The organism is Paenibacillus sp. CMM36 (assembly GCF_053570945.1).
On record NZ_JBSEDY010000001.1, the window covers coordinates 518,074 to 575,744 of the forward strand.

54 protein-coding genes and 4 pseudogenes (1 of these 58 running past the window's edge) are annotated in these 57,671 nt (G+C 42.2%); 43 read left to right on the top strand and 15 right to left on the bottom strand.

Annotated features, from left to right (window positions below; translation table 11 throughout):
* On the top strand, window positions 1-181 hold the final stretch of the coding sequence (locus tag ACWA2B_RS02595; RefSeq protein ID WP_013309488.1) for an acyl-CoA thioesterase. It extends 335 nt beyond the left edge of the window; only the last 181 of its 516 coding nucleotides appear in the window; its start codon lies off the left edge, out of view; the stop codon is at window positions 179-181.
* A 109-nt stretch (window positions 182-290) separates the two neighbouring features.
* On the opposite strand, the gene ACWA2B_RS02600 is transcribed toward ACWA2B_RS02595, so the two are convergent.
* Window positions 291-1,757 (bottom strand): RICIN domain-containing protein, encoded by a 1,467-nt coding sequence (locus ACWA2B_RS02600; protein ID WP_029516545.1) that lies wholly within the window; start codon window positions 1,755-1,757, stop codon window positions 291-293.
* Between the two features lie 227 nt (window positions 1,758-1,984).
* On the opposite strand from ACWA2B_RS02600, the gene ACWA2B_RS02605 reads away from it, so the two are divergent.
* Both ACWA2B_RS02605 and ACWA2B_RS02610 read left to right on the top strand, forming a co-directional pair.
* Window positions 1,985-2,683 (top strand): 4'-phosphopantetheinyl transferase family protein, encoded by a 699-nt coding sequence (locus tag ACWA2B_RS02605; RefSeq protein WP_029516546.1) that lies wholly within the window; start codon window positions 1,985-1,987, stop codon window positions 2,681-2,683.
* 45 nt (window positions 2,684-2,728) lie between these two features.
* A complete protein-coding gene (locus tag ACWA2B_RS02610; RefSeq protein ID WP_449291670.1) occupies window positions 2,729-4,318 on the top strand; it encodes an amidohydrolase in 1,590 nt (529 codons plus the stop codon).
* Window positions 4,319-4,387: 69 nt separating this feature from the next.
* On the opposite strand, the gene ACWA2B_RS02615 is transcribed toward ACWA2B_RS02610, so the two are convergent.
* The 3 genes from ACWA2B_RS02615 to ACWA2B_RS02625 form a co-directional block, all read right to left on the bottom strand.
* A complete protein-coding gene (locus tag ACWA2B_RS02615) occupies window positions 4,388-6,013 on the bottom strand; it encodes an S-layer homology domain-containing protein (RefSeq protein WP_342435003.1) in 1,626 nt (541 codons plus the stop codon).
* Window positions 6,014-6,170: 157 nt separating this feature from the next.
* A complete protein-coding gene (locus ACWA2B_RS02620; protein WP_342435004.1) occupies window positions 6,171-7,022 on the bottom strand; it encodes a DegV family protein in 852 nt (283 codons plus the stop codon).
* A gap of 32 nt (window positions 7,023-7,054) precedes the next feature.
* On the bottom strand, window positions 7,055-7,528 hold the full coding sequence (locus ACWA2B_RS02625) for a hypothetical protein (protein ID WP_069012792.1): 474 nt from the start codon (window positions 7,526-7,528) through the stop codon (window positions 7,055-7,057).
* 219 nt (window positions 7,529-7,747) lie between these two features.
* Here ACWA2B_RS02625 and ACWA2B_RS02630 point away from each other — a divergent pair, with 219 nt between their 5' ends.
* A complete protein-coding gene (locus ACWA2B_RS02630; RefSeq protein ID WP_029516551.1) occupies window positions 7,748-8,131 on the top strand; it encodes a DUF423 domain-containing protein in 384 nt (127 codons plus the stop codon).
* A 106-nt stretch (window positions 8,132-8,237) separates the two neighbouring features.
* Here ACWA2B_RS02630 and ACWA2B_RS02635 read toward each other — a convergent pair whose 3' ends face one another.
* Window positions 8,238-8,786, bottom strand: coding sequence for a hypothetical protein (locus ACWA2B_RS02635; protein ID WP_029516552.1), 549 nt, complete (start codon window positions 8,784-8,786; stop codon window positions 8,238-8,240).
* A gap of 450 nt (window positions 8,787-9,236) precedes the next feature.
* A complete protein-coding gene (locus ACWA2B_RS02640; RefSeq protein WP_029516553.1) occupies window positions 9,237-10,007 on the bottom strand; it encodes an ANT(4')-I family aminoglycoside nucleotidyltransferase in 771 nt (256 codons plus the stop codon).
* Window positions 10,008-10,615: 608 nt separating this feature from the next.
* Here ACWA2B_RS02640 and ACWA2B_RS02645 point away from each other — a divergent pair.
* Together ACWA2B_RS02645 and ACWA2B_RS02650 are read left to right on the top strand one after the other, a co-directional pair.
* Window positions 10,616-11,197, top strand: a complete 582-nt coding sequence (locus ACWA2B_RS02645) for an RNA polymerase sigma factor (RefSeq protein WP_238794812.1) — start codon at window positions 10,616-10,618, stop codon at window positions 11,195-11,197.
* Window positions 11,154-12,851 (top strand): DUF4179 domain-containing protein, encoded by a 1,698-nt coding sequence (locus ACWA2B_RS02650; RefSeq protein WP_029516554.1) that lies wholly within the window; start codon window positions 11,154-11,156, stop codon window positions 12,849-12,851. Before ACWA2B_RS02645 ends, ACWA2B_RS02650 begins: the two co-directional genes overlap by 44 nt.
* Before the next feature lie 185 nt (window positions 12,852-13,036).
* Here the strand turns inward: ACWA2B_RS02650 and infC are convergent, their stop codons facing one another.
* Complete coding sequence (infC, locus tag ACWA2B_RS02655) at window positions 13,037-13,549, bottom strand: translation initiation factor IF-3 (RefSeq protein ID WP_342435005.1); 513 nt, start codon at window positions 13,547-13,549, stop codon at window positions 13,037-13,039.
* A gap of 168 nt (window positions 13,550-13,717) precedes the next feature.
* Between infC and ACWA2B_RS02660 the strand changes: the two genes are divergently transcribed.
* The 4 genes and pseudogenes from ACWA2B_RS02660 to ACWA2B_RS02675 all read left to right on the top strand — a co-directional run bounded on the left by ACWA2B_RS02660 (window position 13,718) and on the right by ACWA2B_RS02675 (window position 18,453).
* A complete protein-coding gene (locus ACWA2B_RS02660; protein WP_449291671.1) occupies window positions 13,718-14,713 on the top strand; it encodes an ABC transporter substrate-binding protein in 996 nt (331 codons plus the stop codon).
* Window positions 14,710-16,759: pseudogene (locus ACWA2B_RS02665) on the top strand (iron ABC transporter permease). The gene ACWA2B_RS02660 and the pseudogene ACWA2B_RS02665 overlap by 4 nt, the downstream one beginning before the upstream one ends.
* Window positions 16,760-16,889: 130 nt before the next feature.
* Window positions 16,890-17,201: an ArsR/SmtB family transcription factor gene (locus ACWA2B_RS02670; protein WP_023987858.1), complete on the top strand. Its 312-nt coding sequence runs from the start codon at window positions 16,890-16,892 to the stop codon at window positions 17,199-17,201.
* Between the two features lie 76 nt (window positions 17,202-17,277).
* Complete coding sequence (locus ACWA2B_RS02675; RefSeq protein ID WP_069012785.1) at window positions 17,278-18,453, top strand: MFS transporter; 1,176 nt, start codon at window positions 17,278-17,280, stop codon at window positions 18,451-18,453.
* A 27-nt stretch (window positions 18,454-18,480) separates the two neighbouring features.
* Here the strand turns inward: ACWA2B_RS02675 and ACWA2B_RS02680 are convergent, their stop codons facing one another.
* Window positions 18,481-18,612, bottom strand: coding sequence for a hypothetical protein (locus tag ACWA2B_RS02680; RefSeq protein ID WP_449291672.1), 132 nt, complete (start codon window positions 18,610-18,612; stop codon window positions 18,481-18,483).
* Between the two features lie 74 nt (window positions 18,613-18,686).
* Between ACWA2B_RS02680 and ACWA2B_RS02685 the strand changes: the two genes are divergently transcribed.
* From ACWA2B_RS02685 to ACWA2B_RS02710, 6 genes and pseudogenes are all read left to right on the top strand, one after another.
* Window positions 18,687-19,220 (top strand): hypothetical protein, encoded by a 534-nt coding sequence (locus tag ACWA2B_RS02685; RefSeq protein ID WP_318626801.1) that lies wholly within the window; start codon window positions 18,687-18,689, stop codon window positions 19,218-19,220.
* A gap of 85 nt (window positions 19,221-19,305) precedes the next feature.
* On the top strand, window positions 19,306-19,980 hold the full coding sequence (locus ACWA2B_RS02690; RefSeq protein WP_318626800.1) for a VOC family protein: 675 nt from the start codon (window positions 19,306-19,308) through the stop codon (window positions 19,978-19,980).
* A gap of 100 nt (window positions 19,981-20,080) precedes the next feature.
* Window positions 20,081-20,536 (top strand): GNAT family N-acetyltransferase, encoded by a 456-nt coding sequence (locus tag ACWA2B_RS02695; RefSeq protein ID WP_029516562.1) that lies wholly within the window; start codon window positions 20,081-20,083, stop codon window positions 20,534-20,536.
* A 223-nt stretch (window positions 20,537-20,759) separates the two neighbouring features.
* Window positions 20,760-22,091: a helix-turn-helix domain-containing protein gene (locus ACWA2B_RS02700; protein ID WP_449291673.1), complete on the top strand. Its 1,332-nt coding sequence runs from the start codon at window positions 20,760-20,762 to the stop codon at window positions 22,089-22,091.
* A gap of 427 nt (window positions 22,092-22,518) precedes the next feature.
* Window positions 22,519-23,891 (top strand): annotated as a pseudogene (locus ACWA2B_RS02705) (helix-turn-helix domain-containing protein).
* Window positions 23,892-24,053: 162 nt separating this feature from the next.
* The gene (locus ACWA2B_RS02710) at window positions 24,054-24,458 is read left to right on the top strand and encodes a hypothetical protein (RefSeq protein WP_449291674.1); all 405 of its coding nucleotides are present in this window, start codon (window positions 24,054-24,056) and stop codon (window positions 24,456-24,458) included.
* 140 nt (window positions 24,459-24,598) lie between these two features.
* Here the strand turns inward: ACWA2B_RS02710 and ACWA2B_RS02715 are convergent, their stop codons facing one another.
* The gene (locus ACWA2B_RS02715; protein ID WP_039269860.1) at window positions 24,599-24,838 is read right to left on the bottom strand and encodes a hypothetical protein; all 240 of its coding nucleotides are present in this window, start codon (window positions 24,836-24,838) and stop codon (window positions 24,599-24,601) included.
* 386 nt (window positions 24,839-25,224) lie between these two features.
* On the opposite strand from ACWA2B_RS02715, the gene ACWA2B_RS02720 reads away from it, so the two are divergent.
* The 5 genes and pseudogenes from ACWA2B_RS02720 to ACWA2B_RS02740 form a co-directional block, all read left to right on the top strand.
* Entirely contained in the window at window positions 25,225-26,568 is a 1,344-nt protein-coding gene (locus tag ACWA2B_RS02720) for a WXG100 family type VII secretion target (RefSeq protein WP_029516566.1), read from the top strand.
* On the top strand, window positions 26,568-27,056 hold the full coding sequence (locus ACWA2B_RS02725; protein ID WP_029516567.1) for a hypothetical protein: 489 nt from the start codon (window positions 26,568-26,570) through the stop codon (window positions 27,054-27,056). The genes ACWA2B_RS02720 and ACWA2B_RS02725 overlap by 1 nt, the downstream gene beginning before the upstream one ends.
* Window positions 27,057-27,773: 717 nt before the next feature.
* Window positions 27,774-28,553, top strand: coding sequence for a hypothetical protein (locus tag ACWA2B_RS02730; RefSeq protein WP_230584964.1), 780 nt, complete (start codon window positions 27,774-27,776; stop codon window positions 28,551-28,553).
* Between the two features lie 149 nt (window positions 28,554-28,702).
* A complete protein-coding gene (locus ACWA2B_RS02735) occupies window positions 28,703-28,867 on the top strand; it encodes a hypothetical protein (protein ID WP_155271686.1) in 165 nt (54 codons plus the stop codon).
* A 345-nt stretch (window positions 28,868-29,212) separates the two neighbouring features.
* Window positions 29,213-29,332, top strand: a pseudogene (locus ACWA2B_RS02740) (DUF1805 domain-containing protein); the annotation flags it as partial.
* Window positions 29,333-29,597: 265 nt separating this feature from the next.
* Here ACWA2B_RS02740 and ACWA2B_RS02745 read toward each other — a convergent pair.
* Both ACWA2B_RS02745 and ACWA2B_RS02750 read right to left on the bottom strand, forming a co-directional pair.
* Window positions 29,598-29,837, bottom strand: a complete 240-nt coding sequence (locus ACWA2B_RS02745) for a DUF3139 domain-containing protein (RefSeq protein ID WP_230584966.1) — start codon at window positions 29,835-29,837, stop codon at window positions 29,598-29,600.
* 590 nt (window positions 29,838-30,427) lie between these two features.
* Window positions 30,428-31,672, bottom strand: coding sequence for a hypothetical protein (locus ACWA2B_RS02750; protein WP_449291675.1), 1,245 nt, complete (start codon window positions 31,670-31,672; stop codon window positions 30,428-30,430).
* 217 nt (window positions 31,673-31,889) lie between these two features.
* Between ACWA2B_RS02750 and ACWA2B_RS02755 the strand changes: the two genes are divergently transcribed.
* Window positions 31,890-32,051: a hypothetical protein gene (locus tag ACWA2B_RS02755; protein WP_013370205.1), complete on the top strand. Its 162-nt coding sequence runs from the start codon at window positions 31,890-31,892 to the stop codon at window positions 32,049-32,051.
* A gap of 235 nt (window positions 32,052-32,286) precedes the next feature.
* Here ACWA2B_RS02755 and ACWA2B_RS02760 read toward each other — a convergent pair whose 3' ends face one another.
* Window positions 32,287-34,563 carry a preprotein translocase subunit SecA gene (locus ACWA2B_RS02760; RefSeq protein ID WP_449291676.1) on the bottom strand — a complete coding sequence of 759 codons (2,277 nt, stop codon included), beginning with the start codon at window positions 34,561-34,563 and terminating at the stop codon, window positions 32,287-32,289.
* 436 nt (window positions 34,564-34,999) lie between these two features.
* Here ACWA2B_RS02760 and ACWA2B_RS02765 point away from each other — a divergent pair, with 436 nt between their 5' ends.
* The 14 genes and pseudogenes from ACWA2B_RS02765 to ACWA2B_RS02830 all read left to right on the top strand — a co-directional run bounded on the left by ACWA2B_RS02765 (window position 35,000) and on the right by ACWA2B_RS02830 (window position 46,951).
* Window positions 35,000-35,317 (top strand): DUF3102 domain-containing protein, encoded by a 318-nt coding sequence (locus ACWA2B_RS02765; RefSeq protein WP_230584987.1) that lies wholly within the window; start codon window positions 35,000-35,002, stop codon window positions 35,315-35,317.
* 1,016 nt (window positions 35,318-36,333) lie between these two features.
* Window positions 36,334-37,065 (top strand): YiiX/YebB-like N1pC/P60 family cysteine hydrolase, encoded by a 732-nt coding sequence (locus tag ACWA2B_RS02770; protein ID WP_340931806.1) that lies wholly within the window; start codon window positions 36,334-36,336, stop codon window positions 37,063-37,065.
* A gap of 65 nt (window positions 37,066-37,130) precedes the next feature.
* Window positions 37,131-38,303, top strand: a complete 1,173-nt coding sequence (locus tag ACWA2B_RS02775; protein WP_340931807.1) for a YncE family protein — start codon at window positions 37,131-37,133, stop codon at window positions 38,301-38,303.
* An 18-nt stretch (window positions 38,304-38,321) separates the two neighbouring features.
* On the top strand, window positions 38,322-38,600 hold the full coding sequence (locus ACWA2B_RS02780) for a hypothetical protein (protein WP_029516574.1): 279 nt from the start codon (window positions 38,322-38,324) through the stop codon (window positions 38,598-38,600).
* Between the two features lie 200 nt (window positions 38,601-38,800).
* Window positions 38,801-39,133, top strand: coding sequence for a hypothetical protein (locus ACWA2B_RS02785; RefSeq protein ID WP_342425892.1), 333 nt, complete (start codon window positions 38,801-38,803; stop codon window positions 39,131-39,133).
* A 178-nt stretch (window positions 39,134-39,311) separates the two neighbouring features.
* Window positions 39,312-39,928 (top strand): annotated as a pseudogene (locus tag ACWA2B_RS02790) (recombinase family protein).
* A gap of 539 nt (window positions 39,929-40,467) precedes the next feature.
* Window positions 40,468-41,883, top strand: a complete 1,416-nt coding sequence (locus tag ACWA2B_RS02795) for a tetratricopeptide repeat protein (RefSeq protein WP_165145179.1) — start codon at window positions 40,468-40,470, stop codon at window positions 41,881-41,883.
* 562 nt (window positions 41,884-42,445) lie between these two features.
* Window positions 42,446-43,030, top strand: a complete 585-nt coding sequence (locus ACWA2B_RS02800) for a C39 family peptidase (RefSeq protein ID WP_238437679.1) — start codon at window positions 42,446-42,448, stop codon at window positions 43,028-43,030.
* Window positions 43,031-43,055: 25 nt separating this feature from the next.
* Complete coding sequence (locus ACWA2B_RS02805; RefSeq protein ID WP_230584968.1) at window positions 43,056-43,841, top strand: LPXTG cell wall anchor domain-containing protein; 786 nt, start codon at window positions 43,056-43,058, stop codon at window positions 43,839-43,841.
* A 146-nt stretch (window positions 43,842-43,987) separates the two neighbouring features.
* Window positions 43,988-44,212, top strand: a complete 225-nt coding sequence (locus tag ACWA2B_RS02810) for a hypothetical protein (RefSeq protein WP_196245333.1) — start codon at window positions 43,988-43,990, stop codon at window positions 44,210-44,212.
* Between the two features lie 122 nt (window positions 44,213-44,334).
* Window positions 44,335-45,498 (top strand): WXG100 family type VII secretion target, encoded by a 1,164-nt coding sequence (locus ACWA2B_RS02815; protein WP_165145185.1) that lies wholly within the window; start codon window positions 44,335-44,337, stop codon window positions 45,496-45,498.
* Between the two features lie 13 nt (window positions 45,499-45,511).
* The gene (locus ACWA2B_RS02820) at window positions 45,512-45,763 is read left to right on the top strand and encodes a hypothetical protein (protein ID WP_029516580.1); all 252 of its coding nucleotides are present in this window, start codon (window positions 45,512-45,514) and stop codon (window positions 45,761-45,763) included.
* Between the two features lie 140 nt (window positions 45,764-45,903).
* Window positions 45,904-46,452 (top strand): RNA 2'-phosphotransferase, encoded by a 549-nt coding sequence (locus ACWA2B_RS02825; RefSeq protein ID WP_069012772.1) that lies wholly within the window; start codon window positions 45,904-45,906, stop codon window positions 46,450-46,452.
* Window positions 46,453-46,648: 196 nt separating this feature from the next.
* A complete protein-coding gene (locus ACWA2B_RS02830) occupies window positions 46,649-46,951 on the top strand; it encodes a YunC family protein (protein WP_318626791.1) in 303 nt (100 codons plus the stop codon).
* 148 nt (window positions 46,952-47,099) lie between these two features.
* On the opposite strand, the gene mtnA is transcribed toward ACWA2B_RS02830, so the two are convergent.
* Complete coding sequence (gene mtnA / locus ACWA2B_RS02835) at window positions 47,100-48,209, bottom strand: S-methyl-5-thioribose-1-phosphate isomerase (protein ID WP_165145261.1); 1,110 nt, start codon at window positions 48,207-48,209, stop codon at window positions 47,100-47,102.
* A 5-nt stretch (window positions 48,210-48,214) separates the two neighbouring features.
* Window positions 48,215-49,438: an S-methyl-5-thioribose kinase gene (mtnK, locus tag ACWA2B_RS02840; protein WP_029516584.1), complete on the bottom strand. Its 1,224-nt coding sequence runs from the start codon at window positions 49,436-49,438 to the stop codon at window positions 48,215-48,217.
* A gap of 312 nt (window positions 49,439-49,750) precedes the next feature.
* Here mtnK and ACWA2B_RS02845 point away from each other — a divergent pair, with 312 nt between their 5' ends.
* From ACWA2B_RS02845 to ACWA2B_RS02875, 7 genes are all read left to right on the top strand, one after another.
* Complete coding sequence (locus ACWA2B_RS02845) at window positions 49,751-50,221, top strand: Dps family protein (protein ID WP_013309551.1); 471 nt, start codon at window positions 49,751-49,753, stop codon at window positions 50,219-50,221.
* A 388-nt stretch (window positions 50,222-50,609) separates the two neighbouring features.
* On the top strand, window positions 50,610-51,392 hold the full coding sequence (sufC, locus tag ACWA2B_RS02850) for a Fe-S cluster assembly ATPase SufC (protein WP_029516585.1): 783 nt from the start codon (window positions 50,610-50,612) through the stop codon (window positions 51,390-51,392).
* Between the two features lie 23 nt (window positions 51,393-51,415).
* Window positions 51,416-52,720: a Fe-S cluster assembly protein SufD gene (sufD, locus tag ACWA2B_RS02855; protein ID WP_318626787.1), complete on the top strand. Its 1,305-nt coding sequence runs from the start codon at window positions 51,416-51,418 to the stop codon at window positions 52,718-52,720.
* Window positions 52,717-53,940 carry a cysteine desulfurase gene (locus ACWA2B_RS02860; RefSeq protein WP_165145264.1) on the top strand — a complete coding sequence of 408 codons (1,224 nt, stop codon included), beginning with the start codon at window positions 52,717-52,719 and terminating at the stop codon, window positions 53,938-53,940. Before sufD ends, ACWA2B_RS02860 begins: the two co-directional genes overlap by 4 nt.
* Complete coding sequence (gene sufU / locus ACWA2B_RS02865) at window positions 53,930-54,352, top strand: Fe-S cluster assembly sulfur transfer protein SufU (RefSeq protein ID WP_013309555.1); 423 nt, start codon at window positions 53,930-53,932, stop codon at window positions 54,350-54,352. The genes ACWA2B_RS02860 and sufU overlap by 11 nt, the downstream gene beginning before the upstream one ends.
* Window positions 54,353-54,382: 30 nt before the next feature.
* Window positions 54,383-55,780 carry a Fe-S cluster assembly protein SufB gene (gene sufB, locus ACWA2B_RS02870; protein ID WP_013309556.1) on the top strand — a complete coding sequence of 466 codons (1,398 nt, stop codon included), beginning with the start codon at window positions 54,383-54,385 and terminating at the stop codon, window positions 55,778-55,780.
* Window positions 55,781-56,062: 282 nt separating this feature from the next.
* Complete coding sequence (locus tag ACWA2B_RS02875) at window positions 56,063-56,425, top strand: YmaF family protein (protein WP_029516587.1); 363 nt, start codon at window positions 56,063-56,065, stop codon at window positions 56,423-56,425.
* 293 nt (window positions 56,426-56,718) lie between these two features.
* Here the strand turns inward: ACWA2B_RS02875 and ACWA2B_RS02880 are convergent, their stop codons facing one another.
* Window positions 56,719-57,558, bottom strand: coding sequence for a manganese catalase family protein (locus ACWA2B_RS02880; protein WP_029516588.1), 840 nt, complete (start codon window positions 57,556-57,558; stop codon window positions 56,719-56,721).
* Window positions 57,559-57,671 lie beyond the last annotated feature (113 nt).

Sequence of the window (57,671 nt, forward strand, 5' to 3'; positions counted from 1 at the left end):
CTTTGTGGCATTGGACGAGAACAACCGTAAAGTGACCGTGCCGCAGGTGATTCCAGAAACAGAAGAGCAGTTACAATTGCACCAGACGGCTCCATCACGCGCAGCCATACGGCGTCAGCGGAGGGAAGAAAGCAAGCAGCTGGCTAGTTTTCTGACAACAGATTATCCGTGGGAACTGTAACGTACTAAAGATTATCAATTTCATCGTTTTACGTAAAAAGGAGCCGTTATTTCCGTTAGCAGTCACCATGATCTGCTCGGAATACGGCTCCTTTTGAAAATAACTTGGGCTATTCTACTTTAACTACACGGAAATGCTGATTTGTCCCACCATTATCGCCCCATTGAATGGCTTTGGCTCCATCGGCGGTGGCGCCTTCAGAAATATCGATCAGCTTGCCAGTTGCCCGATTTTTCAGCTTGTAATAACCACCGGTTACGGATACTAATTGCCAGTGCTGACTGGACCAGCCTCCGTCGCTCCACTGCTCAATAACTGTACCATCCGTTGTAGTACCGCTTTCAACACCAATTAGCTTTCCGCTGCTGCGGTTCACAATTTTATAATATCCGCTGCCTGCATCTTTGAGTTGCCATTGTTGGCTTGCTGTTCCCGCATCTGCACGCTGTTCCAGGTCTGCGCCGTCCGTCGTTGCATTGCCAATAATGCTTAGTGGCTTATTGCTCTTGCGATTCACTAGCTGATAATAGGCATCCGGATCAATGGCAATTGGGGTCGTTATCCCCTCGACCACACCACTGGCGGTGTCAATATTAATGCTGTCGAACCAATCCATAGCTAATGAAGTCGCTGTTGGAAAACGCAGTGGCAACCATACATATTGAGAATCCTGCACAGGACCGCTCCACGCACCCGCCCAACGGTCGCCCAAATACAGGTATGAAGTTGTCTGGGCACCTTCAACAGGAATCACGTAAGCCGACTGTGAACCATAAGTCGTACCGTCCCCAAAGTTTATCGTATTACTCCAGGTTCCTTCAATGCTGGATGCGGTAGCATACTTGGCCTGATTGGGATTCCAGCCGGTCGCCCCTGATGTAATCAGGAAGTAGACGTCTCCTTTTTTGAACATCGCTGGAGCTTCACGGTATTGTCCAGGCCAAAGTGTAGTCACCAGCGATTCAACTTGCAGAAAATCCGGTGTCAGACGATAAATGTTCAGATCCGCGTTTACCCGGGTAGCCGAAATAAGGTAAGCTGTACCGTTATCGTTGTATACGGTCATATCGCGCGAATCGTAATCCAGAGGACGGAAGCTACCCTGATATGTGTAATCGCCGTCCACCGTATCGGAGGAGGCGACAGCCACTCGGGCCTCGTTGTAATTAACCCCATTCTCCTTGTGCATCCATAATACGTATTTGCGTGTTTTTTCATTATAAATCACTTTCGGACGTTCAATATTCGAAACATTCAGCTCTACGGCGGAGCTGCTGGTCAGTACGTTTTTACGAAACTCCCAGTTTTTTAAATCAGAGGAACGGTAGGCGGATACCGCCTTGAACGTGCCGTTGGGATTACGATTTTCACCAAACCAATAATAGTAACCGTCTACTTTAATCATACCACCCCCATGGGCATGGACTACGTTTCCATCTGTATCTTTAAACTGAATGCCATTCACGACATTCGCTGAAGCGGCTGAAGCGATCTTAGGTGAAAACATCTGAAAAATGCTCAACGTCAGCAAAATAGAGAGCATAATACACAGCAAGCGGGCAAAATCATATTTCATTGTTTCGTCCTCCTCTGTATGCTTTATTTTAAAGCGCTTTCATTAATGGACTCTATAAAGTAGTTTTAATAGAGCTACTTATCCCAATTGTATCCATATTGAATTGAAAGTGCTAGAGTAGTATATTGACCATGTACACGGCACACGCCATCCATATCTAACAGACTTCCATCGAACGGTGAGTGTTACAAACTGGCTGATATTCATTAGGTATATAGGAGGCGACCATGAAAATATACGCGATTGATACGAGCAAGCCGGAAGCTGAGGAGCATTACGAATTACTGGTACCTCGGGTTTCACTAGAAAAGCAGCACAAGTTAGATCGTTTTTTACATCGGGAAGATGCTTTGAGGGGCTTATATGCCGATGTACTGCTAAGATGGTTGGCCTGTCGGCAATTGAAGGTATCGAATGCCAGTCTTCAATTTACATACAATGCATTCGGTAAGCCTTCCTTAATAAATGCACCTGCATTCCATTTTAATGTTTCTCACTCGGGAAAATGGGTGGTATGCGCTATTGATGATCACCCGCTTGGAATCGACATTGAGCAGCTCCGTCCTATTGATTTTGAGGTAGGTAGGGTGTGCTTTTCGGACACAGAGTATGATGCGTTAATGCGTCAGGATGCAGACAGCCGCTTATCCTATTTTTACGATCTATGGACGCTTAAGGAAAGCTTTGTGAAGGCCGAGGGGCAGGGACTAACCCTACCGTTGAAGTCTTTTTCATTTGAGCTAAAGGCACAACCATTCATAGGCTTCACGACAGAGGGCTTTACCACCGAGTATTATCATTTTAAGCAGTATGAGCTGGATCAGGATTATAAAATGGCTGTCTGTGCAGCTCATGACCAATTTGCCGAGCAGGTGCAGCAGATAGATATAAATACACTACGCTTGGAAGTGGCAACACAGGCGTAATATGAAGTGGGTATGCGTATAGTTGAAAAAAGGAGATGAGTGGCGTTGACATTCGTTTTGTTCAAGCACGGCCGGTTGTATGGGGAGTGGGCTTCCAAAGGAGACTCCATCGTTGTACAGCAGGGTCGGATACAGGCCGTCGGATATGCTCGGGAGCTTGAATTGCAGTTGTCCGGTAAGGAATATGAAACCGTGGATTGGGAAGATGCCTATGTACTGCCAGGCTTAACCGATTCACATATGCATTTATCTATGTATGGTATGAAGTTATCTATGCTCGATTTAACATCAGCTACCTCCAAGGGCGAGATGCTGGCTATGCTACGCAAACGGGTCGCTGTAACACCGCCGGGAGAGTGGATTTTAGGACTTAACTGGAACGAAAATGCTTTTATTCCTGTTGAAATTCCGGATATATCCGAGCTGGATGCCATTACAGATCAGCATCCGGTATATCTCACTCGTACGTGCTTTCATACGTTTTTGGCCAATTCAGAGGCATTTCGACGTGCGGGTATTAACGAGGACACCCCTGACCCGGCTTCGGGAGCCTATGGACGAGACGCAGATGGACGGTTGAACGGATTGGTTTATGAGGAAGCCTCCTTTGCCTTTACTAGCGTGCAGCCAGAACCGGATTATTCGGTTAAGAAGGACACGATTCGGCGGGCTTGCCTGGATGCGCTACGGCTTGGTCTGACTGCTGCGCACACAGAGGATTTACGTTTTTTGGGCAGCGTGGAGACGATGCAGCGAATTTACAGGGAGCTGAGAGAAGAAGGCCTTCCTTTTCGCACACACCAGCTCATCTATCATCCATTTTTGGAAGAAGCGAAAGTGCAAGGGCTGCGTGCAGGTACCGGAAATGAGTGGTTTAAAATCGGTGCGATAAAAATGTTTGCCGATGGCGCTATTGGTGGAAGAACGGCATTATTGTCTGAACCCTATAGTGATGCTCCGCATACCTGCGGAATGGCGATTCAACCGCAGCCGGAGCTGAATCAGATGGTGGCTGCTGTCAGAGCCGCAGGCTATCCCGTGGCTGTGCATGCCATAGGAGATGGGGCGGCGCACATGATTTTGACAGCGATGGAGGCCCATGCGCTCACGGAGGAAAGCGGTTTGCCAGATCGTCTGATCCACGGACAGGTGCTTAGGGGTGATTTGGTCAAGAGAATGGCGAAGCTGCCGCTGATCGCGGACATCCAGCCCCGTTTTGTCGCAAGTGACTTCCCTTGGGTACTGGATCGGGTGGGGAAAGAACGGACTGAATATTTATATGCCTGGAAAAAGCTACTGGAAGCAGGCATTCCATGTGCTGGAGGTAGTGACGCGCCGATTGAGCCGTTAAACCCTTTTCTTGGTATTCATGCGGCAGTGACTCGCGCCAAGCCGGAAGAAATGCATGAGGGCTATCTTCCCGCTGAAAAGCTGGATGTACATGAAGCCATTCGTTTGTTTACCACGGGAAGCGCAGTAGCAGCTGGTGAGGCTGATGAAAGAGGGACGATAGCTGAAGGGAAAGCCGCTGACTTTACAGTCATTGACCGTGATGTATCGGAAAGCCCGCAAGCTTTACTTGATGTTAAGGTACGAATGACAGTTGTAAACGGGAAAGTTGCATATCGGTCATAGGCTGGTGCTAAGTATGTATGCCAAAAGCCTTCAACTTCACTTTTCATGTGAGGTTGAAGGCTTTGTATTTTATAAACCACGCTGTATAAATCGGTCAGCGTTTTTTACACTGGACCACAGATCAGAGCTGGCTCCGCCCGCATACCAGTAGGCGAAGCCAGCAAACCCAGCATCCTGTCCCAAGCGATACTTACGAGTGAAGGATCGTCCTTCCTCGAGCCACAGCTTATGAAGCTGCGTGTCTTTGTAAGACACGGTATACTGCTGAATATCCTCATTCCAGATTGGTTGGGAGACGGAACGGGATATGAGCTGGTTTTGCTGATCTAGTGAAATATCAGAGGAAGCGATTGACTGTCCGCTAGCGTTAAGCGTCCAGTTCCGTGTAAATAATGGCAACGCCAAGATCGCTTTCTCTGGATAGGTGGTTTGTACAAAACGCCGCACGCTTTCACGGAGCCATGGCAGTGAGGACACAGAGCCGGGGATCGAGCTGCCTCCCCAGTGCTCGTCATATCCCATCAAGATCAGATAGTCTGCCGCAGCGCCAAGCTGTTTATAATCAAAGGCGGCAGTCCAGTCCGTTCCGTAATCAGGAGATACACAAATCGCCAGTACCGTATTCTGACTTTTTAACTTAGCTTTTAATTGTTGGACGAACAATGTTAAATGGGCACGATCCTGACCATCTACATTTTCAAAATCAATGATAAGTCCATTCAAACCGTGTACAGATACAGCATTAGCAAGCTGACTTATGGTTGTATTTCGTAGAACCTCACTGGACAAAATTTGGTGCGTCAGTGCCAGGTTGGAACGGTTGCCTACCATCGCCCAGATATTTTTATGATGCTGTTTGGCCCAGGTGAGCAGCGATGAATTGGTATAATCGCTGATAATACCTGTTTCATTCAGAAAAAACCAACGTGGTGACAGGGTGTTGATGTTGGATTGGAGCACCGTATTTTCAAACTGCTGAATGGTTTGATCATATTGCCAGCCAATTCGGATGGAAGAAGCGGTGGAAGCAGTTTGGTTAGCATGTTTTGTTGAATACGTTAGCAGTCGCTCCAGTAAGACCGCTGTTTCTTCACGAGTCAGAGAGGATGCAGGACGAAAATAGTTACTTTCACCTTTCATAAAGCCGTAACGATTTACGGTGATTACCGCATCAAGAGCCCAATCTGCAATTTCGCCAGTATCTGTAAAGGAGGAAGTAGCATCTCCTGATCCGCCCGAAGAGCGGATGAGACGTGCGATCATCAAAGCCGCTTCTTGACGGGTTATAGGACTATTAGGTTGGAATGTGGCAGACGTTCCCCCCTGAACGATATTGAGCTGCGAAGCCGCTTCAATCCATCCATAGTACCACGTCTTTTTGGCAACATCTCGGTAGGAGGGAACGGGTGCTTGTACAGGCTCCAGACCGAGTGTACGGTCCAGTGCGGTAACCCATTCGGCTCTGGTAACAGCCTTTTTAGGAGAGAAGTAACCAGGTCGTGTACCGTTCAAAATTCCTTTAGCGTGCAGGGAAATAATAGACTGATAGGCATAGCTGTGTGCAGTATCTTGGAACGTAGCGCCGGATGCTGCTGCTGGAGCAGCTAAGTATGAAGAGAATGTTGTGAATATTGTGATGGCTGCCGTTGCTGATAGGGTAAGCTTGGCTAACCAACGTGATCGTTTGGAACTCATACCAAATAACCTTCTTTTTTATGATAGATTGTAGATTCATAGTTCGTTACTCGACGAATAATACTATCAAAAAGAGGAAAGTTATTCATTGCTAAATTGCTGGAAAAATACCAAAAAACCCGCTACCTATGCGGCAACGGGTCTGATATTGGATAAACTATGCCTTTTTGGCATACATAATACCGATAGTCTGTGGACCACAATGACTGGAAATAACACAGCCTGCTGTAGTTAGCAGTACCTCATGTGCGTTCGTTTCTTCTTTCAAGCGAGCTTGCAGCATCAGCGCATCTTCCTCGGCCAAAGCGTGCACGACAATAATGATATCGTTATCCATCTGATCTCGTTGATTCAGAGCGTTTTGCAGCATCTGATCCAGTGCTTTTTCACGTTTGCCGCGGACTTTGTAGGCTGGCGTCATTTTTCCGTCAATTACTTTGATCACCGGACGAATTTTGAGAAGACTGCCGATCAGATTTTGCATGCCTGAGCATCTTCCGCCTTTATACAGGTATTCAAGTGTATCAATGACAAATTCCGTATCTATTAGCGGCCTGGTTTTCGTCAACATGTCTACAATCTGCTCTATCGTATTGCCGTTGGTTGCCGCACGAGCAGCTTTCATCACAAGCAGGCCAAAGCCACACGACAAATTCAAGGAATCAAAAACCGTAACGCGGCCTTCCGGAAATTCAGAGGCAGCGAGTAGTGCATTCTGGTACGTTGATGATAGCTCGGAAGACAGACTGATATATATAATGTCGTCCCCTTGTTCTATGTAAGGAGCAAAGGCTTGAATAAAATCCGACGGAGAAGGTGCGGCGGTACGTGGTAAATGTCCCTCGCGACTTACACGTTGAAATAATTGTTCCGGGTGAATGTTCACCCCGTCCTGCAATGCTTCATCACCAAATACCGTATACAAAGGTACAATGCTAATCTCGTACTGTTGCCGCCAGTGAGTAGGAATATCACTGGTACTGTCGGCAAAAATTTTAATTTTGTTCATACATTGAATCCTCTCTGTGTGATGCAGAAAAATTATAAAGATTGCACGGAGGAAGGATAGATATCCGCTGTGCTATTCGGAACGGAAAGACCGATGGCAAGAAGTGCAATAAAGCCTACAATAATAAGTGCATTAATGATTAAGCCTGTAATAGCAAAGGTTTTCTTACGATTTTTTAACGCAATTCCAATGATACCAACGACAAGTCCGCTACAATTCAGCAACAGGCTGCCTAAAAAAATAAAAGGAAGCAATACCGTTCCGGTTTGCTGCAGAGCGATTTCCGGGTTCATCGTCTGGTATTGGCCGAAATGAGCCAGTAGATTAATAACCATAATAGCCAGAATAATATATCCGATCAGACTGACAAGCGACATAATAAAAGAAGCAATTCCGGGACCGGAATGTTTGAGCTTGACCGGAGGCTGGAACACAGGAGATTCTGAAAAAACAGGGTGCTCCTCAGACGCAGCAGGCTTTTGCAAATTAGGATCTTGGTTACTCATTTTTTCCACTCCTTGAACATAGTCCGAACAGGTACTAATTTTCCACAAAATAAACAAAAAAGCAAGCCACCCTACACATTACCCTTCAAAAGACAGGGTCTAATCATCCAATTCTGTATGCGGTCTGTTCACACACGCTGGCTGGTAAACTTCATACGGTTTCGATAAAATAAGAAGAACATTCGGCTAAAAGGATGAGATGAAAAGGAGTACACAAACATGCAACGGAAATGGATATTTACGGGATCTATAATGATGATGTTGGCGGTAGCCATTGGAGCGTTCGGGGCACATATTGTGAAAGCCCGGATCGACGCGGATGCTTTGGCCGTATATGAAACAGGTGTGAAATATCATATGATTCACGCTGTCGGTTTGCTGATCATTGCGTTGGCTGCTGGACAGTGGGGGCCTTCCAACCGTCTAAGATGGGCAGCTCGTCTGTTATTGACGGGTATCATTTTGTTTTCTGGTAGCTTGTATGTGCTAAGTCTGACCGGAATCCGTGTGCTGGGAGCTATCACCCCTCTAGGAGGCGTGTGTTTTATAGCAGGATGGATATTGCTGGCATGGGCTGCCATGGGTCTGAAGAAAGAGGATTAAAGTTCTTTTCGGATAATACAAAAAAAGAGAGTGGACAAGAAAGACATCATGTTTTTCCTGACCGTTCTCTTTTTTCATGCTTCGTTTTTTGGTGAAGTATTTACATTTACGATGTGATTTCATCGATCTCATTCATTTTAAAGGAGTACACTTGCTTCTCATCTACATGATACACACTCAGCAGGCTATTATCATGGTCCAGATTGAGGATGCGGCAAGGAATGCTGCGTTGTCCACCATAGCGGTTTACGATTAACCGTACAAGCGTATTATCATGTATATAGCGTTTGATCCATTCATACGTACTAAGGTCTTGTTGTGTTGCAGGCTTTGGCTGTACGTGGGATTGTTTGATCTCTTGAACGACTGGCGGCTTGTTCGTAATTGCGGCTGATTTCTTTTTAGAAAATTTTTCCGCGAGCGTAGCGGCTGCATCAGATGGGCTATTCACGGCTGACTGTTTTTTTAGGTACAGTGCAGCTTCAATTAAATTGCCAAGTTCGATACCGGATTGAATCCGGCTATCCGCAATGTGTTCGTTTTGGCTCAAGAGATTAAGCAGGAACTGAAGGGCCTCTACATTCGAACGGCCTTTAACTAATACATCTACATTAAATAAATAACTGGTTTCGTCTTGATTTGATTCCTTTTTCATACATCCTCCAGCCCAAGCCATGGGTAATTAGTCTTTTATGGTACCTATCAATATATCATTAAAATGTAATCTATCATAGTGCCTAAGGCCCTGTTGTTGGATATTAACAAAAATAAAATCTATATAAAGCTTTATGTGTAAAATTTTAATGGAGTACACTGGAATTGTACATTTTTTGCATGTGTATACGAATGAGGAAAGTATGTGAGCATCGGATATAGATAAGCAAAGACAGAGTTACATATACAGAGAATAAAGGAGGTAGTGGGTGAAATCAAGTAGTTTAAATTTTAAATATATTACAGTGGAAAAACATAACGGAGAAGTACTATTCATCCAGAAGAAAAGTAAAATTCCCCCTTAACGAAAGGGGGACTGGGCATATAAAAAACATGATATATTAACATGGTATATTATAGTAAGTGAAATTAAAGCGAATTTTATTTTTGATCAAAAGGGGATCCGTTGTGATCGAATAAGGTAGTCATGTTCGACTGCCCAATTCACAAGACCACTCCAGAAATCTTCACAGGCTGAAATGATCTTCGCTGGTTCAGCTAAATCTCCGGACATAACCAACTTAACTACATGATCGAATCCTTCTGGACGACTCGGCAGTTCCAGGGCCTCCGGTAGAACCATTGAACCCGTTGAGAAAAGCTTCTGATTATGCAACCCAACTAACATAGCCCCATATTGAGCAAACTGCATTACCAAGTACGGCAAGTAGGTAAGAGGACCATGTACACGGATATTTCTAAGCTTTCCTATAAACTCGTACATTTCACCTACAAGCACTTCGTTGATGGCATGCCTGAAATCTTCCTTTGTGGGGGATTCGGCAGCTTCCTTTAATATAGAAAAAAAGTCTTCAGGATCATACAGACGAAGTGGGGAAAAGAAGGGGCCATGTGTCAACGGCCATTCGCCCTCAACAGTAGAGGCAATTTTAAGAAGAACGTCTGAACTACAGACGTTCACCTCCGCTTTCCAGGGTCCCGCTGACCATTCATGGCTAAATTCTACGGGGCCGTTTGATTCACTTAGTACACAAAACATTTCAATGTCCGAGAAAGGGCCGTCAGTACCTTTGGCAACAGATCCATAGACCCCTATAGCCAGAATTTTGTCTCTATATACTTCATGTAACCTCGCAGCTATATCGTGGCAAGTCTGAAGTCTCTCACTTCGAGAAATGTTGACAGGTCCATTCATGTTCATTAGTATCCTCCTCTGTTTTATTAGGGTGAGTTGAAACTAAAACATGGATGGAGGAGCTCGGGCTTAACGGGGGACATTTTTTCGATTCATTCGAATTCCTCCCAAGCGATTTTGTTATGGGGATTGTACCCAAACGGGTTTATTTTAGCAAGCATGTTGCCTTTTCTATCTTGCTTACGGCTATGATAGGGCGGTTATAGGGTGAATCCATAGCTGAAAATTGTTGCTGGAGAGCTGTGGAAAATAGCGGCAAGTTTAATGCATATATTTTATGAGTAAAGCGATGATCTGAAGAAGTTATTTTTTAAGGGAACTAGAAAAATTATGGTCAATAATTTTCTTTTCTTTAATCAATCTTCGTAAACCCAATACTTGTGCCCTACGCTATAGCACTTGGATGGGACTAGCCCAGAAAGAAACAGATGAAAACGGGACAGGCTGATCTTCTCATAGCTGAACTAGGCATAGAGGAATGAGTCATATGTTCAGACCTCGAGGGCAACAAAAACTCAAGGTCTTTTTTATATGGATCGAGTGAGAGAAAAAATGCAGATTAGGAGTCTTAGAAGCAAGACAAACAAAAGCCAGACCTAAAAGGAGGGGAACGCGTGGAGCTGACAGACGATCATTCAATTATTGAAGCTGTACTAAAAGGCAATAAACAAGCGTACGCGGGCATTGTCCGGCGCTATCAGAATAAGCTTTACGGATTGTTCCGCAAGATGGGGTCTTCCGAAGCGGATGCTCAGGATCTGACTCAGGAGACACTACTTAAAGCCTATCGTAAACTGGGAGCGCATAACCCGACGCAGAGTTTTGCCGGTTGGATGTATACAATTGCTGTCAATTTGCAGAAGGACCGTGGACGCCGAAAAGATCCAAAGTCTCTGACACAGGAAGATACATATGAACGTGAAACACCTGAATCGAAGTTGCTGCAAAAGGAACTGCGTTTCGAATTGGATTGCTTGTTAGAGACGCTGCCCGAGCATTATCGACTTGTGTTGATTCTGCGCTACACCAACCAACTGAGTCACAAGGAGATCGCTGGTATTACTGGCATGTCGGTTCGGCAGGTTAACAACGCCGTCCACCGTGCTAAAATCAGTCTGCGCAAAACCGTAGAAGCCAAGGAGGGGCAACGTTATGAGAGTCTGGGATCGTACAACAACGAAAAAAGCCAATCTTGAAACAGAGGACGGCAAATCGACGATAGAAGACAGAAACTGGGAAATTTTGTTGTTTCACGAAAGGCTATCTAATGAGTTTACCGACCAGGTGATGCTGGCGCTGGAAGGAATCGAGATCGAACCAGCTGACAGAGCCGACGCGAGCGATCATGATGTATCCAGATACTCTCCGAGCGAGCAACCAGCGGAAACGGAGGCACAGATCTTGACGGGACCGACTGAATACAGGAATCGGCAACAGAACGCAGCCGCGTACGATGACACGTCCATCGTCGCCCAGGTGAAACATTACCGCGCTGCCAGACGCACTTCACAGTTTAAAGTATGGAGTTTGGTGGTCGCCGTCGTTGTATTTGTGGTTAGCACACTGCTGTATACGCAGCCGACTCTTGCAGATATGGTGAGGTCGCTGTTTGCGAAAGACAGCTATGTGGATAATGGCATGAAGAAGGTCCGTGAAGCAGGACTGGTACAGATTTCGGGTGCCAGTGCTAAAGATCAGGGTTACACTCTGAAAGTCAACGAACTTATCGCCGATTCGACTAGAATGATTATCGGAATCGAAGTTTTCGATGTTGAAGGAAATGCTGTAACCGGGGATTTTAGTATTCAAGATGTCGATTTCAGCCTCTTTGATAACCAGAGAGGTGATGTTGGCGCTGTTCCTTTTGAAGTAAGCACAGGGGGCAACGAGAATATTAGTAGGATTGAGTTCGACTTTATGCGGCCGGTACTGACCGACAAGCTGCAGCTTAGTGCACATATCCGTGAATTGAGGCTGTATGCGGACAAACTTAATGTGGAAGCTCCTATTAAAACGGTAAAAGGAGATTGGAGACTGGATGTGGAGGCAGATCTAACCAAAGCCAAAGCGCAAACGTTGCTGACTCCGATTGATAAAACGTATGAGACGCCAAGCGGCTTACGTATTCACATGCAGGGAGCTACCCGGACGCCGAGCGGCGGATCATTGGAATATACTACAGAGTTGACCCCAGAAGCCGCAGACCGAGCGCTGAACGGACAAAGCGGGTTCCACGAGCTTAAGTATCATCTGGAAGATGCACACGGGAAATGGCTTGGGGATAACAGAGACCCTGAATTCGGACGTCGATCTGGATTGGACCGTTGGAGTGGCAAGACGCACTGGTTCTACCAGTTTAATGATTTTGCCTATGATAAGCAGCAAATTCGATTCGTATTGGACGGCTATATAATTCGAGAGAGAAGCGAGGCGTCGGTCGTGCTCGACCCGGCTCAAACTTCAGCTGTGCATCCCGTTAAATTCGAAGACTCGGGTGATGCTTATCTGTTCAAGGGGCTCAAACTTCGTTCCAACAGTTCTAATTCGGGCAAAATGTATGCGACCATTCCGATAGGCGGTATCTTCAGTAGTCCTAACTTCACGCAAGACATTTGGGTTGCCGTTGACGAAAATAATAAGGAGTATTCGATGTTTTTTGGCGGAGGCTACACAACAGATCGTTCAGGTGTAATCGAGCTGCAGGAGGATGCCGGATATTTCGTTGATGGGCTAAATCAAATGCCGAAACAGCTCACGCTAAAACGAAAGGTCGTCAACCATTTGTACAAGGATGCCGATTGGTCGTTTGTCATACCGCAAACGGGAACGAACGGCGTCATCCTGAAATAAGCAAGCGGGTATGTATCGAGGTTGATGGATGAGAAGCGTTTTTGGTATGCTCCCTTGGTGCAAAGTAGCTATGACAAGAAAGAGCCTGAATCATACCCTGTAACCAAGGAATTTATAACAGAGGGCCGAATGGGCCCTCTGTTTCCTACGGTCTAAGTGACTGGTCCAATTTACTGATTCGCCATTCAGCGAGGGTTTAATTTCACTTGTGAGCCCTTGCCGCCCGTCTGGATTCCAGTATCCTTCACTCCGGCTTCCTTCAAATCGATTAGTAGCCGCTCTAGTACCGCTTTGGCGACAGGCGCTTCTTTTGCACCAGACGCTTTAACGACCAGCTGCACCGGTTTGCCGGAACGCAGATGTTTGTCTGCCTGACGCAGCTTCGTGTCGTAATCATGTTCCTCAATATGAGCAGTGAAGCGAAGCTCCTTGATCTTTTCTTTGCCGCTGTTTTTTGCGGCTCGGCCGACATTTTTGCTTGCTACGGCTTCTTTTTGCGCCAGCGCTTTTCCTTTACCCTTCGCGACCAAGCTACAGGGTGGTGGACTGCTCATCAATGAGGTGCAGACCAGGTCCACCCCTTTGGATCGGGCCATAGCCAAGGCTTCTGACTTGGATACAACGCCGAGCTTCTCCCCTGCGAGTCCAGTGAGTACCACTTCGTCAGCTTTAATTTGCTCGTTGGTTAATACCGCCACGTAAATGAAGCCTCCCTTAAACAATGATAAAGCTATCATATACGGAACCTGTTTGCGATTCAATTTTAGATTTATCTGTATTGACAAAAGTCACTAAGCCCTATAATCTTTTACTGATAATGATTATCATTTTCCAATGCAATATACATACAGGGGTGATTGAGAGAAATGAAAAAGATGTTGAATAGCCTATTATTATTTGTAGTTTTTACTATTGTATTGGCGGGCTGCGGTGCGGCTGGGGATAGCTCGAAGACGGAAGGTACTGCAGGGTCTGAGCAGACATCCACAACGGCTGGTCCGGTTACGGTTAAGGATGACCATGGGGAAGTCAAGCTGGACAAGCCAGCGGAACGTGTGGTTGTACTCGAATGGACGTTTACCGAGGACCTCATTGCACTTGGCGTACAGCCTGTCGGTAATGCGGACAATGAAAACTACAAGCTGTGGGTAACACCGGAGGCGAAGCTGGCTGATACCGTAACTGATATCGGCACACGGGGCGAACCGAATCTAGAAGCGATTGCGGCGCTTAAGCCGGATCTTATTATCACTAACGCCGATAACAATGCAGCGATCTATGCACAACTTAAGGGGATTGCACCAACGATAGAATTCGATCCTTACAAGGGGAACGGCTATGATTACGACCGTATGGTCGAGATTTTCAAGCAAGTCGCTGTGGCTACTGGAAAAACGGAACAGGCTGATAAGGTCCTAAGCGAACTTGACCAGCACTACGTAGAGGCAAAGGCTACATTAGAGAAAGCGGGCAAAGCAGACTTTCACTATGCGCTGACACAGGCCTTCACAGCTCAAAATGCTGCCAGTCTGCGAATGTTCAAGGAAAATTCGGTTGTAGTGGGAACGCTCGCGAAAATTGGCATGGTGAACGACTGGAAGTCGGACAAGACCGAGAAATATGGGTTTAGCACCGTTGGCATTGAAGCTCTTCCAGCTGTGCAGGACAGCAATTTTATCTATATTACGCAAAAGACGGACGATGTATTTGGAGCCGCGATGAAGAACAACTCGGTATGGAACGTACTAAACTTTGTCAAAGAAAAACGGACCTACCCACTGGACGGCACAACATGGACGTTCGGCGGCCCAATCTCATCCAAAGTACTGGTTGATCAGGTAGTCGGAGCCCTGACGAAATGACCCGAACAGACACAACGGGTTTATCGAAGACTTGGCGTGTAGGAAGCATCTTTGGGGGCGGATTGATCGTCCTCATCGTGCTTTTTTTTTGTAAGCTTGTGTTATGGAGAGGCTTCGATCCCGCTTCACACGGTAATTGAGGCGTTGACCCAGCGTCAGGATACGCTTGAACATAACATGGTGTGGGATCTCCGGATGCCGCGTACGGTCATCGGAATCCTGGCTGGTGGTGCGCTTGCCATCGCTGGTGCTTTGCTTCAGGCCATCACCAAAAATCCGCTGGCGGCTTCTGATACACTCGGAATTAACGCTGGTGCCTACTTTGTGGTTGTCCTTGGCGCGGTGATGTTTCCCGGACTGCTGCATCAGGCGCCGTTTCTATTTGCCGCTGTCGGCGGCCTGCTGGCAGCGGTACTCGCTTACTTCATGGGCGGGGGACGAGCGGGAAGTCCGATTCGGTTGGCGCTTGCCGGCTTGATTGTATCCATGGTTCTCGGTTCGTTTACCGGAGCTTTGCATATCTTTTATTCATTTGAAACGCAGGGACTGTTTCTCTGGGGTTCTGGCTCGCTTGTGCAAAACGACTGGAGCGGGACGACTTACGCCTGGCCCTGGGTCGTAGGACTCTCGGTCATTGCCTTTCTGCTGTCAAGACAATTTGATGTCCTGGATCTGGATGAGTCCACATCCACGTCACTTGGACAAAAGGTTAGTTTGACCCGGGCGGTGGGTATTGTATTAGCTGTCCTGCTGTCGACCATTACAGTTAGCGTCATTGGACCTATTGGTTTTGTGGGTTTGGTAGCTCCACATTTGGTGCGCTTAAGCGGCCTAAAAATGCATCGCTGGGTGCTGCCTGGTTCCTTTCTGTGGGGAGCATTACTGTTGACAGGCGCTGACGTGCTGGCGAAGATGGTCCACCAATCAAGCATGGATCTGCCGACCGGAGCAATGATGGCCTTGATTGGGGCTCCTTGGCTAATTTGGTTGATTCTGTGGAAGATGAAGCTGCCTTCTGGGATTAATGGACAATCTTCAATGAACATAGGTGTGCGCTCTCGGAAATCACCCTATGGCAGGCTGGTCACGTTGCTTGGGTGCGGTGCCGTGCTGTTGACCGTATTCAGCCTGATGTTTGGAGGGATGCGAATTCCGGTTGGCGATTTGCTATCTGGCCTATTTGGCGGTGAGAACGCAAATTCGGCCCTGCTGCAGTTTAGAATTCCGCGCACGCTGGTGGCAGCCGGGGCTGGTATCGCGCTTGCGGTCAGCGGTGTCTTGATCCAATTAGCCGTTCGTAATCCCTTAGCGGATGCCTCGATCATTGGTGTTTCTTCAGGGGCTGGCTTTGGCGCGCTTGCAGTGATTATCGTTTGGCCTGGGCTGCCTGTTTATATGCTGCCTATCGCGGCGATTGCCGGAGCGACGGTGTCGGCGGCGGTGATCTTCTTTTTATCATGGAACAAGCACCTAAACCCGTCTGTGGTCATCCTACTTGGGATTGCTGTATCAGCGATCGGAGCAGCTGGCATTCAGATACTGATTATCCAAGGTTCGCTTTGGGGCAGCACAGGCTATATTTGGCTGACGGGTAGTACCTACGCTCGAAACTGGGGGCAGGTGGCGACGATTTTGGCTTTTCTGCTCGTGTTGTTGCCAATAGCCTGGTGGCTAGCTCGCCGCTTCGATCTTTTGGTGTTTGACGACAGCAGCGCTATGGGACTGGGACTTCCGGTGCGCCGCACCCGGTTGCTGGCGATGGCAGTGGGGGTGCTGCTGGCGGGCGGAGCGGTAGCCTGTGTAGGTACAGTTGGCTTCATCGGGCTGATTGCTCCGCATATCGTGCGTACGTTGATTGGGCACCATGTACGTCGCTCTATCGTTCTGTCTAGCATCTTGGGAGCGGTAATGCTGGTGCTGGCTGATACGATTGGACGGACAGTGCTTGCGCCGACTGAAATTCCTTCCGGATTACTGATCGCACTGATCGGTGCACCGTATTTCCTGTACTTGATGTATCGCTCCAATAAGAGTAAGTCAGTGTAGTTGAATATGTACTTGAACAGGCTGTTTCCCAACGGATTTCCCGTGGGAAAGCAGCCTTTATTATTTATTTTTCTACGTAATCATTGGACTTTATATTTACAAATCTAATAAAATAGATATAATGTTTTATATGGAACCGTCATTGATTTATAAAGCATTGTCAAACGAAACTCGCCGTCTAATTATGCTGTGGTTAAAAAAACCAGAAGAGTTTTTTGATGAACAGGCTTATCTGAAGCAAGGGCTTAATTTTCAAATTGGTGTATGTGTGGGAGATATTCAGGCTAAAGCGGGACTTGCGCAGTCTGTGATTTCAAGTTATTTATTAACGATGCAAAAATCCGGTTTGTTAGAGTCTGAGCGTATTGGGAAGTGGACGTACTATCGTCGGAATGAAAAAACAATCCGGGAATTTGCCGAGTATGTTCAAAAGGAATTATAAATAGAAAGGAGGTTTTTTTTCACAATACATATCTACAAATCTATATATATAATTAAATTGGAGGCTTATACTTAAAATGAAAAAGGTTAACCCGTTACTTATTATCATTCTGGCTTTAGGCGTATTCGGTATTATTACAACGGAAATGGGGATTATAGGCGTTCTTCCTCAAGTAACTCAAAAATTCAATGTATCAGCTGCCCAGGCGGGTTGGCTCGTTAGTATATTTTCTTTCGTTGTTGCCCTTTCAGGTCCGTTTTTGACCTTACTCGTTTCCAGCATGAATCGTAAAGTCATTCTATTAACCGCTGTATTCAGTTTTGTCATCTCCAATATAGTCTACGCCTATACCACTCATTTTGAGGTCATGCTCATTTTTCGTGTTCTTCCCGCTATTTTTCATCCTGTCTTTTTTTCGGTCGCCCTCGTGACTGCAGCTCATCTGGTCCCTCGTGAAAAGAGTAGTAAAGCCGTCACCAAGGTTTTCGCTGGAATTACGGTAGGATTTGCGTTTGGCGTGCCTTTGACTTCCTATCTTGCTGAAAAGATATCGTTAGAAGCTGCCTTCTTATTTGGAGCTGTCGTAAGCATGATTGCATTTGTGGGAATACTCGTATGGCTTCCTTCCCTGCCAGTTCAGGAAAAGATGTCTTATGGCAAACAGCTTGGTATATTACGTAAACCTCAATTGTGGTTCAACATTGTGACTGTTATTTTTATCTTTGCAGCTATGTTTTCGGTGTATAGCTATTTTGCCGAATATCTTGGAGAAGTAACTCTGATGAACGGGTCATGGATCAGCATGATGTTGATGGTCTTTGGAATCGTCATGATTTTTGGAAATTTTTTATTCGGGGGATTATTACATAAAAATCTGACCAAGACCGTAATTATGTTCCCATTGCTATATATGGTCATTTACGTATTCACCTATGCTCTGGGTGCTTCTTTCCTACCGATGATTGTGGTTGTGCTCATTTGGGGGGCCGTGCATTCTGGGGGGCTTATTATTAGTCAAACATGGTTAACCACGGAAGCGAAAGAAGCTCCAGAGTTTGGTAACAGCCTGTTTGTCTCATTTTCTAATCTAGGTATTACGATAGGGGCTGCTACGGGCGGGTGGTTTATCTCTCACTTGGGAATACACCAGCTCATCTGGAGCGGAATGATGTTCGCATTACTAGCTTTTTCATCCATTATCATAAAAATAAAAATATTCAATTCGAATGCAGCGGAAGCCAACGTGCGTTAAAATATGGAGAGACATTAGAAGAGTACTCTACAAGATGACCATAAAATGATGCATGGGGTGATGTTGATTGCATATCGTATGGACTTCGATCTTAATGACATTCGTAATCGTTAGCGGGATCTTGGCGTTGCTCATCTGGGGAGTGATATCCTTAATCAAGCGCTTTCGCTAAACGCAATGAGGAGTAGACATCTCTATGTGTTGAACTTATATTATCCAATTGGGAGGAATAGATGAATATTCGAATGTACCACGATCTGGAGGCTCAATTGGAAGAAGAGATTTGGGAGCTTGGAGAGGATGCAGCTCATACACTCCCATTAGATAGCAACTTGGCTGTGGAAAAAGCACAGAAGGCTTGGGATCTAATACCCGAGCCTAAGCATAAATGGGGCATCACAGGTGTAACCTTGCATCAATACGTTCAAATTCTCAATTATAACGGGCATACTCAGCGATCAGTAGAGCTTTTAAATGAGGAGATTTTAGATTTGGAAGGTACAGGGTACCGCATTATACATGCTGAACCTTATATTCAGATGGCGGAAACACTTCTTCATCAGAGCAAGCCTGTATTAGCTCATGAATATCTCCAGAAGGCATACTCGATTGGGAGGGCAAGAGCGTTTCGGGACCAGCCCGAGCTTTATCTCGAAATAGCAAAAAGTAAAGCTCTAGATGAACAGGATATACTACTTCAATTTGCGGCGTTAGATGTGAACGCCAAATTTTTAAGCGACTTAAAGGATAATAAACAAACATTGTAATGACCTCATATAGTCTGAGATAAAATGCTGATATGGATTAGACGGACAATGGGTTCCAAAATTATTTGTGGGGAGGACCAATGCATTGAAATTAAAAGAAGTGCTCTTAGCCACCCATAGTTTCGAAGCGATAAAAGCTTTTTACGGCTCTCTCTTGGATTTGCAGGTTGTGGAGGAAAGCTCTTCGCGGCTGTCGTTTCAAGTAGGGGAATCGGTTCTTGCTTTTCAGGAATCCTCCCATATGGAAAATGAGTTTTATCATATTGCGGTTACGATCCCAACGAATAAATTCATAGAAGCAAAACAGTGGGTAATCGACCGTGGAATTTCATTGATTTCAAGACCCCAAGAAGATGAGTTTTTTTTCGAAAACTGGAATGCAACAGCGCTTTACTTCTATGATCCGGATCATAACCTTGTCGAGTTCATCGCTCACCATACACTCGACAATGCAGTCACTGAAGCTTTCGGGCCCAACTCTCTACTTCATATAAGCGAGATCGGTCTTCCTGTCGATGATGTCCCTGAAGTATCTAGGATAATCACCGAAACGTTCCAACTTGATCCATGGGGAGGGGCTGGACAAAAGTTCGCGCCGCTAGGGAATGTAGAAGGATCATTTATAGTCATAGACAAGCAACGGCCTTGGTTTCCTGATGATAGGCTTCCGGCCGTATTTAATACCAGTGTCTTGTTTGAAGGTCCATACTCTGCCCGTCTTTCACTGCATAATGGTTTGTATGAATTGAGGTCAACCTGAGTTAAGGCTTCATCTCATCGCCATCACCCCCGGATTTCTGGAATAAAGCTTACGATAAGGGGGGAAACCCGGGGGCCATAATACATTCAGGAGAGAATATATGAATATTAGACTACTTAATTCAAATGAAAAATATCCAATAGATCTCTTGCTACTAGCTGATCCTTCGCGCCAACTTGTTGAGGAATATTTGAAAAGAGGGCAGTGTTATGTAGCAGAAATTGACAATCATATTGTTGGAGTCTATGTTCTTTTACCTACAAGACCTGAAACAGTTGAGTTAGTGAATATAGCAGTATCAGAAGATATGCATGGTAAAGGAATAGGCAGACTATTAGTGACACATGCCATTGAAACAGCTAGGGCACAAGGTTATAAAACGATGGAAATGGGCACAGGAAACTCTAGCATTGGGCAGTTAGCCCTCTACCAAAAATGCGGGTTTAGAATTGTAGGTGTAGATCTAGATTTCTTTATCAGACATAACTATCTAGAAGAAATTTATGAGAATGGCATACAGTGTAGAGATATGATTCGTATGTCTCAGGATTTATAGAGCTTAATTTTCTTTACAAACCCTTCAAAGGTATCTTAAGTAAGGTTCTGAAAGGTATATGATATTGTGCCAAAAGATGGTACAATGAATTGCGGAAAGGCTATACAATCATTGGATTGCAATAGTCCTTTTTTAATGAGTTGATATCCTACTAAGTTCCTGACAAGGGGTGGTTACTTTGTACAACACAACAACCACGATACTCACAGAGATAACAAAACATATGAAAGATCATGATTTAATCCTAAGTGATTTAGCTAGAGAAGCAGAAATGAATCCGGGCACCATGAGCAGTATTATTAATGGGAACCGCACACTTTCAGTCGATCAGTTAGATCGAATTACAAAAGCAATGGGGCTTCCCGTTGGCTATTACTACGAACGGTATGTGTCTGAGTATTTAACAGAGGCTAATCCGAATTGGCGTCGAATGAGTCCTTTTATACATAATTGTGCGAAATTAAATAAATTGGACTGTATACAAGAAGTTGTTAATTTATTGATGGATAAGTTAGGCTATTCAGAATCTTTATTTGAGCTTGCCGAAGAACTTTTTAGAGAAGGGCTTTACGAAGCGGCAACTATTCTATATGAGAATGTGGCTCTAAGTGAGAAAAAGCAATATTCAGAACGTCTGGCTATGTGTCAGTACCGTTTGTTCCATACAAGGCAAGGAGATAATCAAGAGAAAAACTATGAAGCAGCCGTTCAATTTGAAATATACGTTGATCGACTAGATGAGATAGAACAGTTAGATGCATTAAAAGATCTGGCGAATACATACCGTTCGTTACGAAAATGGGACAAAGTAGAATTATTCGCTAAAGCTTTGGGAGACAAGGCCAAAATTCAATATAACATGGAGCAACAACGGCATCCTTCCAAAAGAGAAAATGCAAAGAAACCAAGCTTTCCTCTGTTTGCTTATTGGGCTTTTTCTCATTTACTTCGTGCAGAAGTTTGTGAGGCCCATAAAGATTATGAGAAGGCACTTCAGCATACGTACACATATGGTGACTTAAGTTGGGTGAAAGAAACTGATGAAACTACTTTGAAGTGGAAAATGAGATATAAAGAATGGTCTAAAGCTAATACTTATGTAAATAAACTTCATGCTGGTGAAATTGCTGTTTTGGCTGATTATGTAACATTTTTTTCTTCAAGGAAAGAAGAGTTGCTTTCCGGATTAGATAACATACTTGAAGCTGCTAATCGATATCATCTAAATGTTGATCATATTCTAAATCAATTTCAAACGGAGATTTTAGCTTTGCTGGATAAACCTGAGTGTGTAGGTACGTACAATCAACAATTAGTTATAGAACGTTATGTTCATTTTGCAAATGAATTAGCGGTTTACTACTTTAACAAAAATAATTTTCCAGATGGATTTACTTTTTTGTTAAATTGTTTGGAAAAATCTACATTAATCAAAAATAAGTCGTATATAATTAAGTGTGTAAAGATGTATGAGTCCTATCAGGAGTGTGCAGCATCTGAGACGAAGATAGCATACAGAAATTTAATTAATGAGGTGGATAATAATGAAACGTGAAGTAATTCTATCTTTTTTAGTTACTAGTTTTATACTAGTAGTAGTAGTTCTCCCTCTTCAGTATCAAGACAAGGGGTCTATTTATGAGCCCACTGGACAACACGGAGGATTGTGAGAATAAAAAGGTCTCCAGTATAGGACACAGTATAACCTAAAAATATACTATTATTAAGTGGTTAGATGGAATGATCCGTCTAGCCTTTTTATTGCGTGTTTTGCTGTATATAAGCAAAATGAGGAAATCCTCTTTTGAGGAATATATGTAAAAAGTGCAAAAATGTAATGTGTGCTGTTGTAAACAACGAAGGGTATATGACTTTGTTCCAAAAGACAATGATGGGATAAAGTAATTTTTACTAACTGTTTCTCATTACATGGTTTAATTATGTATTATATGTCGAGTTTATGTTGAAAGGGTGGTTTATCTATGGAGATCACACCTACGATTAGAGCAGAAGTTCAAACCTATCTGATACGGAAAAGCTTAACCATGACCGAGTTTGGTCACATGATTGATTTGAATGTAGGGACAGTTAGTGGCATTGTGACGGGCAACCGATCAATTTCAGTTCACCAGCTAGATCGCATCACTATGGGAATGAATTTACCACCAGATTATTTTTATGAACGTTATATTGAAGAATGTATTGAGGAAGAACCGCTCAACTGGCGAAGAATCAGCCCTTTTTTGTACCGCTGCGTGGAGTTAGGGCGACTTGATTGCTTGCGAAGAGTTGTAGGTATGTTGCTAGATAATCCTGTTTATCTTCCTTCACTTTTTGAAGTAGCCGAGGATTCTTTTAAAAAAGGTTATACTGAAGCAGCGGCGTTCCTTTATGAAAATGTAGCAGAAGGGGAGAGATATCAGTATTCAGAACGATTAGCGGTTTGCCAGTATCGATTGTTTACGATTCGTATTGGAGACGATCAAGAGAAAGACTATGATGCAGCCATTCAATTTGAGCCTTACGTTGATCGGTTAGATGAGATAGATCAGTTAGAGGCATTAAAAGACTTGGCGAATACATATCGTTCGTTACGAAAATGGGATAAAGTAGAACTATTCGCTAAAGCTATGGGAGACAAGGCAAAAATTCAATACAAACTTGAACAACAGCGGCATCATGTAGATAGAGACAATTCGAAGAAACCCAATTTTCCTTTGTTTGCGTATTGGGCGTTCTCGCATTTACTTCGGGCAGAAGCATGTGAAGGAAGGAAAGACTATGAACAAGCGCTTCAGCACACTTATGCTTATTCCGATTTAAGTTGGGTTAATGCTACAGATGAAACTACTTTGAAATGGAAAAAAAAGTACGAAGACTGGGCAGTAGTAAATACGTACTTAAATAAGCTTCTTTCTGGCGATAAGAGCGTTCTTTCTGATTATGTAGCTTATATTTCTTCAAGAAAAGATGAGATTCTTCCCGCACTTGATATTATGATTGAGGCAGCTAACCGATACCATTTTGATGTAGATAATATATTAAAGCAATTCGAAGAAGAAATCATCTCCTTTCTGGAGCAGAAAAAAGTTGAAGGATTGTATACTCAACGATTCACAACGGAGCGATACACTCATTTCGCAAGGGAATTGGCGATCTATCTTTGCGCAAGGGGAGGTTTTCAGAAGGCTTCGCATTTTTGTTTAGCTGTTTGGAAAAGTCTGCTGAATCTAATAATAGAATACAAGCAATCAGATGTATGAGGTTGTTTACACATTTTAAAGAACATGCATCTGCTCACACGAAGGAAGTCTATGGAAATCTGATTAAAGCGGTTAACGAAGATGAAGAGTAAGCTGATCCCACCATTCCAGTTTTATGTTAGTAGCCAGTGAAGGCACCTCCTATTGAGCATTGAGAGAATGGCTCGAATTACGGACCAACGGGTCACCACGTGGCAGTCTGAGAATAAAATGCTCTCAAGTTCAAAATCACAGCCATTAGAAGGAGTAAGAGGATGAAGATAGATAAAATAAATGATACCTACTATGCTGGATTTGAAGGAGAACCAGAAATAAGATTGATTTATACAAATTCAGATAGAAGCTATGTATTGAAGATATGGAATGGATACTTTGATACATTAATGGATTGTTTGGTTCAACTAGAATCTGCACAAAGTAATATACTAAGTGAATATTATGCTCACGAAGGCTGGTATGAGGAAAGTCCATGGGAAGTGGAAAATATTAGAGAGACCCTACAATTGTTTGGTTCATTTGATATTAAATATTTGACCGAGGAAGAAGCGAAAAGTTTGACTAATATATTACCTGTACTTCCTGATCTTAAGAACGATATAATTATATTGTTACAGAAAGCCGTCAATGGAAACGGCAATGTGTTCATTGAGTATGATTAATATTTTATAAGCTTGCTCCTTTAACAATAAAATGGGAGCAAGCTTTTTTGCATAGTTAGTCAATTAAATAAAGGGTCGATAAAGAAAAGGAGCTATTGCGATGGGTTGGCTTCTTTTGTTTTGGGATTTTTCTGGGAAATCTACTTATTTCCTTTTATACATAAAAAAACGATTGTATACACCACTCCAGCAATGAGGCTTAGTATAAACGAGATTGATAAAGTTCTGAAAATAAAAGTAGAAGTGGGTACTGTATAAAATTCAAACATACCGTTGATTGAAGAACTCATTGTTGTTGGCCCTTTAATAAAGGAATAATAAATTCCTACACAAAAACCGTAAGACAAATACTTAATTAGATTTTTTTCAAATTTACTCATTTACTAGCCTCCAATAATGTTTATGGAAAAGGTGAAATTTGTACTATGAAGCCATTCAAAGTTATATAGGAAAAGCCTTTAAATATAGCGTCCTAGAATTATATAGTAAGGATGTTTATTGATATTATGTCAATTATATTATTATAAATCAAAAAAAGTAATAATGATATAATCAATACTTGATCACTATCATATGGATAGAACAGCTAAAACTGACTTAGGCATCATCTAACAGCGTTATACACTACTTTAGACATAATAAATCTGTTTATTTCAGTTCAAATGTCACATGGATTAAAAGGAAATAACAGGATAGCAGATGGATTTCCCTAAATCACCCCTTCTGATAAGATTATTTCCATCAAAATTAAAGTGGGCGTGGTAGAATGGGGAGAATATTAGTTCCACCTGACAAATTGATGGAAGTGGCTGATCAGTTCTTACACAGAAAGCATGAAATGGAACGTATGCTGAATTTTTTGAGTGGACGAATTGATTTTGTCCAACAAGGCTGGTCTGGGGCTACCCAAGAGAGATTTTTTCAGGAGTTTCAGGTTTCTCGACAATCCATGAGTGTGACGATTGAACGACTATCGACAGTAGCACAAGAACTTATTTTTATTTCAAAAAACTTTGCAAAGGTGGACGGGGAAAAAATCGTACTGGATGTGCCGTGGCTCGGAGCCCCTGTTAAAAAAGCATCCACAGGTGAAGGTTGGTTACATAAAATTTTTGAACAGATTGGACAAGCTGAGATCACTAAGGCTGAGGCTCAAATGGAAGCTAGCAAACTTCAAGGAGAAATCCTTTGGGATACTGCACAGGGAGCAAAAGGAGCTATTCAGGGGAATTTGACAGTGGGGATATGGCCTGATAAAGAACGGAATTATGATCATCCCATGGCAGCTAAAGTAGGAGAAATTCTCGGAAATGTAGCTACAACATTGCAAGGGGCAGGTGAGGTAGTAGCTGGAATAGGTGGAGAAGGATTATCCGTTGCTGTTTCATCTACAGGTGTAGGGAGTATCATTGGGGTACCCGGATTAATTGGATCGGCAGCTTTGGCGGCGCATGGAGCTACAACTGCGGTTAAAAGTGCAAAAGGAGCAGGGGAAAGCTCAGCAGAATTGTGGCAGATGGCGAAAGGAGAAGGTGGAGGCTCATCAAAATCCACTCCTTCTTCGGGAGCTAAGGCAGAAAAGGCACCGCATGTCGTCGAGGGAACCCACAATTACAATAGGGGTAGCATAATTAAGGAAGGAAATAAGACGAAATATACAAACCCTGCTGGCAATGAACTGACATGGGTTGATCAACATCCCAAAAATATTAACCGTGATATTGAAAACTTTATGAATAGCTCAGATGTAGGAAAGGCAACTGAAGCAAAAGTAGCTGGCTTTTTAAAAGAAGAACGTGAAGTCACTGGTTTTGGGCAAAAAATATTAAAGAAAGATGGTCAATTTGCAGGTGATTTAGATGTGGTTACAAAAAATGAATTAATTGAGGTAAAGGCTTCGATCAAAGCAGTTAAAGAAGGACAACTTGAGAAAATGACAATTACTACTGATAAGCTTTATTTTAATCCAGAACAGAAGAAAGTTATACTTTATATTGATAAGCCTTTGGGCAATCTATCTCAAAGTAATATAGAAAAATTAGATAATATCAAGAAGCTAGGAGTAACTGTTGTAAATTCCTTGGAGGAATTAAGAAAGGTGGTTAAGTGATGGGGAGTTCGGCTTTTATTTTAATAGAACGAGAAAAATATACACCTGAGAAATTACTAGGAGATGCAATCGTAGCTGCCTTTCATGCAGATGCTGGATTATATTTTGACAATGATAAAAAATATAAGAACGAACAGTTTTTTTCAACAACTCTAAATATATCTTATAACCCACTAGGTGCTGAAAATAACCAGCAGTTTATATTCTATATTGATGGAATTTATAATTACGAAATTAATTATGAGCATGATGAGGATATTAGTGGATTAGATTCAAGCTTGTCCTTGTATCAAGTAGGATGTATTGAAGATGTTTATGGTGTTGAAGAGCTGATTTTTCGATTTATATATGAATATCTCAAGCTAAATCCTACTGACTATTTTTGGATTCCTGATTACGATTGGGTCTACAGTTGGGAAGATATGCAGAAGTTCAGATCTCTGCCCTATGATCCAAACTGGTGCTATAAAAATCCTAAATCAATATAATTCACAACGATTAATGAATATCTATAAGCTTGCTCCTTTAACAATAAAATGGGAGTAAGCTTTTTTCATAGTAATTTATCTGATAAAGAAGATAATTTGCATGCACCTAAGAATTAAGAGGCGGGTTTAAACAGGAGAGTCTCCAATCAGGCTACTAACTTAGCGATATGGGTAAAGTATACGGAAGGTGCGTGAATGTTATGAAGTATGATACATTCTTAAAATTATGGGAAGAACAAAATAGTCTAATGAGACTATTGTTCTGTGAAAATAAAGTGTTAGACTGAAAAACAAAGCATTAGACCGTGAAAAATAAAGTTGTAGACTGGCAGCCGGCATTAGCCAACGGGCAGGATAACGCAACCATCAGATGGACTTATGGTTCTCATTTGATACAATTTATCCCAGAAGTATCTTCGAGGGTTAATGAAAAGCAGCGGTGATGAACTAATAGGAGACCAACACAAAAAAGTGGTAGTTTATGGATATGCAATAGTCTACTATAGGATCTTATTCTCGGTTCGTCTGAACCGATTGTAACGGAGATTCATGAAGTGCCTGGAGAGATGGAAATAAAAGTGTTGTCTGACAATGGACAGAGCGGGATTGGAAGAGCGGAAGTGAAGTGGCAAAGCCCGTAAGCGTAGGTCACAGCTCATAATACGAACGGAGAACTATAGCTTAACCAAGAAATTACTGGAAAATGCGGAGGGTAATTTGGATCGTAATTCGCTGGAATCGAGCGGAGATTCACTTCGCAGACAACTGGTGGCACTACGCGCCGAATGGAACTTGGTACTAAAAGGAGGGGCAGGACACATGCAAGAAGAACAGGAAATATTCGCGGGCGACGGATATAACAGATCGTACGCAATGGCTACGGGTATGCCGATTTTGAATCTTAGGGGTAGCATACCGCGTGAAAGTAACGGCCAACTACCGTTTCCGTGGGTGACAACGGGCATCAGGATTGATAAAGAACAGATGTTGGAAACCGTTATGAAGCAAAAGACACTCGAGTATTTGTTTAATATGCAATTCAGTAAGGAGGAAATGACCGACCGCAATTTGGTTGTAGGCTGTTATGAATACAGGAATCCGAATGACAAGGAACAAATAATGCTATATGCGCTGGTTTCGTTGAAGGAATTTCTCGCGAGATACGGCGATGAACGGGCATTGGAGATTCTGATGCGAGTTGGCTGCACATACGAGAAGATTATGGAGGAATGTGATGAAGCCATTAAAGAACACTTTGCAGTGTTGCGCCGGTCACTTCATTTAAAGAATTTGAGGGACAAATATGATGTCGTTTACGAGTGGAGTGAAGAGGAAGGGGTAAAGACGTACATAATCAGATACACCAAATCGAGTTATACGAAGATTAAAGCTAAATCATTCGAAGAGTTGACCAAACTCTATGATGAGCAACGGAAGAAGGATGCAAAGAAGACGTTCGCGACTCTGGAGCCGTTAGAAGCATTCATGCAAGCATAAGAAAACCGCCCCTTTACGGGGTGGTTATTCAACATTTCATTGAACGAAGATTCGAGGAATATCCAGCGATAGAGAGGATTCTCGACAGTCGCATCGGAAAGTGCTGACCCGTACGCCAGATATGGTCGAATGGGGACTGATGGAAGACGTTGATCCAGCCGATTATTTCGGCAAAACCAATAGAGGTAGAACGATTTAAGGCGATTGGAAGCCTAGCGATTCAGGGAGAATTTATCGCCTCGGTGTTTCTTACTGACGGTAAGCCGATCGGCAGCACCGAAACGGTTGTAGATATATCGCATGAAATAATTTAGCACCACTTGTTACGCTAACAGAGAACGTTAGTTCAATAAACCAGCGGCAGTCTAGGACTTTATTTTCAGGTCCTTGACTGCCGCTGGTTTTATATTTGGGTCAGTCTAAAACTTATTATTCCAAGTCTGACGATTTAGCAATTCAGAATCAGCTTAGGACCAACAAATCCAGTCTAAATCTTTATTTTCATCGGACAACTATTAGAGAGGAGGGATTTAAGAATCGGAAAATTTTTTATCATGGATTTGATAAGAAGTATTTTCGGTTATTTTCATTGTGGGCTGGGACTTGCAAAAATATTGGAGGCTTATAGCATAAACAAAGAGGAGGTGCATGAAATCACCATGATACACATGGAACCTATTCAAGTGGGTGAGCATACATTTATCGGAGTCGAGGTCAAACTGCCTAAAACAACGCTGTTAACGATCTCTAACTCCCGTGGTTACATCATGTGTGGTGCGTCTAAGATGCGGCTATTTCAGGGGATATAAAATTTTCTTTATTTAAGCCTTAAAGTCAAGCAGGACAAGCTTTCATAGCAGTTTTCAATTTACTGATCTTTACTGATTCATTCTATTGAAATCTTATAAATGACTGAATTTTGTGACCTCTTGGAGGAGGACAAGCATGTGACTGTGCATTGCATTTCCGTTATAATCCTTCAAAGAATAATTATACGCCCCATCATCTACTCCTTTAATGGGGGCTTAGCTACGCTGAATAATTTTATCTTGCTCTTTTAAAATACCTTGCATTGGTTTCGTCCTTAAAAATAACTTGTGTACTAACTAAGGGAGCTTTACCTATTTGAGTTTTAACTGAATAAATTTCAGATGGTTTGTATCCTTGAATTTTTACAAGATAATCGAATACTTTATTTTGAGTATCACTTTTAGCGTAACTACTAAGCATCCAAACGCTTGCGAATATCATTACTATAAAGATTGCTATTCCATATTTTCTCATAACTATCTCCTTTGTTGGAGCAAGCTAAAGTGGCGCTACCAATGACGTAATATTTGCTTCGAACCGTTACTTAAGAAAAGGAGCCGTTGCGATTTGGACAGCTTCTTTTGCTTTGGAGTTATTCAAAGAATCTACTTATTTCCTCTTATACACAAAAAAGTAATTGTATACACTACTCCAGCAAAGAGGCTTAGTAGAAACGAGGTTGATAATGTTCTAAAAATAAAAGTAGAAGTGGGTACCGTATAAAATTCAAACATACCGTTGATCGGAGTACTCGTTGTTGTTGGCCCTTTAATAAAGGAATAGTATATTCCTACAATAAAACCGTAAGACAAATACTTAATTAGATTTTTTTCAAATTTACTCATTTGTGAGCCTCCAATAATGTTTTTGGAAAAGTAGAATTCTTGTACTATGAAGCCATTCAAATTAGTATAGGAAAAGCCTAGTATTAAAAAAAATCTTTGTTAAGCTAACGGGAAACGTTAGTTGAAATCTGTTCATTGAGAGGAATGTTACATGAATGAAAAACAAAGTTTGAAGATTATTGTTACCATTTAGCTGGTATTAGATCTGGAAGAGAAGAATTATGGGTTTTTCTTGGTTTTAGGCAACACTTCGACTGCTATCTCAGCCCATTTGACAGAGCCGTACGGTGAACTACCTCCCACAAATACATCTGGACTTAGAATATTGACCAGATAAGTGCCAGGTTTTTGAATAACGACAGAACCGCTAAAGAATTTATCCTGTTTGAGGGGGATAACGGTCTTTTTTTCAACTTCAACAAAATCACCGTTCTGAAATGCTGCCACTCCAAAAGAAACTTCATTGCTTTCCAGATACGTAGCTGTCACGACTCCAGCAATTGCTATTGGGTCTCCAGCCTGTACACGGAGGTACCCCTGTGTCGGCTTGGTGAAGCGGATGTCATGCTCGTTCTCGGGATGGTTGTATCTAATAGGGACGGAGGACGGGTTTAATACTTTGCGATGCACCATAATCTTAACAGATCCTTTATCATTAGTGGTAATTTTCAACGGATTTGGACCGGGACGAAGCTCAACTGAATATTCAATCCGCCGAAATGTTTGCCCATTTATTATAATCGGCTTTCCAATGCTTTTTTCTTTTCCCTTAAACGTGCTAATGCTACCTCCAATGGAACTTGTCATGCCACCGTGCCCTGTATTTACCATAAGATAAGCATGCCCGAACTCTTTTTGTACTAATGCACTAAAAGTGATTTTTTCCTTATCCGTTGTATACGTTGGATGAAGCGCTTTAACTACTTTGTCGTTCCAGACCCAGTGCATGACTCCATTACTCCATGTATAATTTATTCCCATCTTAGGCAGAAGTGACGCTGGAATATACAATTGATCGTTTTTCATAAACGTTTTAGGGATTGGCTCATCCAGCGCTGTCATGGTTCCGTCTTCGTATCTGAAAATCTTTGCTTGGTTAGGCATCAACCGAAATGAGGAAAAAGGTACCGAGTTCTCAGTGTCAAACTCCGCCCACGTGCTGCCTGTCTTTGCATCCCACTTGGTGGTTGCCAAGTGAGCTGTTTCCAGCCATTTGAACGGGAAATACAAGTGATTATTTTTCTTCAGCAGGGGAGCGGTCTTTATGGAGACGGAATCCAGCGATAAAGAAGATTTGTTTAATTCGGCAGTCAGTTGGTGCGGAACCAGATAGAACACAGCCGCATCCTCTACTACAACGGGAAGATTGGAATTTGAATTCTCCGCATAACTCAGAGGCGCTAGAAGCAGGCCAGAAATAAGAAGGCAGGAAGATACAAGTAGAGAAACAAAAATTCGTCTCATTGAATAAACACCCAGTTTCATTTTTTTATCATATATACCAGAAAAATGAAAAAAAGTTGCGTATATATAGTCTTTTACTCTGACCATTAGCCTTTTTGAATAACTTAGTTCTTTCATTCAACTGCTTTCTTATTTTGTTTTATGACAAGCTTTATGATACTTCGACACGACTTTTACTATAAGATAAAAAAGACTAATTTACTTTGGAGGTGTCTTTTTGGAGTTATTTCTATTTATACTTAACATTTTAGTTATCCTCCTTTCTATTGCTGGCGGAGTGCTTTTAATTGGATTAGTGTACAGAGGATATGTACTGCTAGGTTTACTTATTGCTGAGAAAAAGAGAAGAATAACGGATCAATCTCAAAATCAGGCTTGACTATTAGCCCAACATCCGATGGCGGTTACATTCTATAGAATGGCTGCTTTATAGCGGATACGCTTGTTGCCATTGGCATATAAATCCCTCCTCAAAATGAGTGCAAAAAAGCCGCCATAGCTTTGGCGGCCGTGATTGGTAGGTATGTTTATACCGATTATAAAATTGAGGAATCCAAGCGGACGTCCGAAGTCAACACGGAGTCAATGCTCATCCTCGAAAAAGCTACGCTGCATCAAAACTTTGACAGTTTGAATATAGGCCTCAAAATCTTGCGAATCCCAAAAGCAAATACAGTCATAGCGGTCCATGAGCTGCGCATATTCTGGATGTATTGATCGTTGATTATATAAGTCCGAGTGGAAGTAGGGCTCTTCAGACCGAACTCTTCCCACTCCGCCGGATCATTCGAACCTCCGAGCCTTACAAGCATATTCGCCGACTCGCTATTTACTTTAGCTGGAATTTGTTCGTATGCTTGGGTGATTTGTGCATGAAATTCGTCGATCGGATTGCCGCTGACAAGGCTTTCCAAGTGGATGCCTTCACGAAGGTAAGAAACGTATGCTAGATGGTCGGCCCAGAACTTGTCGATATAAAAAAGCCGTACGCGTTGCTCCAAAGGACTCATCAGCTTCTTGCCTTTTAAAATTGCGAGCCGCTCCTCGTATAGAATTCGTCGCTGTTCCTCTACCATATCCGAATAACGGTTTAGTTCTTGATGGATATCGAAGTTCTGGCCCATAATAACGCGCTGAATATGCGCGATTTTGCTGCGTAGCACCGGGTCTTCGAGAGTCTCATCCTGCCTGTGGGCGCGAATCGCTTTATCGATGCCGAATCGAAGTAACAACTCGTCCTCTAAGCTTACGAAAAATACGGAAGCTCCAGGGTCGCCTTGGCGCCCAGAACGCCCGCGCAGTTGGTCGTCGATCCGCACGCTTTCGTGCACATGCGTACCAATCACGTACAACCCGCCCAGCTTGGCGACAACTTCTGCTTGCGTAGGGTTGCCACCGCCGATCCGAATGTCGACGCCGCGTCCCGCCATATTCGTAGACACCGTCACGGCGCCGATTTCTCCCGCTTTGGCAATGACCTCGGCTTCTTCTACGTCGTTTTTCGCATTCAGGATATGGCAAGGTACGTCGGCAACCGCTAGCGCCTTTGCCAGCATGTCCGACTCCTCCACGCTTGACGTACCAATGAGAATTGGGCGTCCCGTCGCATGTACGGACGAGATTTCTTGTACAAGCGCCTTAAGCTTGGCTTCTTTATGTGTATAAATTCGGTGCGGATGGTCGATCCGTATGTTTGGCCGGTTCGGCGGAATTTGCACGACCTGCAGTGCATAAATCTCTTTGAATTCCATGGCGGAAGCGTACGCGGTAGCCGTCATTCCGCAAATTTTTGGATACAGGCTAATGAAGTGTTGAAGGGTGATCGTCCCGAGAATTTTCCCGCCGACTTTCGAGTGCAGCCCTTCTTTGGCTGCAAGCGCGGCTTGCAGTCCTTCTGGCAAATGCCTATTCTCCGCCACGCGGCCGGTATATTCGTCGATCAGCTCGATTTTCCCGTCCCGGACGATGTAATCGACGTCTTTTTTCAATAACGTTTCCGCATACAACGCGCAATTTAACGACGACAACAAATGACTATTATGGCTTTCGTACAAATTGCCGCACCCCAGCAGCGCCTCCGCTTTCGCAGCGCCCGCCTCATTCAAATAAACGTTCCGCTTGAACTCGTCGAAGTCGTAATACTTATCTTGCTCGAGCTGCCTAGTCACATCTGCGAAACGAATTACGTCGTTGCCGGAAGAATCCGGCTCGCCAGCGATGACTAGCGGCACCCGAGCTTCGTCGAGAAGCAGTGAATCCGCTTCGTCGACGATGACGTAGTGGAAAGGACGATGCACGGTATCGGCTTCGCTTAGTGTGATCGTGTCGCGCAAATAATCGAATCCCGCTTCTTTGGCCGTCACATAGGTTATATCCGCGGCGTACGCTTCTCGTTTCTCGGACAAGCTCATGCCCGCTTGAACCGATTTTACCGTTAACCCGAGGAAACGATAGATCGGACCCATCCACTCCGCATCCCGATTTGCCAAATAATCGTTAAAAGTGAGCACATGAACGCCTTCGCCGGTCAGCGCATTTAGATAAGCAGGCATAACAGCAGAGAGCGTTTTTCCTTCGCCGGTATGTTGCTCGATCACAAATCTCTCGTGCAGAGCGATGGCAGCCATAATCTGAACATCGTAAGGCTGTAATCCGAGCTTTCGCTTCGCTGCCTCGCAGACTAGTGCATAGGCATCGACAAGCAGTTCGTCCAAAGGCGTACCCGATTCTGCTTCCTTTTTCAGCCGGAGAGATTCCGCTTTCAGCCGCTGATCGTCCCATGCTTTCAAATTCCGTTTCCTAATGAGCTCCGCTTTGTCCCGATAGCCTTTCAGCTTATTCTGAGTATCGCGGTCTTTGAATTTTTGCATCAACTTGACGGCTAAATTCATTGGAATTTGATCCCTCCTCGCTAGAAACACGCAATTCTAATAGTGGCTAAAGTATAATCAAACTCTATAACAATAGCAAAGTTTGGAATAAAAAAAATATATGGAAATGTCAAGGGTCAGCTTGATAGTTGGATATTCAACTAAAGCCTATGAAAAAGAAAACTATTTTTATCATTATCGGAGTCGTTTTAGCAATTTTTATCGTCTTTTTCCTTTTTAACTTATGGGCGATTAATAATCTGCATGTTCCTGCTCAATAACTACAATGTGTCCAAAGATATTAAGCCTTCCTTTATTGGGAAGGCTTTTTGTATTATTAAAGTGGAAGCGTGGTTAACATAATGATTACATTTAAAATAGGAGGCTTAATCGCAATTCACGAGAAACAAATAGCTGGACAGTCGCTATTTGAGATTGGGCACGACAATTGAAGCATGTGAAAGAGAATGACTTAGTTCATGGTGAGTGGGAGAAGTGGCTAAAGACAGTCGATTTTACTCCCAGAACAGCACAAAGAATGATTAAAGCATTTGAACAATTCGGAAATGCGACGACGTCGTCGCTTTTGGCAAACAGTAAAATATTTGAAATGCTATCTTTGCCTGAATCTGTAGACCGCTTAGAGTTTATTGATCAGGAACACACCATCCCCTCAACTGGTGAACAGAAAACAGTGGATGAAATGACTGTGCGTGAGCTGCGGTATGATTCAACGCTGAGACAATTTGTCTTAGGCTTCAGCTATTACATATGAGTTGAGTAAGTATGATAGAGTGTTTGAATCGATTTTCTTATTGATAATATCGGAATGACTATTATAACACTCCCACTCCGCGATTCTTGTTACGATTTACGATACGTGTTTGCTGTGTTTAAAAATGTAGATAAATAAAGGATTTTCTAATTTTTGATTTCGCACAATTTAATTTATAATAACTTAAAATTCACTTGATGCATCAAGCTTTTTTACACATTACTCCTCGATACCTACGATTGAAACCACGATGTAAAGCAATTCTTCACAAATCCCTTTATTTATCTATGTTTTAGCTATTTTTCGATACGGCAACAATTTAAATATATTCTGGCACAATTTTGAACCACAATGACTCAAAAAACCATATGAAATAAGTGTTTTATGCACATAAGATCAATTTTTACGATTGAGCTTCGATACGGGTGTAGTTACAGACTATCTCTACAGTGCCTCCAAAATTGGTGATACCCTCATATGGTTGACACAGCGTCAACTTCCTATCCACTTTACTGAGAACATCAAAATATTACTTTCAAACTATGATTACAAATAGCTTAAAAAATGTTGATCAATTTGACTTTTATTGAATCTATGTATATAATTTGAATATATTGGATAGGAATTTTTATCCAGTAGCTTAGAATATACATTTTTAATCAAAATTAGAGATTATAGCACATGTTTAGATCGCCCAAATCTATATTTACTGGTACATACTTTTTTACATAAATCTCTGTTTAAAAAAATTGATTGTTATTGGACGGTTATCCTGCCGGACATAAACAATATATTCGCAATTGCTACTTCTTACTTAGAAGGTGATTGCGTAAGCTCGTATTTCTATTTGACTTATGGAGCTAACTAACTAAATTTAACATACATCATCCTCCAAAAAATAGACATACGAGACTTTGTTATATGGAGGGACAAAAAATGAAGTATGGATAAACATGTAGACAAACTTTGAACAAGCACTCTCTTATATCAATTAAATCCCATTTGGAGGTATAATCATGAAAAATGTTCTTAGTTTAGCTTTTTCCGCTAGTCTTGCTCTAAGTATCCTTCTTCTTCCCAGTGCAAACATTTTTGCCGCCGATGAAACATCGCCTTCTTTCAGTGTTAATGACAATTCTTATCAGAAAATGAAAGATGCTGGAATGAGTGATAATGATATTGAGTTACTCCGTAAACATAATGAAAATGATCTTCAGATCCTAAAAAGCGGGGAATTGGAAGAGAAGGCATTGAATGACCAAAAAACTAGCCAATCGCTCACTGATAGCTCGGAGAATCCTAGGCTAGCAGCATCAAGTTTAGGAACAGTCGGTGATATTTTGGTTGCCTATAACGCAAGTTCGTGGGGTATTGATTTCGGATATCCAGGACATGCTGCTATTGTTTCCTTACTAAGTGGTAAAACAGTAGAATCGTTCCCAGCTGATGGAGTTCAATATCACACAAATGATTGGAGAGGTCGCTCAAATGTTTATGGAATGAGCGTTAAAGGGGCTTCGGGTTCCCAATATAGGGCAGCTGCACAATATGCAGCTAATCAAATTGGAAAACCCTATAACTGGAATTTTGTTAATCCATGGACAGAAGCTAAATTTTATTGTTCACAATTGGTGTGGAAGGCTTGGAAAACTCAGGGGATTGATGTTGATTATATAACAATTGATCCTATTGTTACCCCAATGGAAATAGCTAAATCCGGTAATACTTCAATTTACTATAGTAACTAACAAACCTAATCACTCACAGGAATATATATTTTTTCCTGTGAGTGATTTCACTAAGGGGGGACATTATGCTCTTTAAAAAAAGAATAAGAATTATTTTTGCAACTTTATTTTTACTTGGATTGGCAGTTTCAACGTTTTGGTTTACTACAACACATCATTCATTGAAAAATATAACAAAATCCGAGACATTTACTGTTGTTTATTCAAATGCAATGGATGACGGTGCAGAAATTGTGAAATACAGTAATAAAGGCGAGATTTTAGACAAAAAAAACTTAGTTAATGCCCAGTCACTTTATTATTTTGCCAAAGTAAAGAATGACTATTATTTAATGTCTGAACGAAAAAATAGACATTACATACTTAATCAAAATGGAATTCTTCAACCATTTTTTGGACCTAATAAATATGGAAAAGATAGGAATATCGGAACTTCATTTTTGAAAGAAAGCGACAATCATCTATTTTTCTCCATGAACGTGGGTATTAATCCGAGTTATTCTCCCACACAGTACACCAATGAATTGGTTTATTTCGATAAAAAAAATTTGAAATATAGAAATATTCTTTTGAATGGATATTTATTATCAACCGTTGAATACAATAATATGGCATACACTTTATATGTGAACAATAATGATAATTCTGTAGGTATTTATGTCATTGATTTAAAAACATCAAAGAAGATCAAACAATTCACTATAGAAAATCGTTTACATGGTTTAAAAGAATACTTTCCGGTAGGCCAAAATGGAGCATCACTACAAATATTTAAAGGCAAGCTTATTGTATTTCTTGATGGCAATACATCTGATACACAATTTCATCCTATAATGCAGATAATTGACCCTAAAAATGGTAAGTTGGAAAATGAAACATCTTTGTCAGATACTTCATTTTTGTTTTATGACAGCCAAATTTACAACGATAAATTATATATTCTCTCTGAAGACTTAAATTATACTATTTTCAATGACCTCAACAAAAAGCCTAAAAAGTTGAGATTAAAACAAAGCAATTCCGTCTCCGAAAAAATACAAAATGAGAAAGGAGTAATATCTGGAGTACAGTATTTTGCAGGATCTGTTTTTGTCCTATATGATTATGTCAAAAATTCTCCTGTTGATAGAATAAGGGAAATAAGAGAATATGACTTATTGACAGGCAAAGAATTACATGTCATTCCTCTAGCATTTAAATCAAACAAGGAAATGATTCGTTTTTTTCTGACTAATTAACTTTAAGGAGTGATTATTATGATTTACTGGTTATTTCCAAAACTTAATCCCCTCTTCCCTACTTTTATATTTTGCCCCATTCTGGCAATCTTGATCGGAGTATGTTTCGCCTATTTCAAAGGAAACATCTACTTAGGATTAATACTAGCCTTGCTACTGCCTCTTATATTTATTGCCACCAATTTAGAAACCATTGCAGTTAATATAGATGCTTGGCTTCTATATGGTTTTATCTACGCAATTATTACGTTTGTGGCTTATAAGATGGCGTTTTCACAGTTAGGAAAATCGAGTTGATTTTTTTACACTATTATCAATAGTCACCACGATCAAATTTTCGCACACTAACTTAGGTATAACAGGCGACGATGCATCTTTTGAGTTCAATCCAGTTTATTTGCTAATTGGAAATCATTCCGGAAATGATGGGTCTGGTTACCCGATTAAAATTTCTGAGAATGGATATGCAAATTAATTAATGAAGGGTTAGGGAAGAAGTGAAGGCTAAATTGAAATTTTTGGGGTTGGCTGCCCTTACTGTTACGTTTGCTGTAGTTATTGGTAATAATGTTTTTGCTAGTGACGATACTTCTGAAGAAATGAAGGGCGTTACAAAAGCAATAGTCCCTGACAGTGTATTAGAAGAACTTAATCATCCTGATAAAATTTATACTAAAGTTGGATTATTTATAAAAAAACCGCAATCTCTCCATGATGAAGATAAGTTCAGTCAAGATGAAGTAGTCTACGACGTTTCAAAGACTACTGATGAAACTAAAGCAATCATTCAATATGACGCTATTTACATCAAGGAAGAAGACAGTAAATAGATTTGTGTACTAAAGTATTTGAAAAGTTAAGTTGTATAATGGAATATCTAGGGCGACTTCGGTTGCCCTTTTTATTATGCTCAATTTAGCCAAGTCTTTTTCCAACACTTTGTCATATAGTATACATTTTGACATACTTTGCTAAATACAATTAATGACATAGTAGAGGATGATCCATATGAGTGAGATTAGACGCTATGGTTACATAAGAGTATCGAGTAAAGATCAGAATGAAGCTAGACAATTAGAATCGATGAAGGACTTAGGTATTATGGAACGTGATTACTTCATTGATAAGCAAAGTGGCAAGAATTTTGACAGACCACAATATCAAACATTAAAGAGCGTACTTAGACACGGAGACATTCTGTTCATTAAGGAACTTGACAGACTTGGACGGAATGCTAAAGAAATCAAACGTGAATGGCAAGATATAACGTATGAGATAGGTGCACACATTGTTATCCTTGTATGCCTATCCTTGACACTAGACAATATCAAAATGGTTTGGAAAAGGTTATATCTAGTATCGTGCTTGAATTACTCAGCTACATGGCAGAACGTGAACGTGAGAAGATAAACGGTAGACAATCTGAAGATATAGCAGCAGCCAAAAATAATGGTGTGGTATTTGGTCGGCCTAAAAAGGCAATAAGTGATGAGTTTATTACAGCATATGAGGAATGGAAGCAAGGTGGAATAACAGCAGTCGAAGCAATGAAGCGCGTAGAAATGAAGCCTAACACGTTCTATCGCAGGGTAAAGGAATATGAGCAACAGAAACAAGTAGGATAAATTGTTCATGTGTATGGAGCCTAGATGATTATGTCTAGGTTTCTTTGTTATGTCTGCTGATCAAATACTAGCAGGTACAATAAAAAGGACGGGGGGTATTTTACATCATAAACGTCTATTTAATTTCCAAAATTGCCCCTAACACATTCACTTTCACACTCAAGTTATTTTTTGACTCGATACCGTCCCTAATATCATTAAGGTTGCTTGTATGCCATACATCCAATCAAGGCTCAATTCATAGATTAAAACACAAGGGAATGCGAACCTGACTATTAATCTGGTACTTTGTATTGGATGAGTTGTGTTCTAATTTTTTAAATAAACTATACATCAACATAAAGATGATATCCTTAATCATGAAATCATACGTAACTATCCCAAAAGGTATCTTGAGTACTATATGAAAGGTATATGATTTTATACCAAAAGATGGTACAATCAAGATCGTTAGAGCATTTTACTACTTGTTTCACAACTACATAATAATTTTTACTATGCATCGTATTGTGAGTCTACATTGAAAGGGTGGTTTATCGATGAAAATTACACCCACGATTAGAGCAGAATTGGAACAATATCTTAAACAAGAAGGCTTAAACCTATCGGAATTTGGACAAATTACAGGGATGAATAGGGGAATAATAAGTAGCATTGTAACAGGTAATAAATCTATGTCTATTAACCAGCTCGATCGTATTACTGAAGCTATGGGCTTACCAGAGGGTCACTTTTATGAATTGTTTATAGAAAATTACATCATTGATCATCCTCCAAATATGAGGCGAATCGAGCCGTTTTTGTATCGCTGTGCGGAGTTGGACAAGTTGGATGCGGTCCGTCGAGTAGTGGGAGCCATCATGGACAATCTACTCTATTCACCCAAGCTATTTGAAATAGCGGAAGAATTGTTGTCGCAGGGACGACTAGAAGCGGCATTGATACTTTATGAGGGGGTAGCTGAAGCGGAGAGATATCAACATTCTGAACGCCTGGCAATCTGCCAATATCGTATTTTTAAAATTCAGATTAATGACGATCAAAATCAAAATGTTGGGGCGGCAGCCGTATTTGAAGCTTTTGTCGAAAGACTAGATGAAATAGACCAGCTTGACGCATTGAAGGATTTGGCTAACGTGTACAGATCATTGCGTAAATGGGATAAGGTTGATGAGATGGCGAGGAAAATGAGAGCTAAAGCCGAAATACAATGTACACTGAACCATCAACAGAACAGCCGAGAACAGATCGAATCTAGCGACAAGCTAAGTCGTCCCTTGTTTGTGTACATTGCTTATGCAGACTTGCTCTGTGCTAATGCATGTGAAGAGCAGGGTAATTATGAGCAGGCATTACACTATACATATGCCTACTCCAATTTAGATTGGGTTAGAGAGACCGATGAGGATACCCAGCACTGGATTGGCTTGTTTAAACATTGGTCACAAGCTAACATACTTGCATATAGGCTTTTATCTGGTGATGTGAGTGTGCTTCATGAATATCTAAACTTTATTGATGACTCATCAGATACGATTCAAGAAGATAGGGTAACTCAACTACTTAACATAATGACGGCGGCTAACCGTTATGAGCTTGATTTAAACGATATACTTAAACGATTTGAAACAGAGATTGCGTCTTTATCTCAGCGACCATCATCAGATGATATGTATACCCAGCAAGTAATACCGGAATACTCTGCACTTTGTGGATATGAATTGGCTTATTATTATTTAGATCATGGGATGCACAATGATGGCTTTAATCATTTGTTTTGTGCAATGGTAAAAGCGCATATACTAAATAATGAGACATATTTTATAAATTGTATGGGGTTGTTTGTGCGTTTCAAAGCCCATGCGGTATCTGAAACCAAAACAGAGTTTTACAATCTCATTGAAAAGGTGTGGTTAAACAATGTTGAAAAAAGTGGTAATGTTGATCGTTGTTAGTAGCTTTTTGTTCACCTTAGCTGTACCTATTTATCTGGATAGTCATGATGGAGGATTTCAAGTCTTTGCAACACATGGAGGAGCTTAAATACGAATTGATTTGAAAATTCGTTAAAACTGCACCCCTGAAATAGGTTTAATTACGGAACCCAATAGGCCAACGCAGGGGAACCTCAAAAATTCTATTATTAAATAATGTTCTATTCCAAGACCTACAACTAAAGTAGGTCTTCTTTATGATTTGTTAAAACTTTTTTTGTGAACTAATCCATTATTAACCAAGACGAGGGTTTGAAGAAGGAGGTGCATTATGAAAAGGGACGACGGTTTACGTCAAAGGATGGGATACCTTCAACGTTGTGCGTAATTAAGGAAGTAGCAGGATACTGTTTTATTAAAATTGTTGATATTTTAACACTTACAGGAAAATGATTAATATAGTGCCGACTTACTATTTTGCAATAATGTTGAATGAAATGTTATATTATTGTATTTTCTGTATTATTATTATATTGTATTCCAAATAAGAAAAAAGAAAGTTTCATTACATGAAAAAAAAAAAATGACAGCATTTGTGCTTATGGGGGTATTAGCACTTAGTGCTATCGCTCCATTAACATCAGCCCAAGAGATCAATTCAGACAAAATCACACCTAGTTACATAGATTACAAATCTCTTCCTGTGCCTTCGCATAAACAAGAGAAATCTAATTGGTGCTGGGCTGCTACTTCACAGATGGCTATAGAACATTTAGGTGGAAATAAAACTCAATCTCAAATCGTAAAATATATTAAAGGTAGCCTCGTAAATAAGGGAGGCACGGATAAGGAAGTAAAAAGCGCGTTAGCATATGGGGGGTTGAACTCTACAATTGATAAAGAGCCGATACCCTTTGGAACTATTATCTCTCAAATAAAAAGAAATCAACCGCAATTAGCACATATCGTGTGGAAGGACGACTCTGATCTTGGACATATGTATCTAATAAATGGATATTCCGATAATACAAATTTAGGATTTCAAAAAGTATATTACAAAGACCCTGCCGTTGGTGAGAAGATGGATAAAATAGATTACTATGATGGATTTGTTAATAATAGAGATTTTAGTTGGTACAGCACTATAAACGAAATTTATGTTAATTAAAACGAGACTAAGGAGGACTGATAAAATGTATAAAAAAATAATTGGTATTGCGTTTTCTTGTATCTTATTGTTACCTATAACCGTCTTAGCGGCAAATGAGGTTCCGAAAGAAGTTGAGCAATCTATTGAAAAGGATTTGGGGAATTTCAAAGATGATATTAGAAAGAATACAGGATTTAAAATAACAACTACTAAAGAAGCGGAAAATTTAACTCTTGATGAAGGTTTTAAGGTTTACACTGTTAATTCTAAAGCTGTTAGATCAGGGAATACAGATAGAGCTAATGACATTTTAAAATCTAAAGGGTACTTATTTTCCATAAAAAGTGGACAACAAAATAATGGTATTGTTTTTTCAGAAGATGGGAAAAGAATACGATCAGCTTATAGTGATCTTGAGTTTCCGAGTCAATTCGAAGAAGCAAAGAAATTGATTGGCTACGATGAAAGCAGCAAACTGATATATGATGATCGACTGGCTACGGTTGCTCTAATTTCTGATATAGATGGGAAGGAAGTTGTGGTTCCTCTTAGAGAGAGCGTATACATGGAATTTAAGCCATTGAAAGTATACAATTTACAGGAGTTTGTAGAGTTTCTATCTGCCAATGAGAAGGCTCGGCAAGAAGCTTCTGAAAAAAATGATTCAGATGAACTGATCTCTGGGGGGAGTCCATCTAATCTAAACTCGACTACTTCGCAGCTCATTACAAGCAAAATCAGCACAGAAAAAGTGTCACTATTTTCTATTGCAGGGTTAGCAATTATTGGTGGCATTTTTTTCGTAATTAAAAGAAGAAAAAAGTTATAGATTAATCTTGTATACAATAAACTGTGTAATAGTTTTGATATAATTAGACGGCTTGGCGGGCTGGAATTATCTATTTAAATTCAACTCAGATAATGAAGTGTTGTAGGTGGCTAGATGGATATTCCGTCTAGCCTTTTTGATTTGTGTTGAGTTGGAAAGAATCTGGAGTGAGGGATGGGAGCGCCAATCTAGAAGGGAATAATCAGCATACATATGAAAGTGCTGAGCAAAATAATTTTGGTCAGCAAAAAACACAGGCTGATATTGCACATGAGTTAAATATAACAACTCAGCAACTAAGAAACTACAAAAAACTCCTTACGCTTATCCCTGGGTTGCAAGATATGGTTGAAGATCATGGCACGTTTTAAGTCTTTAGACGTAGGTAGAAAGGTTAATCCTTCATATAACAATTAGGAATTAAGTTCATTTTCCATAAATCGGAATAGTGTTACTATGTCATAACGAATTCATGACTAGAGGTAACTAACCTATGACAACTATTAAAGTGACGCCTGAGCAACTTATGACCATCTCCAAGCAGTTTGAGTTAGCACAGCAAACGGCAACTCAAGTGAATAGCAATTTAGTAAAACAAATTTCATCTATGGGACAATTGTGGGAAGGACTGACTAAAGAGCACTTTTACTATTCCTTCCAGACCTCTCAGAAGAATATGAATGACTTTGTTACCCTGATGGATTCTATTGCTAGGGAGTTACGTCACCATGCAGATAAATTCAGATTAGCAGATCTGATGGAAACAGGTAACATTGATGCAAGTTGTTTACCACCTCCACCGAATTCATGTGCTGTTCCTGCTCCAGATACACGAAATGCATTCCAGAAATCGGTAGATAGCTTAACTGAACTAGGTCAGGATTTTGTAGATGCTAATTCAGTACGTTATGAGAAAAAGTTTGATTCGGTTTGGAGCTTCTTAGATTATATGTCGTATGGTATTCCAAAAGGAATGTATCAAGGGTACATGGAACGAGCAGCTAAACAAAACGATTCGTGGAATGACATGCTCAATTTCAGTACATTTGGAATAACGGGTATGATTCAGGGCGCATTTAATCCTACCAATGCGTGGTCAAAGGAACATTGGGCTAATATGATTGGTACAGCAGGATTGTTTGGAGGAGTCAGCTCAGTTATTAAGCCTAAAATTGGTTTGAAACCATCTATTCAGTATGAGATTCCGAAGAATAATACGAGTTCCAGCTTACGGAATTCAATAGAATCTGAATCTAAAACAGAAGTACAAACAGGTGGGAGAAACGATCTTTCAATTGATGAATATTTTCGTAGAGAAGCTGAAGCAGATGAGATGTATGATCAAATCAGAGCTTCAGATAGTGATGTAAGAGCAATAGCTGAGAATTCTGGAATGAAGGAAAGTAGGATTCAAAGAATCAAAGAACACGTTTTCATAAAAGAACACATAAAATCAAGTGGTTATGGCAGATTTCATTCTGATTACGAAATAGCTCAAGCATGGGATAGATTACAAAAAGGGATACAAACAGAAAAAGATATGGATTTGCTTAACCATGAATTGTTTGAATCTAGATTTGAGGGTATATTTAAAACAGACTATGAGACTGCTCATAACGCTGCGGTAAGGTCGGGTCGTCCATGGGAAATAGAATAGAGGAGATTTTATAATGGGAGCATTTGTATTACTTTTTAAAGAACATGAAGATGATACAGTAGTTATTTATAAATATGGTCCAAACGAACACACTATGGGGAAAATTCAATTAAACAAGGATACTAAGCTGTTCTCTGAAATTGAACCTTTACCAGATTCGAATCATTCAAACAAATTTTATTTTGATAGGGCTGCACAGCGGATGGCACGTTGCTTCGTTAAAGAAGGTGGTATATTTCCTGACAAGATGACATTTGAATCATAAAGTAGCTTCAGGAATACGAACCGAGCTTGCTCCATTGATAATAAAATGAGAGTAAGCTTTTTTCATTGCAATCTATCTGATTAAAGAGGAAAATTTTTATCCACCCTAGAATTAAGAGACGATTTTAGAAGGAGCATATCATGTTAACGCCAAAACAAGAAGAGAGCCTTAGTAAATTTATGAGTAAGATTCTTAGGCATACACCAGAACAGTTTGGTCTTGAGCTAGACCATGAGGGTTATTGTGACATTCAAGACCTGATTCAAGGAATAAGATCAGAGAATAGATGGTCTGACGTAAGCGAGTCGGATATCAAGCAAGTAGTAAGCCATTGTCCAAAACAAAGATATGAGATTGTTAATGGGTACATAAGAGCTAATTATGGGCACAGTGCAGGCAGATTGGATTATAAGGAGGCCACTCCACCAACCATTCTCTATCACGGTACAAACACAAAGGTAATCCATAACATTTTTACTGAAGGAATTAAGCCAATGGGCAGAAAGTATGTACATCTGTCTGAAGCCCTTGAGTTTGCAATTCTGGCAGGTAAAAGACGTGGGGAACTGGTGATCCTTGAAGTAGATACAGAAAAGGCATTGGCTAATCAAGTGAAGTTTTATAAAGCCAACCACGGTGTTTGGCTTGCCGACCTTGTGCCGCCACAGTACTTAAAAAAGTTTGAATAAAGCGTAACCCAGACCGTTAACGATGATCACCGAGACTAGATGAGAAAAAATTCGTCTGGTCTTTTTGATATCGTCTATTTTGCTGTACATACATTCCCCTCCTAATATTTTGAATGTATCCACGGGCGTCCACACTCACCCGCAAATGCCGCATAAAATATCCCGGATGAACAAAGAGGAGGTGCATGTAATAACCATGATACACATGGAACCCATTCAAGTGGGTGAGCATACATTTATCGGAGTCGAGGTCAAACTGCCTAAAACAACGCTGTTGACGATCTCTAACTCCCGTGGTTACATCATGTGTGGTGCGCTGGATGTTGGATTGCTCAATGAACGGCTGGCGGATCGGAAAATCCTGGCCGCACGAGCTGTGGGGGTAAAAACACTAAAGGAACTGTTGGAAGCGCCGATGGAGTCAGTGACGGCAGAAGCCGAGCAACTGGGGATTAAACCAGGGATGCCAGGCTATGAAGCACTATTGAAACTGGTGTAGTGAAGCCTATGTGCAATGTTGCATAAAAGTAGAGGAACAAGAACCGAAAAAAACCGGACTTTTTGGCTCCGGTTTTTTTCTATGAAAAGTTACACTCTATCGAGCAGATTATTCGGCTTTATACGAACGGTATGATCTGCAAGAACGATTAATCGGCAAACAAAGCGGGGAGGTTGTCGCTAAAGGGTGCTTGGACAATCCCTTTTTCGGTAATGATGGCGGTAATGTACTCATGAGGTGTAACATCGAAAGCTGGATTGTAGACTTTGATGCCCTGCGGGGCGGTCCGTTTACCAAAGCTTTCGGTAACTTCCTCCGCAGAACGCTCCTCAATCGGAATATCTGCGCCTGTTGCGGTCTGCAAATCAATGGTAGATAGTGGCGAAGCGACATAAAAAGGAATGTCATGCGCCTTCGCTAGCACAGCTAGGCTATAGGTACCGATTTTGTTGGCGACATCGCCATTAGCAGCGACTCTATCTGTGCCGACAATAACGGCCTGTACCCATCCTTTGGACATCACCATGCCCGCCATATTGTCACAGAGCAGGGTGACATCAATGCCTGCCTGCTGAAGCTCGAAAGCAGTCAGGCGCGCACCTTGCAGCACGGGGCGGGTTTCGTCGGCAAATACTTTGAGGTGGATGCCGTTCTCCTGCGCAAGGTACATCGGAGCGAGCGCTGTCCCGTATTTGGCTGTCGCCAATCCGCCTGCATTGCAGTGAGTGAGTACGCCCATCCCGTCCTCGAACAGAGGTAAAGCATGGATGCCGATCTGGCGGCATACTTCTTCGTCCTCTGCCTGAATGGCTATGGCTTCACGCTCCAGCCCGGCATTCCAGTCTTCGATCCGTCCTCCGCTAGCTTCAACGATGAGTTCCCCAGCCCGCTTCTTCATGCGATCCAGGGCCCAGAACAGGTTCACTGCCGTCGGCCGTGAAGTAGCCAAATGTCCGCACACGGCGTGTACATGCTCCAGCCACCCATCAGCGTCGATGCCGCTGTAGGCGGAAGCCCCCAGCACAACGCCGTAGGCCGCAGCCATCCCGATGGCGGGCGCACCGCGTACCTTCATGGCATGTATGCCATCCCAAACTTCATCAGCCGTGAATAAATCCAGCATGACAATCGTTTCGGGTAGCAGACGCTGATCCAGCATGGACAAGTGGTTGCCTTTCCACACCAGCGAAGATAGAGCCTGACTGGACACTGCAGCTTTCCCAGAGGTCACGGGCGCCGATTCTTTCTTTTCACTCATATTCATTAAGCTCCTTTAGTTTGGGCAGCTGTTGCTGTCCGAACAATGTCTCCCAGTTCCCGAATCGAATGAAGCCCGCGATTGCGAAGAACCAAGGATTTACCGATAGATAACGCCAGACGTTCCGCAGCTTCCTTGAGGTCAGGATCGGCTATTGTCTCGATATCTGCCACATGCGACAGGCTGATGATACGGCGGATCACTTTGCACCCTGCAAAACCAATCGTATCTTGCAGTACTTTCTGGAGATACAAGTCCTGATATCCCGCTGTACGTGCCATATGATCGGTGACATGCTCGTCCCACAGTTTGCGGAACCTACGCTCAAACTGCTCCCATACCTGAATGGCAGTCTCCAGAACCCAGTCGCGCCTTTCTTTTAGAGCCGTCTCACCAGAGGTCCATCCGGGCTGTGCAGCGTAGTTCAACAGCAGATTGGCGATCACCGCTCCGATATCAAAGCCCATGGGTCCGTAGTAGGCAAATTCAGGATCAATGACTTTAGTCGATTCGGTCGTTACAAAAATGCTACCAGTATGAAGGTCACCGTGCAGAAGCGCTTCGGTTCGTGTCAAAAACTTTTCTCGCAGCAAAGCCACTTCCAGATGAAGCGCTTGATCTGTACGGAGTGCCTCTGCTTCGTCTTCGATGTACGCACCATAGTTGTTATTATCTGAGAACCGATACGGTTCATCCAGAATCAGATCCTCAGTTATTTTGCAGAGATCCGGGTTGATAAAACGTTTGACTAGGTCTTTTTTATCCTGCTGATTCATGCCCAAATCTGAGGTGAAGAAGAGCGTGCGTGCCAGAAACTCCCCAATATGATTAGCGAAATATGGATATGTGTTTCCTTCTATTAGCCCCTTGCGCATGATGGTGTGGGAGCTAAGATCCTCCATCACGGTCAATGCAAGCTCATCGTCATACGCCAGTATCGCAGGAACCAATTCGGGGCAAATGTGGTGCTCCTGCTGAAGGGCCTCGCGTTCAATACGGGCACGATCCAGTGAGAGCGGCCAGGATTCACCCACAATTTTTACATAAGGAAGTGCCTGCTTGGCAATGATACTCTTGTTAGATTCAGAATCCGTAATATGAAAAACCAGATTTAGGTTACCATCACCGATTTCCCGGCATTCCAGACGAGCTTCCTGACTAAAAAATCCGGGGATGTTCTTCACGAATTCGATTGCTTCTTCAGTCGTTAAAGGATGATATTGGGACAACGAAGTCACCTCCATAAATTGTGCACATGTAAATAGTCTGGGAATATCACAATATTAAACCAAGTATTTTGATAGGATAGAGAAAGTATAACGAAAATCATTGAAGTTTTGTACATTTTTTTTATGGAGGATCGAAAGAGGGAGAAAGGAGAACTCTTCTTTTTGTTTCGTTTCCGTATAGAGAGGGTAAGTATGAAACAGACGTCCGGCAGGTGATTAGGATGCCCGCTGGCGTCTTACCGTCAGCAATGACGGTGATGGATACGTAAACGTTCCTGAAAATCAATTTGATGAAAAAGGAAGGGATTTATGATGGCTAAAACAACAAGTAACTCGAAAAATACGCAAACCAAATCGGTGGAGGAACTTTTAAACCGTCAAGTCGCTAACCTCAATGTGTTATATGTAAAAATTCATAACTATCACTGGTATGTGAAAGGCTCCAGTTTCTACACACTCCATGTTAAATTTGAAGAGTTATACAATGAAGTGACATTGAAAATGGATGAGATCGCCGAGCGTTTGCTCGCGTTGAAAGGTTCACCTTCCGCAACATTGAAGGAGTACCTGGAGCTGTCGTCGATTCAGGAAGCAACCGGCAACGAAGATGCTCCCAAGATGGTACAAACCTTGATCGAGGATTTTGCAACGGTATGCGAGGAGTTTCAGGAAGGTATTGAACTGGCGGAAAGCAATTCCGACCAGCCAACTGCAGATTTGCTGATCGGCTATAAAGCGGATCTGGAGAAACATATGTGGATGCTTCGCTCTTATTTGGGCTAATTGTAGTGATGGGATTACGCTTTGAAATAAACTTTTTACATGTAAAACTACTGACGTCATGCTGTCAGTAGCGTTTTTATGGCTGAAAAGAGATCATGTACCTCGTGTTTTTTGTACAAATTTATAATTATATAAACATTCGCAGGATGTATTTTGCCATTTGTGTGCTTGGTAGGGTGAACATTTTATGAAGAAAGTTGGATAACGTGTGTCTGTTGGTTGCACCCTTCAAGATATTTATTATAAAATAACTTGAGAATCATTGAGAATCAGTTTAGAATGATTATAAATAAATTTTTAAATATTACTTGAAATCAGGGGGCTCCCCTGTTTAAATATACTTTCTGATTTCGACACCACACTACATTTTTTGGAGGGTATTGCGAATATGGCTACAAACTTTAAGATTGAAGGTCTCAAAGCGACCATTGAAGGCAAGGAAATTTTGAAAGGTATTAACCTCGAAATGAAGGGCGGAGAAATCCATGCCATCATGGGTCCTAACGGTACGGGTAAAAGTACACTTGCGTCTGCTTTGATGGGTCATCCAAAATATGAAGTCACAGATGGTAAAGTAACTTTGGATGGAGAAGACGTGCTGGATATGGAAGTGGATGAGCGTGCACGTGCAGGATTGTTCTTGGCGATGCAGTACCCGAGTGAAATTGCAGGGGTAACGAACTCCGACTTTTTGCGTAGTGCGATCAACGCGCGCCGTGAAGAAGGACAAGAAATCTCCTTGATTAAGTTTATCCGTCAAATGGAAAGCAAAATGAAAGAGCTTGAAATGAACCCTGAGTTTGCTCACCGTTACCTGAACGAAGGCTTCTCTGGTGGTGAGAAAAAACGGAATGAAATTTTGCAAATGATGATGATTGATCCGAAAATTGTCATTCTTGATGAAATCGACTCCGGTCTGGATATCGATGCTTTGAGAATCGTGGCTAACGGTGTGAACGCTATGCGTTCCGAAGATCGTGGTTTCCTCGTGATTACTCACTACCAACGTCTGTTAAACTACGTTAAACCAGATTATGTACACGTGATGATGCAAGGACGTATCGTTAAATCCGGGGGTCCTGAGCTTGCTGAGCGTCTGGAAGCAGACGGTTACGACTGGATCAAGGAAGAGCTGGGTATCGTTGATGAAACTGTAGGACAAGAGGCGTAAGCCGGAAGCGAGGAGGAAAACTAATGACTACACAAACAATCCTTCCGGTAGATTCCGAGCAACTGCGTGTTCTGTCCGAACGTAACGGCGAACCATCTTGGCTGGCTGAAGACAGACAAAAAGCACTTGAGCTTGCAGGCAAACTGGAGCTTCCGGTATTTGAAAAAACAAAAATCGAACGTTGGAAATTAAACGATTACGGTCAACATAAACAGAGCGAGGTCATTGCATCGGTAGGGCAGGTTCCTGCAGCCATTGCTGATCTGGTTAAAGAGCAACAGGAGGGCGGTCTGATTATTCAGCGCAACTCCGGTGCGGTATATGTGAAGCTGAGTGAGAAATTGGCGGCGCAAGGCGTCATTTTCACGGATTTACAAACAGCGGTTAAAGAGCATGCTGATTTGGTTAAAGCTCATCTGAACACAGTGATTAAGGCAGAAGAGAATTCATTATCTGCATTGCACGCAGCACTCTGGAACGGTGGAGTATTTGCTTATGTGCCTAAAAATGTAGAACTGAACGTTCCGCTTCAAGCTGTATTCCTGACAGACGATGCGACTGCAACGTTTGCGCCGCATGTGCTGCTTATTGTCGAAAGTCATAGTTCCGTGACGTACGTAGACAACTATGTATCTGCGGATTTGGCGGCACCTGTTCTTCATAACGGTGCGGTAGAAGTTGTTGCAAATGCTGGGGCTAAAGTTCGCTATGCGACAGTCCATCAGTTTGGAGAGCAAGTAACGGATATTTCAATTCGTCGTGCCACGTTGGGAAATGACGCAGCTATCGAATGGATTGTGGGCGAAATGAACAACGGCAATACAGCAAGCAATACCATGTCCGTGCTCAAAGGCAATGGCTCCAATTCGGATGCCAAGATCATTGCTGTAGGTTCCGGCTCACAAAAGCTGAACTATACGACACAAGCACAGCATTTCGGCAAAAATTCCGCTAGTCAGATGATAACGCGCGCAGTGATGCGTGAAGAAGCGTCTTCCATCATTAACGGAATTACAAAAATTGAAAAAGGTGCTACCAAAGCAGATGGTCAGCAAACAGAACGTGTTCTGATGCTCAGCCCGAAAGCGCGTGGTGACGCTAACCCAATCCTGCTGATTGATGAAGATGATGTAACAGCAGGTCACGCAGCATCGGTTGGTCAGGTTAACCGTGAACAAGTGTATTACTTGATGTCCCGCGGAATTAGCCGGGCAGAAGCTGAGCGTCTGATTATTTATGGCTTCTTGGCACCTGTCGTATCTGAGATTCCGCTCGAAGGACTTCAACATCAGCTGCAAAGCCTTGTTGAAAGGAAGTTAGGCCAATGAATACTGCATTGATCCGTGAACAATTCCCGATTTTACATCAGGAGATTAACGGTCATCCGCTGGTTTATTTGGATAATGCGGCTACTTCGCAAAAACCGCTGGCGGTCATCGAGGCGATCAAGCACTACTACGAATATGATAACTCAAATGTTCACCGTGGTGTGCATACCTTGGGTAGCCGGGCGACGGATGCTTATGAAGGTGCGAGGGAGAAGGTAGCTCGCTTTCTGAATGCCAAGCGCAGTCAGGAAATTATTTTTACACGCGGAACAACAACGGCGCTGAATCTGGTGGCTTCTTCTTATGGTAGAGCTAACTGTAAGGAGGGTGATGAAATTGTCATCACACAAATGGAGCATCACAGTAATCTGATCCCGTGGCAACAGGTAGCCAAAGCCACAGGCGCAACTTTAAAATATATTCCACTTCAAGAGGATGGTAGCGTTGATCTTGCTGATGTGGAGAATACTATTACAGAAAACACCAAAATTGTAGCGATTGCGCATGTCTCCAATGTGCTTGGTGTTGTGAACCCTGTCAAAGAGATTGCAGCTATTGCGCATCGCACAGGCGCAGTTATCGTTATAGACGGTGCACAAAGCACACCACATATGAAAGTAGACGTGCAAGACATCGATGCTGACTTTTATGCCTTTTCGGGTCACAAAATGTGTGCGCCTACTGGGATCGGGGCACTGTACGGCAAGAAGGCGCTGCTGGAAAATATGGAGCCCATTGAGTTCGGCGGGGAAATGATCGACGATGTGGGATTGTATGAATCCACATGGAAGGAGCTGCCTTGGAAATTCGAAGGTGGAACTCCGATTATCGCTGGAGCTGTTGGTTTGGGAGCTGCTATTGATTTTCTGGAAAGCATCGGAATGGACGCCATTGCACAGCATGAGAGCCGTTTGTCCAACTATGCCCTCAAACGTCTCCGTGAAGTGGAGGGGTTGACGATATACGGACCGGCAGAACGTCATGTTGGGCTCGTAACATTCAACCTGGATGATGTGCATCCGCATGATGTAGCTACTGTACTGGATAGCAAAGGGGTGGCTGTACGTGCGGGACATCATTGCTGCCAGCCATTGATGCGCTGGCTGAAAGCCAGTGCAACTGCACGTGCCAGCTTTTATCTCTATAACACGGAAGAAGAAGTCGACGCTCTGGTCAGCGCCTTAATCCAAACAAAGGAGTATTTTGGCGATGCAACTTGATGACTTGTACCGACGCGTGATTATGGATCATTATAAAAATCCGCGCAATCGCGGACGTTTTGAGGATGATGCCGTTACGGTGGATTTGAATAATCCTACGTGTGGTGACCGGATTTCCCTTCAACTCAAAACGAAAGACGGCGTGGTCGAAGATGCCCGTTTTACTGGTGAAGGCTGCTCGATTAGTATGTCCTCAGCTTCGATGATGACAGAAGCAGTCAAAGGAAAAACGATTGATCAGGCATTGGATATGGCAAGCCGCTTCTCTTCTTTAATGAAGGGGGAAGCCGTCGAATTTGATGATTATGAAGAATTGGAAGCTTTGTCAGGCGTAAATAAGTTCCCGGCCCGCATCAAATGTGCGACACTGGCTTGGAACGCGCTGCGCAAAGGGATTGATGAAGATAAATAATTTAAATAGAACAGAGGAGGTTTGAGAAACATGGCCAAGAAAGCACCGGAAATGGAAGAGTATAAATACGGCTTTCGTGACGAGCACAAGTCCATTTTCCAAACAGGTAAGGGTCTCACTCCGGAAATCGTAAAGGAAATCTCCAAAATTAAGGATGAGCCAGAATGGATGCTGGAGTTCCGTCTGAAGGCACTGAAGCAGTTTGAAAAAATGCCAATGCCAAACTGGGGCGGAGATATGGATGAACTGGATTTCAACGATATCCAGTACTATGTAAGACCTTCCGAGAAACAAGGGAAGACGTGGGAAGAGGTTCCTACGGAAATTAAAGAAACCTTTGATAAACTGGGTATTCCCGAGGCGGAGCAAAAGTTTTTGGCTGGTGTATCCGCACAGTATGAATCCGAGGTTGTCTACCACAGTATGCAAAAGGAACTGGAAGATCAAGGCGTTATTTTCATGGATACCGATACGGCGTTGCGTGAGCATCCTGAGATTCTGAAAGAGTATTTTGCAACAGTTGTACCTCCTGCGGACAATAAGTTTGCAGCACTGAACAGTGCGGTATGGTCAGGCGGGAGCTTCATCTATGTACCAAAAGGTGTGAAATGTGAAGTTCCATTGCAGGCTTACTTCCGTATCAACTCGGAAAACATGGGTCAATTTGAGCGTACGCTCATAATTGCTGACGAAGACAGCTTTGTGCACTATGTAGAAGGCTGTACGGCTCCGATTTACAGCACGAACTCGCTGCATAGTGCCGTAGTCGAAATTATTTGTAAGAAGAACGCACGCGTTCGTTATACAACGATCCAGAACTGGGCACCAAACATTTATAACCTGGTAACCAAACGTGCGGTTGCAGAAGAAAATGCAACGATGGAATGGGTCGATGGTAACATCGGTTCCAAGTTGACGATGAAGTATCCAGCCGTTGTATTGAAGGGCCGTGGAGCGAAAGGGATGGTCTTGTCCATCGCTGTTGCAGGCAAAGGCCAGCATCAGGATGCAGGTGCGAAAATGATCCACTTAGCACCAGACACCACGTCCACCATTGTATCCAAGTCGATCAGTAAGCATGGCGGTAAAGTAACGTATCGCGGATTAGCTTCATTCGGTCGTCAGGCTCAAGGTGCAAAATCCAATATCAAGTGTGATACGTTGATTTTGGATAATCAATCAACCTCAGATACTATTCCTTATAATGAAATCATGAATGATGACATCACGCTTGAGCACGAAGCAACGGTTTCCAAGGTATCGGAAGATCAGCTGTTCTATCTGATGAGCCGTGGTTTGACTGAAGCAGAGGCAACGCAAATGATCGTTATGGGCTTTATTGAGCCATTCACAAAAGAACTGCCGATGGAATATGCGGTAGAGATGAATCGTTTGATCAAGTTCGAGATGGAAGGCAGTATTGGTTAAAATCCATTAACCCTTGGTGTCACGAGTTTTTGAAGTAATCTTAAGCTTGTTAAATCCGAGTCATGTCGATTTTATGCCGACTCGGATTTCCTGCTAGTCTAGGAGATGAACTTTTTAAGTTCGTCTTCTTTTGTTTTTTCTGTGATACCTAAGTCCATAAGCCTTCTTTCTACTACAAAAAAAAAAATTATGCTTAGGACTGCAGATAGTTGCCTAGCACTTATGTATATTTGCTTAATAGGATGTTGTGAGTGACATAAACATAAGGAGGCATGCCAACAGATGCAGAAGAACAAAGCTGGAGTGAAGAAGAAAACCCTCTCTTCTAAGCAGACACAGAGACATGTACATGAATTTGAAGGAAGCACCAAACTGGCCGAAGAAGGTGCAGACCGACATAACCACCGCTTTGCAGGTGTTACTGGGCAAGCGATTCGAGTTGGAAGAAGTCATGTCCATGAAATTGATCTTACGAAAACTGATTTCGTGAACCATTTTCATAATCTGAGAAGGATTAGAACAGGGCCCGCTATTCCAGTCGGAAATGGTAAGCATGTACATTTTGTTACGGGCCAAACTACATTAAATGATGGTCATGTACACCAGTTTAATTTTGCAACATTGATTCAGGCACCTCTTATTTAATGAACGGTGGTTTGACCGAAGCTGAGGTAACACAAATGATTGTTATAGACATCTGCTCATACAGAATGAGAGCATCGTCTTTGAAATCAAAAAGCTCTGCTAACCATAATTGGTCGGCAGGGCTTTTAGACTTACATTAATTCTGTACTTCATGATTTATGATCGGCTATGATTTTATGCCTTATGATAAGCCGCCTTATTCGAATTTTAAGTATATATTTTTTGTTTTATTTTTATGGTCAGTGTCACCAATAAGCTATCTTTAATGTTGGGACAGCTCGTCTGCCACTTGTTTATTTATCTGAAGTTTTATGGTCTAAGTCATGATGTAACTCGGTTGCTGGTATTTTGGCATTATAGATTTGTCCTTTGGCAACAGGTTTTGAGATGTATACATAGCTCCCGGTTCCATCCGGCGCACTCCCTGTTGCCCACAAACCTTCACTAGATTCTTCGCCCTCAGACAAATTCCAAAACTCATAAGCTTCAGGCTGAGACTCTTGTTCTGCCTCAGGGGGAAAAGAAGCCGGAACCACAACACCGTTTTTCTCTTCTAATTCTTGGATTGCCGCCATCCACTGATACTGGTGATAGCGGTCACGCGCTAGCATTTTCCGTAGTGTAGCTCTGACGCTTTCATCTTGTGTCATATGATATAGCCTTGCTACCTGCAATCGACCCTGACTCTCTGCGTGCAAATTGGATCGCATATCTGCCAAAAGGTTGCCACTTGCGACGATATAAGAGCCGTTCCATGGAACTCCATTTGAATTAGTAGGCAATCCGCCTAGACCGCTGACCAGCAAGTGCTGTGGGTTAATTCCCCCCATTATGGCAGCTGTAACAGGGTCTTTTGCAGCTTGTTCTTGATCTTCTGGTTTAGCTCCATCAAGTAGTTGACTAATTAAAGCACATAGCATCTCCACATGCCCTACTTCTTCAGTTCCAATATCCATCAGCATATCTTTATATTTTTCATCACCGCGACAGTTAAACCCTTGAAATAAATATTGCATCATCACGGTCATTTCTCCAAATTGCCCTCCCAAAACTTCTTGTACCTGCCGGGCAAAAAGAGGATCAGGACGCTCTACTTTCACTTCAAACTGCAACTCTTTTTGATGTCTAAACATATTTACTCCTCCTATAGCTAAAGCAACTTAGTGAATTCTAACTGTATTTAACCTTTTCAAGATGTAATAAAACGAGGAGCAGCATCACAACAATCTGATACGGGTCTTTATTC

Bases quoted from the DNA above. Each gene is read 5' to 3' on its own strand.
- ACWA2B_RS02620 (WP_342435004.1), bottom strand. From the start codon at position 7,022: ATGAACAAAATTAAAATTTTTGCCGACAGTACCAGTGATATTCCTACT.
- ACWA2B_RS02760 (WP_449291676.1), bottom strand. From the start codon at position 34,563: ATGAATTTAGCCGTCAAGTTGATGCAAAAATTCAAAGACCGCGATACT.
- ACWA2B_RS02805 (WP_230584968.1), top strand. From the start codon at position 43,056: ATGTATAAAAAAATAATTGGTATTGCGTTTTCTTGTATCTTATTGTTA.
- ACWA2B_RS02630 (WP_029516551.1), top strand. From the start codon at position 7,748: ATGCAACGGAAATGGATATTTACGGGATCTATAATGATGATGTTGGCG.
- ACWA2B_RS02750 (WP_449291675.1), bottom strand. From the start codon at position 31,672: ATGAGACGAATTTTTGTTTCTCTACTTGTATCTTCCTGCCTTCTTATT.
- ACWA2B_RS02625 (WP_069012792.1), bottom strand. From the start codon at position 7,528: ATGAGTAACCAAGATCCTAATTTGCAAAAGCCTGCTGCGTCTGAGGAG.
- ACWA2B_RS02745 (WP_230584966.1), bottom strand. From the start codon at position 29,837: ATGAGAAAATATGGAATAGCAATCTTTATAGTAATGATATTCGCAAGC.
- ACWA2B_RS02875 (WP_029516587.1), top strand. From the start codon at position 56,063: ATGCAGAAGAACAAAGCTGGAGTGAAGAAGAAAACCCTCTCTTCTAAG.
- ACWA2B_RS02815 (WP_165145185.1), top strand. From the start codon at position 44,335: ATGACAACTATTAAAGTGACGCCTGAGCAACTTATGACCATCTCCAAG.
- ACWA2B_RS02825 (WP_069012772.1), top strand. From the start codon at position 45,904: ATGTTAACGCCAAAACAAGAAGAGAGCCTTAGTAAATTTATGAGTAAG.
- ACWA2B_RS02820 (WP_029516580.1), top strand. From the start codon at position 45,512: ATGGGAGCATTTGTATTACTTTTTAAAGAACATGAAGATGATACAGTA.
- ACWA2B_RS02650 (WP_029516554.1), top strand. From the start codon at position 11,154: ATGAGAGTCTGGGATCGTACAACAACGAAAAAAGCCAATCTTGAAACA.
- ACWA2B_RS02615 (WP_342435003.1), bottom strand. From the start codon at position 6,013: ATGAGTTCCAAACGATCACGTTGGTTAGCCAAGCTTACCCTATCAGCA.
- ACWA2B_RS02675 (WP_069012785.1), top strand. From the start codon at position 17,278: ATGAAAAAGGTTAACCCGTTACTTATTATCATTCTGGCTTTAGGCGTA.
- ACWA2B_RS02670 (WP_023987858.1), top strand. From the start codon at position 16,890: ATGGAACCGTCATTGATTTATAAAGCATTGTCAAACGAAACTCGCCGT.
- ACWA2B_RS02700 (WP_449291673.1), top strand. From the start codon at position 20,760: ATGAAAGATCATGATTTAATCCTAAGTGATTTAGCTAGAGAAGCAGAA.
- ACWA2B_RS02775 (WP_340931807.1), top strand. From the start codon at position 37,131: ATGCTCTTTAAAAAAAGAATAAGAATTATTTTTGCAACTTTATTTTTA.
- ACWA2B_RS02725 (WP_029516567.1), top strand. From the start codon at position 26,568: ATGGGGAGTTCGGCTTTTATTTTAATAGAACGAGAAAAATATACACCT.
- sufD (WP_318626787.1), top strand. From the start codon at position 51,416: ATGACTACACAAACAATCCTTCCGGTAGATTCCGAGCAACTGCGTGTT.
- ACWA2B_RS02845 (WP_013309551.1), top strand. From the start codon at position 49,751: ATGGCTAAAACAACAAGTAACTCGAAAAATACGCAAACCAAATCGGTG.
- ACWA2B_RS02770 (WP_340931806.1), top strand. From the start codon at position 36,334: ATGAAAAATGTTCTTAGTTTAGCTTTTTCCGCTAGTCTTGCTCTAAGT.
- ACWA2B_RS02685 (WP_318626801.1), top strand. From the start codon at position 18,687: ATGAATATTCGAATGTACCACGATCTGGAGGCTCAATTGGAAGAAGAG.
- mtnA (WP_165145261.1), bottom strand. From the start codon at position 48,209: ATGAGTGAAAAGAAAGAATCGGCGCCCGTGACCTCTGGGAAAGCTGCA.
- ACWA2B_RS02715 (WP_039269860.1), bottom strand. From the start codon at position 24,838: ATGAGTAAATTTGAAAAAAATCTAATTAAGTATTTGTCTTACGGTTTT.
- sufU (WP_013309555.1), top strand. From the start codon at position 53,930: ATGCAACTTGATGACTTGTACCGACGCGTGATTATGGATCATTATAAA.
- ACWA2B_RS02635 (WP_029516552.1), bottom strand. From the start codon at position 8,786: ATGAAAAAGGAATCAAATCAAGACGAAACCAGTTATTTATTTAATGTA.
- ACWA2B_RS02795 (WP_165145179.1), top strand. From the start codon at position 40,468: ATGAAAATTACACCCACGATTAGAGCAGAATTGGAACAATATCTTAAA.
- ACWA2B_RS02710 (WP_449291674.1), top strand. From the start codon at position 24,054: ATGAAGATAGATAAAATAAATGATACCTACTATGCTGGATTTGAAGGA.
- ACWA2B_RS02640 (WP_029516553.1), bottom strand. From the start codon at position 10,007: ATGAACATGAATGGACCTGTCAACATTTCTCGAAGTGAGAGACTTCAG.
- ACWA2B_RS02660 (WP_449291671.1), top strand. From the start codon at position 13,718: ATGAAAAAGATGTTGAATAGCCTATTATTATTTGTAGTTTTTACTATT.
- ACWA2B_RS02600 (WP_029516545.1), bottom strand. From the start codon at position 1,757: ATGAAATATGATTTTGCCCGCTTGCTGTGTATTATGCTCTCTATTTTG.
- ACWA2B_RS02830 (WP_318626791.1), top strand. From the start codon at position 46,649: ATGATACACATGGAACCCATTCAAGTGGGTGAGCATACATTTATCGGA.
- ACWA2B_RS02720 (WP_029516566.1), top strand. From the start codon at position 25,225: ATGGGGAGAATATTAGTTCCACCTGACAAATTGATGGAAGTGGCTGAT.
- ACWA2B_RS02880 (WP_029516588.1), bottom strand. From the start codon at position 57,558: ATGTTTAGACATCAAAAAGAGTTGCAGTTTGAAGTGAAAGTAGAGCGT.
- ACWA2B_RS02860 (WP_165145264.1), top strand. From the start codon at position 52,717: ATGAATACTGCATTGATCCGTGAACAATTCCCGATTTTACATCAGGAG.
- ACWA2B_RS02605 (WP_029516546.1), top strand. From the start codon at position 1,985: ATGAAAATATACGCGATTGATACGAGCAAGCCGGAAGCTGAGGAGCAT.
- ACWA2B_RS02780 (WP_029516574.1), top strand. From the start codon at position 38,322: ATGATTTACTGGTTATTTCCAAAACTTAATCCCCTCTTCCCTACTTTT.
- ACWA2B_RS02800 (WP_238437679.1), top strand. From the start codon at position 42,446: ATGACAGCATTTGTGCTTATGGGGGTATTAGCACTTAGTGCTATCGCT.
- sufC (WP_029516585.1), top strand. From the start codon at position 50,610: ATGGCTACAAACTTTAAGATTGAAGGTCTCAAAGCGACCATTGAAGGC.
- sufB (WP_013309556.1), top strand. From the start codon at position 54,383: ATGGCCAAGAAAGCACCGGAAATGGAAGAGTATAAATACGGCTTTCGT.
- ACWA2B_RS02695 (WP_029516562.1), top strand. From the start codon at position 20,081: ATGAATATTAGACTACTTAATTCAAATGAAAAATATCCAATAGATCTC.